Source organism: Trinickia violacea, assembly GCF_005280735.1.
Classification (GTDB): domain Bacteria; phylum Pseudomonadota; class Gammaproteobacteria; order Burkholderiales; family Burkholderiaceae; genus Trinickia_A; species Trinickia_A violacea.
The window spans coordinates 1-57671 of sequence record NZ_CP040079.1 but is presented as its reverse complement, the minus strand read 5'-3'; the positions used below and the strand labels follow the sequence as shown (position 1 = coordinate 57671).

Genomic DNA, 57671 nt, shown 5'->3' with positions numbered 1-57671 from the left:
AATCGCGGCGGCACGAGGCGGTATGAGCGCGAAGCGCACCGCGCCTTGTGGATTGGGGAGATAAACAAGGTAGTGTTCAATCCCGGCTTCGAGCGGCACCTTGCCAAGCAGGGTCTTATCGCGAAGCCACGCCGACAAGCGCATACTGCTGCGGTGATAGCGGGCAAATCGAGTGCGCTCGATGACGCCAGCAAGCAGCCCATCGGCCGTGGCCGACGACGGCATGGCGTCGAGCGCGATCAGCCATGCCACCGTGTCGCGTTCAAACGCGATCAGTTCCGCCATCCCTGCGATTGCCATGACATCCTGCTGCTCGCTGAGGAACCTGAGCGCGTCGTGGCAATACGCGTGGACATACGGTCCGTAATCCTTCCACGCGTGACGGTCCAGGAACGCGTGGCTGAGGGTCTGGATATCGGCACCTCGCCTGAGTATGGCGCGAAGCGTCAATGGCGCGCCTGTCTCGAGCGCATTCAGGAAGGAGTTGGCAAGCCGAAAGCGATAGTTCGTCACGAACCACATCGCACGATCGCTCTGTCGCGCGTAGGCCAACGCTGCTTCACACTCGTCCTTGTTTAAGGCGAAATCGCTCAGGTCAGGCGCGGATTCGCCCGCGGCGAACAGCGCATGCTGCAGGTCGGGCTCGCGCAGAATCCGTCGCCACACATGCCACACGGTTTGCGGATTCATCGCGCAGTCTCCAGTTCGACAGGCCGCACGACCACAGGCCGATACCGATTCCAGAGTGCACGCGCACGCTCGAGATCGGCGACGATCATGTCGCCGTCGTCCTGCCCGCCAAGCACGCGCGTATCCGGATGATGCGCCTGACCTTGGTATTCGAGGATGACCGCACACGGCTGCGCGCGCGAAAGGAGCTCCTCATAGAGCTCCCAGACGGGCTCTGGGATCGGCGAATCGTGCCAATCGTGGTAGAGGCCGCCGTGCCAGCTGCCACCAGCCAAATGCACGGCGATTACGCGTTCGAGCGGAATTGTATTCAGGTAGTCACGCACATCGAACTCCGGCAGGTTCAGCGAGTTCGTATAGATGTTGTGCAAATCGAGGTGGATGAAGGTTCCTGCTTCCTCGACGAGCCCTGCGATAAATTCGGCTTCGCGCATTTCCGAGCCCGGGCAGGCCAGATAGTAGGCCGCGTTCTCGTGGGCCAGCGGCATGCAGTAGCGTGCCTGCAAGGCAGCCGCCCGCTCAGCGCAGCGCTTGATCTCGCGCTGCGAAAATTGCACCGGGCTACTCCAGATGTCGAGCCACGAATCGTCGCCATAAAAGCAGTGATCGGCCACCCATGGGCTCCCGATCGCCTGCGCAATCGGCACGTGGCGACGCACCGCCGCGGTTTGTTCGAGCGAGCCGAAACCAAACTCGCACCCATAGTTCGAATGCGCAAGCAGCGTGCAACGAGCGCGCAGGCGCTCAAGCATTTTGCGCGCTGCTGGTTTGATCAGATGCGGCCCGTCGAGCGGCGCCATCACGTTGTCGAGCAGAATCTCGAACAGGTCAACTTCCAGTGACTCGAACGGAAACCAATCGAGAATCTCAGGGTTGTATTGAATGCCCACACCAATCGGTGCGGGCTTGTGAAATACCGGTTGCTGAGCATTCCCATGCATCGTCGACGGACCCATGCCGAATCACGCAAACACTTTGCTTTCAATCACTTCAATATCGTCGAGATTGAAATCCTCGAACATGCACGAACCGGGCTCTGCGTCCTGAGCCTGTGCATTTGCCGACAGGGCAGCTTCGGCTTGCGCATTGAGCGAATGATCGGTCGCTTCAGGCGACACGGAATCGTTTGGCAAATTGGACATGACACTCTCCTAGTGAGAAAAAGCACGGGCAGGGCCCACGGGATATCGATGCATGACGCGCCGAACAGGCTCGTCACATCGTAGAAAGCAAACGCACGACGCCGTAGGCCAGCCACGTCCAGGCCATGACCCAACCGACGGCTGTACCAACCACTGTCACCCAGTAGAGCGTGCGACGTGCGCGGGCGGGCGCTTCGCCTCCTGGCTGGCGCAGCAATCGGCTGCGCACATAGCGGAACGCGCGTTGCCGCAGGCGTGGCACGCCGAAGTACTCCGTGATCGCGAGATATGTGTCGCCGTTGAAGATCGGCAGCAGCGTCGGCACGAGCGCAGCCGCTGCGCTGACTGCCATCACGACTCCGAGTGTATGGGCAGCGCTTTCGTGCGGTGCCCAGTTCCACACGCCGACCCCAAGCGCGACGAACAGCAAGCTCGCATATGGACCCATGATGATCGTCACGATCCGCGCGCGCTGCGAAAGCGCCGACCAGTCCCGCTGCAGCGGACGGGCCCAGCCGCTGGCGAGCAACAGATAGACCGCAATGCCGAAATCGGTAATGCGCACCCTATACGCGCGGCACGCCAGCGCATGACCAAGTTCGTGAACCGCAATTGACGCGACGACGACCGGGTAATGCCATAGCAGCCAATGCCAGCTGTGCGCATAGACACCGGCCACATCGTTCTCGAACGCGCCGAAGTGCGAAACCACGCAGACCAGTGCCAAAATGATGACAATGAGCCCGCTGTACACAAAGACGCTCGAACAGAGCCATGGCACACGCGCGAAAACGGCATCAAGCAACCGCTCGGGCGCAAAACGTACTAGCGGAATCGACAGCGCGGCCTTCAGTGGACCATAGCTGATTCCGGTTGCCGGATCGCGCACCCGTGTGGCGCGCACGCCCGGCACGGCGAGTAGGCCAAGTTGGAACAAGCGTCTCTCGAACTCGGCGACCTTTTCGTCGGATATGGCAATCCGCTGCGACCTGAGGCTTGCCGAGATTTCAGCGGCGCTTCGTGTGCCATCGAAACGCCGCGCGATGGAGAGCTCGCTCGCGCCGAGGTAGTACGACAAGTCGCTTGCCGGATCATAGATCGTGTATCGGCGATCGGGGTCGTCGGCCTTCGGGGTGAATATCCGCAAGTCAGAACGGAACACCGCGTACGTGCGCAGGCCAGAGGCTTCACACTCCCCTGCCGTCGCGTCGCTCATGAAGGTGCCCCGGTTACGTGAGCGGATGAGACTGCCGCGCCCACAAAGCCCGTCAGATTCGTAAGCGCATGTCTCGTGCGTGCGCCATGTTCCGGCCAACGCACAGGAATAAGATCGACAAGCGCATTGACACTCATCGATGTGCTCGCCTTACCGAGCACATGTACGCCGCCGGGTCGCGTTGGCCCACACAGCGGTGCGTCAGTGGACAGGACCGGTTCCCAGCCGTGGCGCAGCATCAACATCTCGATCGATTCGATCGTCAGGTAGCGGCGGTGATTATGGCTGAAGTGCCCATTGAGCACGCCATAGCCGAACGCGCGCCCTTCGATCAGAAGCAGCCCGTCGGGCGCGCACGCTTTCCGACAGAGCGCGAGCACGCGGTTGATGTCGTATGCATGCTCGAGCGAGCCGATGATCACGATTAGATCGAATTGCGCGTCCGGCAAGCGCATATTCTCAGCAGCGACCACGTCGATCCGCAATTGCAACTGCTTGCTTCCAAATTCCGCGTAAGCGGCGTCAGGATCGTTACCGGCGACAATCCAACCGCGCCTCGCGAATGGCACCATCATGCCGCCGGCCGAGCATCCGACGTCAAGCAAGTGTCCAGTTGGCGGCAAATAGGCGGCGAGACTGCGGTACAGAAACTCGCCGCGCCGCATCTGATCCAGGACGAAATCGCGCTCCGGTTGCGTCTGCCCAAACAGCGCCTGACGGTAATAGCGCTCATAGTAAGCCTGATAGAACGCAGCATTAAAGCGCGGATTCTGATAAAGGAAACCACATAATTCGCACGCGACGACAGGAAGGCGGTCAAAGCGCCCTTCCGTCGTTGCCACTGAATCGACAACGATTTCATAGCCGGTGTGACCGCAGACCTCGCAGGCGATGGACTGAGAAGTGACGCCGTCGACAATGCCGATGGCCTCGAGATAGGCGCTGAGGTGATTCATCGAGTAGACAGGAAGCGCTCAGCGCTACTTGATGCAGAAAAAGCCTTCGAAGCACACGTGCTTGAAGATTGTCATCACGTCGGCGAAGCCTGCTCGTCGCAACATATCGACATTGCCCTGGCTTGAGAACGGCTCGAGCACGCCTTTAAGGCTCTTTGATTTCGCAATGATTTCGTCGGACGCATATCCCTGCTCGAGCTTGTAGTCGACGTACAGACCGCTCGCAATATCCTGGAACCGCGCGTCGGGCGCACGCACTTTTTCGAATAGCAGGAACGCACCACCCCAGTTCAACGACTGATGGATGCGATTGATCAATTCCTGCCGCACACGCGGCGCGATGAACTGTGCCGTGTAGTATGCGACGATCAGATCGCTCGGCTCATACTCAAATGTCAGTGCATCGCCGACGAGATACTCAACATTGTCCGGCTGCGGCGACATCTGCGCCAGGTACTGCTTTGCCTGGTCGATCATGTTGGCCTCGATATCGATCCCCACCCAGCGCACCGACCCGGCATGGCGCTGTGCGAGTTGGCGCGTGAGCGCGCCCGTCGAGCAGCCGATTTCGTAGCAGACCGAATCGCGTTTGACAAAGAAATCGCTCAACCCGAGCACGATGCTATGACCGTCCGCGTAGCGCGGAACGGATTTCGAGACATGAGCTTCGAAATGGCGAGCCGTATCACCGCCGAAGCTCCAAGACGCGTTTCCGGTGACGATGCCATCGCCGACAATGAGCGGTCGGTTGACAGATTGAGCTTGCAGAGTTTCTTCCATGATGGGCTCGTTCCAAGTTCGTCGCGATTCACACCGTAACGTTCCGCCTTGACCGTGCATACGCGCCGCGGTCCACAACTCGAATTATCGGCGAGAACGAATGCGTTCTAGATTATTTGGTCACTCGCGGCGCCACCTAGTCATAATTTGCCGCACTAGGCGTTTGTTGAAGTAGATTTCGATTGCAAGAACCTGCGACAGGCCGTGGCGATTGATGCTCAAAGCAACATGGCGAGCGTCGATGCAAGCTGTGCCACGCCCTCCTCGATACGAGCCGGCGGCACGGTGACGAACGACAACCGCAGCGTGTGTGCATCGACTTTGCCTGCATAGAATGGCGCACCGGGCACAAATGCGACGCGCGATCCGTTCTCATGCGCAAGCGACTTTTCGAGTAAGCGCACGGCATCGACAGAGTCGGGAACGCGCGCCCATAGAAACATGCCACCCTCCGGCGCATTCCAGCTCATAGAGAGCGCGCAGTGGGACGCGAGTGACGCCAGCATCGCACCGCGCTGTGCCATGTAGAGCGCTCGAATCTGGCTTAGGTGCGCATCGAGAAAGCCCGTGTCGAGTACTTCATAGACCATGCGCTGCGCGAACCCAGATGTGTGCAGATCGGACGCCTGCTTCGTCTGCACCAGCTTCTTGATCAGCGGCATCGGCGCGATCGCATAGCCGACGCGTAGTCCCGGTGCGATGATCTTCGAAAACGATCCGAGATAGACTACGCCGTCCGGATTCATCGACAACAATGTCGGCAACGGCTCGCCCGAATAGTCCAGTTCGCCGTAGGGATCGTCCTCGATCACCACGATGTTCGCCGCCTTCATGGCCGCGACGAGCTGCCTGCGACGCGACACGGGCAGGCGGCGGCCAGTCGGATTCTGGAAATTCGGCATCGTATAAACGAAGCGTGCGCCGAGGATCGTTTCCTCGGTCAATGCTCCAGGCACGATGCCCTCGCCATCGCACTCGATCGGCGTCAAGATTGGCTCGAAAAGCGAGAATGCCTGCAGCGCGCCGAGATAAGTGGGGTTCTCGACGAGGATCCGGCTACCCGGGTCAATTAGCACTTTCGCAAGAAGGTCGAGCGCCTGTTGCGAGCCGGTGGTGATCAGCACCCGGTCCGCCGTCACACCATGACGTTCGGCAATCCATTCGCGCAGCGGTGTATAGCCCTCAGTCGGAGCATATTGGAGCGCCGCATGTGGCGCGAAGTCGAGGATTCGTGCACACGCCTCTTTCATTAGGCCGACCGGGAAAGTCTGCGGCGAAGGAATACCGCCTGCAAACGAAATGACCGACGGATCCTCGGTGACCTTCAGGATTTCCCGGATGGCCGACGAGGTCAGGCGCTGCGCCCGCTGCGAAATATCGAATTGCATACACACGTTTCTTGGTTGGTCAGCCTGTCGCAAAGGCCCACGCCGTAGCCCGACGATGATGCGCATCGAACCCTGGCGGGCCTTGTCGCATTGGTCTTCCAAGACTAAATGCCCCGTCGGGATGCGCCATAGCTAAAAATTGCGATGCCAGTGATTTATTGCACTCTTTGTTCTTTGGATCACGCGCGGCAGCGGTGACAGAAGGGGCAGTTCCGACGCATAGGACCTGCTCTGCCGCCCGAATTCAGATAACCGCAACGAGCGCGGATCCCTTGGTGACATAGCGAGCGCGAAATGCGGATGGTGTAAGGCCGTGAGTGCGCCGGAACTGCTTAGAAAACTGTACAGGGTCTCCGAAGCCACTTGCGAACGCCACGTCCTGAATCGACATGTCTTCGCGCCTCAGGCAGGAACACGCATGTTCGATACGCTTCTTCAGCAGATACTGGTAAGGCGACATACCCGTTGCCTGCTTGAAGCAGCGGCAAAAATAGTACTCGCTGAGCCCCATTTGGCTGGCCAGATCGGACAGGCTAATCGATAAGGTGATATTCGCCTCGATGAACTGATCCAGGCGACTAAGCTTTGTCGCGTTGAGCGCCGGTTGTTTGCCGCTCACCTTGTACGGACCGCGGTAGCGCGTGACGATGTGGGCGGCCAGTGTCCGGGCGAACGTTTCCGCGAACAACGCACCGTGTGGATTGCCGCACGCCAGTTCGGCATCAATCAATTCCGCCGCCTCGAGCACGAAGCGATCTTCTTCAGTCGCGAAGCGCGGCGGAATATCCACATGATGGATGCCCATCTCCGAGGCCACTGAATCGACGATTGATGGCTGCAACGTCATTAGGTGCAAACGCCCGAGTGGGCTCGCGTAGCGCACGCGATGCGAACAGCCGTTGGGAATATACACCGTGCTGCCCCGTCGCTGGATTTCTTGGCGCAGTACACCATTCAGCACCCGTTCAGCCTTAGAAGTCGGATTCAGCTTCACCATAAGGTAATGCTCCTGGATCACATGCTCGACTGTCTCGAATATGTGATCCTGCAGGGTCTCGAAATGCAGAGACTGCCACCTGAACCGGGAGCTCGTTCGCACTGCCTCGGCACTCAGTACTGCCAGGCGGCTGCGGTCATCGCGAAAATTGAGTTGCAGGAATTGCTTGCTCATGGAAGTCATGATCCTCGAAGTTCATCTTGCAGAATCGCTTCACAAATAGCCGCAAGAACTTCCTATCGGCTGTTGGCTGCTTCACCACCACCATAATCTGTGCAATGCTGAAGCGCCTCCCTTTCATCGCGAAATATCCACTTACACAAAATCGCCGAAAACTCTCTCACATAACGAGACTATCAATTGGGAGCCCGCTCAGCTGGTGTTGTCTGTCTTGGAGAAGCTAATCGAACAGGGCGCCGAAGCGCCAAAGAAAATCCTGGCCATCCGCATCCACTGCGGTATGCACTTCAACTAACTCTCTCGCTTTGATGTCAGCTTGGCCGTGCCCCGGTCGGGCGGCAGCGTTGTATGCCCCCGTTACTATCATCACGCCCCGATAATCGGGGATTTGGCCAGCCAGGCCCGGCATGATTCTCGCCCCCAGTCGCAGTCATGATCCGGGGGGTGTTGTCACCGGGCCTGGTGGGTGGCTGGTGATCGCTAATAGGGGCTCGGCCAGGATATCTTGAGGCCGTCCGTAACGTGGATGCCGAGACTTGCCACCGATGTTGCAGGCCAAACCGTTCAACCTGCAAAGCCTTCGATGCAAGAAAACCAACAACATAGCTCTGTCGATGTATTCGTCGGCGTCGATGTCGGCAAAGGCCACCATCACGCCGTCGCCCTCGATCGGCGCGGAAAGCGCCTTTACAACAAGGCGCTGCCCAACGATGAGGCCAAGCTGCGCGCCCTCATTACCGAACTCAAGACGCACGGCCAACTCCTGTTCGTCGTCGATCAGCCCGCCACCATCGGCGCGTTGCCCGTGGCAGTCGCCCGTGATGAAGGTGTTCTGGTCGCATATCTACCGGGCCTGGCTATGCGCCGCATCGCTGACCTGCACGCTGGTGAAGCCAAGACCGATGCCCGCGATGCCGCCATCATTGCTGAAGCCGCGCGCTCAATGCCGCATACGCTGCGCTCACTTCGACTGGCTGACGAACCACTCGCCGAACTCACCATGCTGTGCGGCTTCGACGACGATCTGGCGGCCCAGATCACGCAGACCAGCAACCGCATTCGAGGTCTGCTCACCCAGATCCATCCGGCGCTGGAACGGGTCCTGGGGCCGCGCCTCGTCCATCCGGCCGTGCTCGATCTGCTTGAGCGATACCCATCACCCGCCGAGCTCGCCTCAGCCAGCGAGAAAACACTCGCTAACCGCCTCACCAAACTCGCACCTCGCATGGGCAAGAGCCTGGCAGCCGACATCGTCCAGGCGCTCAGCGAACAGGCTGTGATCGTGCCCGGTACTCAGGCCGCAACCATCGTCATGCCGCGTCTTGCCCAGCAACTCGCATCCTTACGCAAGCAACGCGAGGAGGTTGCCAGCGAAGTTGAACGTCTGGCGCACGCACACCCTCTTTGGCCGGTCCTGACCAGCATGCCGGGAGTCGGCGTCAGGACCGCCAGACTCCTCACTGAAGTCGCTCACAAAGCCTTCGCATCGGCTGCGCATCTCGCCGCCTACGCCGGCCTCGCCCCTGTCACCCGCCGCTCGGGCTCGTCCATCCGGGGCGAACACCCGTCCAGACGGGGCAACAAGGTACTCAAGAGAGCGCTCTTCCTCTCGGCCTTTGCCGCCCTGCGAGATCCGATCTCGCGGGACTATTACGCTCGCAAGGTCCAGCAGGGAAAACGCCACAATCAGGCGCTCATCGCCCTTGCCAGACGGCGCTGCGACGTCCTGTTCGCCATGCTGCGCGACGGCACTTTCTATCAACCGAAATCCGCCCCTAATGCTTGACGAATCACATAGGGGCACCCCCCCGCCGAATAGCTGTCCGATAACTGCAAGTCACGTTCACATTTGCGCCCGGCCTAAATGCACAGGCAAGCGATGCAAACACGAGATAGCAGTCGGTGACCTTGTATCGAGTAGAGACGCGGTGAAACGCTCGATGGGATTGACGAAGCACTCGATCAGGTTGCGCGTACGGTACAACGCACGGTCGTAGCGGCGCTTGGTCTTGTCATTCGAACGCGGCTTCGCGCGCGCAGCTTCGAGAAACCGGCGATTATTGGATGCCATTCGGCTACACCCGCCTTCGCTGCCTGATAAGTGCTCCAAACTTCATCGCTCAGTAACGTTCGTGCCATCCTGTCTCACTGTGCAAAAGACAGGATGCAAACACGCTCTCTTAAACGTAAACAGACCCTAGCTCCGACGTGGACGTTCCCATACCCGAGTGATTCCGCCCATCCCTCTTCAGACGATGGCATCAGAGTGCCGGATATCCGGATAGCGAACTGTGAATCTTTGTGACGATTTCATCGGAAAGGCAAGGGTATTGCACGAAACGTAAAAAGGCTTTAAACATTTCGCCAGATCAGGAGTTAGGTATGAAGCGGCTCGGACGACCTACCAACATATCACCCTGCCGTCACGCCTGCGCCGGTGAGGAAATCCTCGGCGCAGGCGAGCGGCGGATTTGGATCCAGCAAGCCCTATTGAATGTGCAAGGGAGCAGGAAACATTTGTTGAAGATCAACCGTAGTGCCGAGCGGATATGCCTGGACTGTCATCCCTAACGTACGACAGCTTGGAGAAGTCAACGCGGTCCCGGCGGACGTATTCAAGACTGATTGTGCGATCTGTTGCGTTGGGGTTCCTGTGGTTGCGATATATAGCGTTGCACTATTGGCCGTTGTGACCAGTGCCGAGGGCCGAAAGCCGTACGGACCAGTCAGAATAGGATTGCCAATCAGCAAACCATAGTCGACGATAAGAGGCGGCCCCGAGCAATCGGTGTTCGGAAAATAAGTATTCTCACTATGCCAATAAAGTTGTTGCGTCAGTGATGGCGTTGCTCCGGGGGCCGAATACGGCGATACCTCCAGATAAACCGGTACCTTGCCGATTCGAACCACCGCGCCTTCGCTAATATCATGACCATATGCATCAAAACCAGAAAGACCAATCACACCCACGACATTCCCGTTCGCGTCAACGATTTCCGGCGGGGATTCGGCAGTAATCGTAGTTTTTTGGCGAACGCGGGCGCGGCCGCCGCGATCGCGAGAGAACATGTCAAGGCAGCCAGAACCGTTTTCATTTTCAGATTGACCTCATTGACAGATATCGGTGAGGGGGATCAGCCGTTTCGGACCGTGACCAGTCCGGAAACCATAGCTGACGGGTAAGCCTATGCGACGCGTGAAAGCATCGTGGGCAAATCGCGCAAGGGAACTGATGACCCGGATCCTTGGCGAGTGAAGCGCGATGAAGGCTGGCGCTGCTATGCCGTGCTAGCCTTCATCGCAATACGAACCAAGAGTGACGAACACGCAGGAGTATTAGCTTCCCCTGAGGCAACACGACCGACTGGCCATGCTACTTGAGGCTCTCTAGCCTTGAGCTTGTTGTTCGATTTCTGCCTTAAGCATGCGTTCGATGGAGCGTCGAATGCGGACGGGGCCGGCATCGCTGCTCAAAAGCACGGGCTTCAATGACCAGAAGTCTGAGTCTCCGACGCAGATCTGCTGGGCGTTGAGAACCGGCTTGTCCTGTTCTTCGAAGACAAACCGTCGGAGGTTGGCAAACACCTTTGCATCCTCGTCATTGAGCTTCGTACCGGCCGGCATCGCTGCGGCAAAAAAGTAGTGCGTAGTGCGCTCGGTTTCCGGCGTCACGATATGCATAGCGTAATACCAACCGCGGTCCTCTCGCTCACCGCCAGCGACATGCACACCCGCATCCACCAGGAAACAGCTGGGCGGGATCCAGCGCGCATTCGTCCACATGTCGACAGACTTTCCATCGCGACGGTACAACATGTCAAAGATTCCAGGCGGTGAGATATTCGGCATCCACCTGTTGCACAGGACATGATTTCCTTCTTCCTTCAGAACCAGATCGGCTCCAACCTGCTTTGGGCTACCAAGATAGCCATCATGCAGATGCGTGAGATGACTCAGGTCAAGCAGGTTTTCGCCCATCAGCACGTAGTTCGCGTCGATGTGTAGGTACCCTCCGGTACTCAGCTGATAGCCGCTGGCTGCATCGAGCATGGAGTAGTCGGGAATTAGCGCTGGGTCAGCCCGGGCATCACTCATCCAGACCCACACCATGCCGTATAGTTCATGCACCGGATATGAGCGAACCTTCGCGGCCGTCGGAATTCTGCCATCGCCGTGGGGATTCTTTACACAGGAACCTGTGCAATCGAACTGCAATCCGTGATAACAGCATTCGATGACATCCCCTTTCAGTCTTCCTAGGTGCAGAGGAATGAAGCGGTGTGGACAGCGATCCTGCAGCGCAACGGCCTGCCCATCCTGTTTGCGGTAAAAGACGATCTGCTCATCGAGCAGTGTGCGGTGAAATATCTCATTTGTGCGGAGCTCGCTGCTCCAACACGCCACGTACCACGCGCTTCTGATGTAAGCCATGTGATGTTTCCAGATCTATTCTCAGATATTGAAAGGCCGCTGTTCAGTCTGGCCTATACGGCATCGTGCTTCCTGTCGATGATCTTCTCGGGATTTATTACCTCGGTTCAGCCGTCGTCATCGTCAGACAAGTACGATCCGAAGGGAGCTTTCGAACAAAGTCATCTTCGCTCGAATCTCAACGCGGCGTCGCTTGAGGGCTGACGGATGCCGCGGTTTGCTTGCGGAACGGAAAGCCAAACATGTTGATCAGCAACCCGACAATTACGAGCACGACACCAATCATTTTTCGTAGAGTCAAGTCCTCATGGAAGATCACCATCGAACTCAACATGCCGAAGATCGGGACGAGCAGTGTCAGCGGCGCGACAAGCGAAGTCGTGTGCTTGCGCAAAAGGTAATTCCAGACCGAATAACCGAACAAAGTTGTCGGATAGACGAGGTAGAGCACAGCGCCCGCGCCACTCCAATCTATATGTCGCAGGTCCGTCATGACATGCGATGGGCCGTTTATCCCGAGCGCGATCGCAAGCAACGGCAGCGGTGGAACCAGACTGGACCAGACCGTGAATCCGAGCATATCGGTGGCACCGGATTTTTTTACGATGATGTTCGCCACGCCCCACGACGCCGCGGCGGCCACCACGAGCAGTACCGCAATGAAATTGCTTGAGCCATCTATCTTCGCGATGGTCACAATGCCAGCAAACGCGAGCACCATACCGGCCAGTTGGCGGAACTGGACTTGATCCTTTAGGAAGATGGCGCCAAAGCAGATCGTGAAGAACGCTTGAAGCTGAAATACCACCGACGCGAGCCCCGCTGAAAGACCTTCTCGAATGCCCACGAACAAAAAACCGAATTGCAGTACGCCGAGCACGAGGCCGTATGAGAGAACGTATTTGAATCGCACCTGTGGACGCCTGAAGATGAATATCCACGGTAATGCGCAGAGTATGAAACGGAGTGCCGACAGCAAGAATGGATCGAACGATCCGAGGCCGATCTTGATTATGGAGAAGTTAATGCCCCACAAAGCGGCAACGAGCACCGCCAATGACAAATCTCCTGCGCCCATGCATGTGCTCCTATTCTTAGCTTCAAGCAAATCAAATTTGCGCGCGTAACGGGGCAATTCTCTTACTAATTACATTTGTGTTGTCGTAGTCTCGAGTCGAATATCGGAGGGACGTTCGGCCAGCGCGTTGCATGGTGCGCGTCCGTTGGGACAGCGCCGGCTTCGAGGCAGCGATATCGAGAGCATCCTAATCAGCGTCGATCACCGCGACGAGGATAAAATTGCCTAGCCTGTCGATTCTTGCGTTTGATTTAATTAATCGACCGACCAGTATTCGCTAAGAAGTCCGTCCTGAACAATTCGTTTTCGTCGCCGACGGCGTCATGCTGCCGAGAGCGCAGTCATGCCGCAATTGAGCAAGGCGACGAGAATCAGGGCATAGAAAAGCCGCAGCCTTCTAAGGATCATGCGCAGATTGTGGCCCGCGCCGCACAGCACGGCGTGAATCGCATCACCGAGCGCGCCTTTGAGCCAGTTCCGATCGAGTTTGCCGTCCGCCTTCATGTGGCCGATGGCGGGCTCGATCGCGCTTCGTCTTCGGATCATCGCACGCAGCCCACGCGTGATACCGCGCCGCAATCCCGGGTGGTAGATCTTCACGCCGTCGACGGTGATACCTTTGTAGCCGCGGTCGACGATAGCGATTTGCGGCTTCACGTCGCTCAAGATTGCCGCCTGCTCCAACGCCTCGGCCAGCGTATGGCCGTCGTACGGATTACCCGGCATCGAGCGAGCCCAGACCACAAGCCCCTTCTTGTGGGTCGTCGTGATCGACACTTTCACGCCGAACTCATACGGCTTGCGTGCCTTACCCATGGCCAGGCACTCGACCTCCGGCGCGTGCAGAGCGTAAAGCTTGTTCTTGTCTTTCGGCTTTTGCGACAGGATGCGCCTGGTGCGACCAATCAAGTTCTGCAAGGCGGTGCGACTGCCATCGCTGACCGAGTCGAGCTGGCGTTCGACGTCGCGCATGACTCGGCCAACAGGCGAGCGCAACGTGCGCAGCGCCTTCCTCATTCGTTTGTATTGCTTAGCGTGCGCGTAGCGGCCGATTTGGCTGGCCAGGCGCGGGGCCTCGCGGTTGTAGTTCTGCCGCAACTGCAGGCCGTGGCGAGCAGCAGCCCTCACCAGATGTGCGCGGCACCGCTCGAGCAAGCGCGAATCGATTGGATGGGCCATCGCCTTTTCCATGACTGTCGTGTCGACAATCACGCGTTTCACGCTTGAGGCTTTGATCACACCCGCGCGCTTGGCGGCCTCGATCGTCTCAGCCAGCAATTCTTCAACGCTGGCTTCGCCCAAGCGCTTTCTCGAACGCGTCAGGCTCGACGGATCGATCGGCGGCTCGGTCTGCAAGTACGTTTCACCTGTGAAGACCTGCCAATACGGGTTCTCCACCCCTTGCCAGACAACCTCCTCATCGGACAAGTCGAACGCATGCTGGAGATACAGAAGCCCGGCGATCAGCCTAGGTGAGGTGGCCGGACGTCCCCTGCGTGAGACGAAGCTCTCGCTCATCGATGCGTCCAACCGATCCCAGTTGATCAGATCGGCCAAACTGACCAACGGATGCTTCAAGTTGATCTGTTCGCGCAACGATTGCCGGAAGAAATCTCCCTCCGCCACAGGCGTCTTCGGACCCATCCGCACCTCGTCAAAAAATGCAGGATTTGCCCATTAATATGCCTGCTTCCTGCAATTCCCTCAATACGGATCAGCCCGCAAAGCCTTGTCCCATAAGGCTTCAAGGATTGTTCAGGCTCGACCATTTAGCCTGGACTCGACAAGAACTGACAAAGTAACTTCCGATGACGGGACTGGAGTTCGCGTTCACGGGCTTGGCAGAGGATGAGGCCGACCGCTCATGGCCGGCAATACCTCTCACAACTTCCGGCGAGCCTCGGCCGCGCTACTGCGTGAGGCGATCGCCTTGTCATCCGGAGCGCCTTGAGCGTGCTTCCCCGATTTTGGCGCCGACCATAAGCCTCAAAATACGCGCTCTACTTTCAGGTCGGAGCAAACTGCCCGCGATGGTGGTTCGGACGCGATCACATTGTCGTGCGAGAAGTTAGTTGATCGGTCCAGCTGCGTGCTGTCTTCGCTTGAACTGCAACCTCACGGCTTTCTTGTGCTCTGTTGGCGCCGCTACTCCGCGAGCAATCGCTTGAAATTCAACCGCGATTTCGGGGTATTTCTCCGTTAGCCACCCCGAGACTGCGTCGCTGGTGAGCAGACTTGAGATATAGGTCGCGGACACCGTCAGATGAAGATGGTCAATTCCATACTGCTCATCCGTCTGTGTGGCGTTGGATTGAAGCGTTGCCAGCTCCTTCTCGAGCTTGGCAAGCTGAGTCGCGAGATCGTCTTCTGACTTGTGCGTGGTGGCAGACTGAGGTTTCAAAAGGTTTTCGGGCGTCGCCGCACGTATGGCCTTGGCGAATGCCGACGAAAAGTTGCCCTGGCCGCACATCAATTCCGCCGCTTCCAGTTGCCGAATCGGCTTCATCAGTTTGATGGCCGTGAAAGTCGTGCCAGGACAGTTTTTGTCCGCCAACAGTGCGGCTGCCTCGGGGCAAATGCCGTCGATCAGGCCAGCGCGTCGCTTGATCGACGGCGGCTCCTCGGACCGCGGGAAGTGAAGCAGCGGATGAACTGAAGGCTAGACGGGTAGAAGAGGTTGTGGTCGCGATAGGGGGTGGCGTTTTGGATAAGCGCGCGAGGACGATCGCGTGGTCGATGGAGGCACCTGATCGCATATTGCAAGGACACCTCTGGCTTGCACCCTACTCCCGTCGTAGCCACACTACGCGCTTTCTCGCCCGTCTCCAAAGCCAGACGACAAAAGCGACGCTCACGATTAGGATGCCCGCATTCTGAAGCGCTGCAACGAAATGGCTTTTTTCAAATTGGGATAGGAAACCGTTGAGATTGCCTAAAGCTATGCAAAAGAAAACTAGCGCGAGGAACTGTTCGCTGCCGTTCATGCCTGTTTTGCGTGTTGCCCCGCAACCGACACAGACGCGTGCTCCCGGATTGATGACAGTTCGGCAGTGACCGCAGAGTTCTGACATATAATCCTCGCCCAAAAAAAGTAGCCAGTTTTTTTACGATGCCAGCGTACACCGCCGCGATTGGACCGTCATCAATTGACAAGTTTATTAAGCGCAATTGATAAATATCCCGTCAAGCATAATACGGAGCCTTGCGAAACAGGGTTTAGCGCGTGGAGCCAAGGTGCGCGAATCAAACGTAATTTTTGCGCGCCAGACAGAATGTGAACTTTCGTCGCGATCCATTGCGCTGACATCAAGCCAAAAGGATGACAGCAACCAACGGGGGCCGTCAAAAACGTATCATTGGCGTGGGTCACCGCGCCTGGGTGCACTTATTATGAGGAAGTGATTTTAGAGACTTGCTAGACGGAACACGGTCAACTTTGTCAGCAGCGGTATTATTTTAATGAAATCACTGCCCGGGCGATCGCGTAAAGTAGATCTCAAGCCAATCGGACTTCGCGCACATGCGAGTCGCTTTCGCGCAGGCGGTGGAAAAACCACCTTCCTAGATAGCGCTCACCACTCTGAAACCCAGATCATTTATCTAACATTTCGTGTGATTGCCCCGTCATCTACACTCGCAGTTGTCAGTTGTTCATCTTTTCACGGCTCCAACTGTTAAACACGATGCTATTCTCGCGCGATCGTCACCATGAGAGGCCGTGCCATGAGCATTCACTTTGAACATTCGATTCTTGTTCCCCAATCTCCGGATGACGTTTTTGCGACACTGGATGACTTTTCCGCGACTCCGAAGTGGCTGGAGCGCTGCACTGGCATCGAAAAATTGGAGCCCGGACCCAATTCGGAAGGTCAGGCGTTACGCTATTCGTATCTTGAGCACGGGCGGGCCGGCGTGATGGAGGGCCGCATTTCCGTTCGCGAACCGGGGAGGAGGCTGAGCATGATCTACGTCGACAAGATGATGCAGGTGACCGTGGATTTCCGCATGGCGCTGCACAATGACGGCACAGAACTCACTCACGCGGTCACGATTGAGCCTAAGACCTTCTTCGCGCGACTGTTTTCGCCCATGTTGCGCCGCCAACTACCCAAACAAACTGTCGGCGCGATGGAAAAGTTGCGCGGCTACCTGGCGTCCATAAGCATGAAGGCTTAAGTGCGGAAACCTAGGTTGTGCAATACCGAAATACATCTTCAGGGTTGCGGATTCAAGAATCGTCGCACGCACTTTTTCATCAGCGCTGCACTGAATCAAGTGCGTGACATCTGCACTACCTACATATGAGCAAGGCTGAAGCGGCGGCTGTATGAAGTGCCCCATGCAAGCCGCCATATCACCGCAGCAAAAATGATTTCCCGCCTAGTTCATCCGCTGCCACACTGAAATAGGCACGTCTCCATTCGGTCGTGGCGCTACCCGGTAACTGAGCTGTCCGTCTTTAAGCTCGTAGCTTCGCTTGTCCGTGGCTCCTTCTAAATTTGGAAAGGAAGCGTTTTGAATGTGAAACGTCAACGTTCCGCCATCGAGGTCGACACTGACCGTGCCAAAGTGCGTACTGGAACCCAAGCTTGCGGCTTTGTATTCCTCTGGCGTACCTTTGCTCCTGTCGCCCGAAGCGAATTTAGGGCGCTCCGCCTTGAAGACTTGTACAGAATAGTGCCCCTGTGCGTCGATGATCAGTAGCCCCTTGGGCGCGGCGCCGTAATCGCTCGCCCGAGAGCCGTCCGGGTGCTGGACATCTGCAGCTACCAACGTCCACGTCCCGACCAGCGAACGGAGAACGGGTTCTCCATCGGCATGAGCCAACATCGCAAATAGCGTGCACACGGAAAAGGCACTGCCGACGATGCAGTGCTTAACAACCTTCTGGATATTCATACGGTCGATTGCTCCAAAAATTGGCCCGAAAGCCTACGGTTATCAAAGCCCAAACGAGGCAAGCGTGGTCAACCAGTAACCATCAACCACCGTTGCCAACGATGGTCAAAGAATTCGGGAGAAACAAAGAGTACGTAGTTGTTTTTGATCGTCCACTATCCTTAGCCGCTCGTGCATCTATCGGTGCAAGCGGCTTCGTACCATCCACGCTGGCCGGGTGCATCACTGTCCCGACTTGGGCTGGAGCAGGTTGATCGTCTAGAAACGCTGACACGCGCGCAAATAGGCATCGCTCGCCTCAACCCACGGGCGGTGCCCACTGTGTCATCGCCCGCAGGTCTCGGACAACCTAGTTGAATGCACCGATGGTCGGCGGAACAACCCTGGATTGGCCAAAATAATCCGTCGCCACTTGGCTCAACGACACACCTGCCTGTTTACACAGAGAGGTTGACTGCAGGACGTAATCTGTTGCAGCAAGCGCGCCAGCATTGACGAATTGCGGATCGGCGACGACATCACCTACCCCGGAAAAAGCCCCTGCGCTGCCACCAAACCAGTTGTTGTGCAAGAAAGTGGCGCCACTATTGCTTCCGGCAACAAGCGTTCTATTGTCCACCGGGGCCTCATAAACAATGTTATTGGCATATGTATTACCGCTGTGACCCGAGGAGGGATCGATATATATTTCATTTACATTTGCACTCGCAAATGTATTGTTGGCAATTACACTGCTTTGAATTCCACCACCGCTTCCGTAGTTTCCATAGAACAATCCAAATGACCCGTTAATTGCAACATTGTTAGTTATTTTCAGGTTTGACAATGGCTCGGACTGGGAATATGTTTCTCGCGCCAGCTGGATTGATGAAGCCTGAGATCCATTTCTAAAAAATCCTGAATTGCCGGTATTGTAGATTGAATTGGCATTGACCGTCGCATTGCTGGCATTATCCAAATATATTTCTACACTGAAGTTATCGTAAACGGTATTATTCAAAATTGCCACACCCACCGAGAGAAAGGTGCCAATTCCTTCACCATAGTTATTATAGGATGTATTCTCTTCAATGACCGAATTGTTATCCCATGAAACCGAAATTCCCTGCCCCAAGTAGAACTGGTACGCGACTGATTTTGCAAAACATTATTGTAGTATTTCCCGCAATTATGTTGTCGTGCGAATTTCCGATATTTATCCAATTGGTTGATACAATGCCGTCGCCGTACGAACCGTGCACGATATTATTGCTGATCGTCACATGGTGGGTGTTGTAGGCAATAATTCCAGATTTAGTCGCACCTTGTACATTCAATCCATTTACGACAACATAGGCACCATCCACTTCAATATTGTCGGTATTAGTCGAATTTTTTGATCCATCGACGATGACCTTCTCACCGCTATCGGCATATAGACGAATGGGGCACTGGCCGTGCCGCTGGAACGTATCTGGACCGCCTCATAGTAGGTGCCGGCGCGCACGATAATATCGGTACCTGGTTTGGCAAGAGCGACAGCATGTCCAATTGTTTGAAAAGGCGCACTTAACGTTCCTGGATTTCCATCGGATCCAGTTGGTGAAACGTAATAAGTGGTTGTGGCTGTCGAGGATGACACCACCAAGGATGCCAACTTATCCGTCCATTGATAAGTCGTTGACCAATCCGAACTGAAAAGGCCTGCAGAAATACTAAATATCCCACTAGATACAGGCGTATACCTGAAAGAAATAGGCACCTTCGCACCTGATTGGAAGTTCAAGCTTGAAATATCTTTTTCAAAAACGACCTTCCCACTGGCATCGCGAATTTGCACGACTGCATTACCGTCTTTCAGTGGAAATGATGTCGCAATCACTCCGGAAATTCTAGTAGGCTGGACATCACCTACTGTTGACGGCACTGCATTAAACGAGAAATTAACTGTTTGAGCAGCAAGCCCGCTCGTTTGCGTTATAAAAATTATGAATAAAACAAGGAGTGCTTGTGAAAATCTATATATTGGGCGCAGCATATTATGCTCCTTTGGTAACTCCGGCTAAGAGTGGCTAACACAACGTGGACATCAAGCCATGGGCCCCATAACCTGGGGGCATGGCAAGACGAAAAATCAGCAACGACCTGTGGGCGACGCTGGCGCCGTTGATTCCGGCATTTACGCCTTCACCCAAAGGCGGTCGTCGGCGCACAATCGACGACCGCGCAGTATTGAACGGGATCCTGTATGTCCTGCAAACGGGCATTGCATGGGAAGACCTGCCGCAGGAGCTTGGTTTCGGCAGCGGCATAACATGCTGGCGACGACTACGGGATTGGCAGGCCGCAGGTGTGTGGGAACAACTGCATCTGGCAATGCCTCGCCGGTTGCGTGAACATCACGGGCCGCGCCCTCATCCACCGAGACGAAAGACCCCTGCATCCGCACCATGTCTTCCTCCCAATGACCCGTATCGGTATTGTTGAAGTGCTCTGTGGCAACAATCCTTCACCAAACGCGCGAACCCCTGGTATGCCAGGATTTCCCCGGGGCGAGCCCGCTTGAACGGTATGAAATCAATCCGCGCGTCAGCCCCTAGCTCCTGCTGGAGACGAGCGGCAAGCCGTGCTCCCCGCTCGTTATGTCGATTTCGGTCTTCTTCAGACTTGAACCCCGAACCCGGCGGATAGTCGTCGGAAAACGTTTGTAGGTCGTGCCCGCAGCGCCCGACGAGACCTGGTACGCGAGCGCGCCCGCGTTCGCAAAGCTGGCCGGCGTGCCACCCGGGCCGGTGATGAACTGCGGCGCGCCCATCGTGAGCACCAGGTTCGGTGCGTTCGTAAGCGAAAGCCCATTGACAGCGGATCCATTCGGATTGCTGATGATTACGAAAGCTGGTGACCCGAACACCTCGAGCGGACCCGCGGGCGTCGAGGGTGCAGTCGAGGTAACCTGGTTGAGAATCATGGTGGCCGTGCGGCCCTTGAGATTCGGGTTCGCGCCGAGTGTGCCGCCCGCAGCGGTGTGCCTGAAACTAGGCTGTTGTTCAGCACAAGGCCTGAACCATCCACGTTGAACTCGCTGTACTGGTTCGTACTGGTCCCGTTAGCGTTCGGCATGGCAATATTGACCGCTGCAACCCCGGTGCTGGTTTGCGTGATGGTCGGCTGGAACGGGACCGAGTCGCGCGGATCGACAATGGGCGCGGCGTGCGCGGTCTGATCGACCAGCAGCACTGCAGGTGCGAAATACATCACCCCCGTCATGAGCGGCCGTCACGCGAAACCACAAGGGTCTGACGACCGGCGTGCATCGGCAGACCGGTACGAAGCACCGTCCGTCGATGGCAGCAACGCTTCGTTGTGCCAGGCACCTGGTCAACTTTGAATCCAGCCGGTTCCTCATCTAACCCCGTACCCGTTGTTGTTCCCTGCGTCTGCCGGGTGCAGGCGCAGTCCTCATGAAGGAGCGATTCTATGGACCGGATCGAAACCGTGCTGTCAACTTTTGTGACGCAGCGAAGCGGGCACCGGAGACGACACGCCTGTGCAGTTGCCCCAAGCTCTACGACCTTCGCAGGCCCGGCTGCCGGCTTCGAGCCGAAAGCATGAACCGGATCTGCCATTCACCTCCTTTCCGGCGCGGTGCGCTGTCGTCAACAACTCATACCGCGAACATGCCTTATTGATGCGGTTGCATCGGATCTCGAGAACGGCCCGATACCATCTCTCATGACCACATCTCCCCCAGTCGACTGCCTGGCAACGGCGACTGCTGCGCAGAGTGAACAAACCGGCTCAGCTTGTCCAATGCGTCGACATAGCAGTACTTCGGCACGCTGCCCACAACCTCATCGCAGCGCTGCAGCACGTGTTCAATCAACGGCAACTGCTCCTCCGCCAGACGCCAGTCACGCCCCTCGCCCGCAGCAGCCCGTATGCTCGCGTCCAGCGTCGTCTCCACCTCCAGAAACAACGCCAGTTCGGTTTCCGAATGATTCCCTTCGAGCAGATAGAACGTCATGTAGAGAGCCCGCAGCAGTGCGACCATTGCATCGGATGTGCCATGTCCGCTACGCATCGTGGCGAGCGCCAGGTGATTTTCGAGCGAGATGTCTCGCACGACGCTCGTCTGCAAAGGCAGGAGCATTTCCTTCGTGCGCCGCGGGCGCGATGGGCCTTTTTTCGCCATGCCGATTCGCCACCTCGTTCATTGTTGAATCGTCGCGCCCTTAAGCAGGTCGGCCGAAAACTGTGCCGCTGCCTTCTCGAGCGCTAGCGCCTGCAACTGTTGGCGAATTGTCCCTTGCGCCTGATCGAATGGCGGCACCTGCGTCGGCCGTTTCGCGTCGACCTTCACGATCGCGCGTGGGCCGTTCGTGTCGCTGCCGAGCGCGATCGATTGCGGCAACACGCCACCCACCGGTAATTGTGTAATCGCCTGCGCTACCGCGAGCGGCAAGCCTTGCGTCTTGCCCTCCGTCATCGGCGTCTTGAAACTCACCCACGGCAGTTCGCCGCCGCTTGCTTTGCTCGGCGCGGTGCTGTACTGGCGCGCAAGCGCATCGAAGGCCGTGCCAGACTTTAATGCGGCAAGCACAGTGTTCGCGGTCGCCTCATCCGGCACGACGATGATGCGCGGCTTGTATTCTTCCTTGCCCAGCGACGCGACAATGTCGTCATAGCGCGCCTTCACCTGGGCGTCTGTCACCTGCGCGGGGTGAATGCTGTCCTTCAAGTACAGCTGCGTTTCGGCATTGACCTTCGCCGCGTTCATCGCCTCTTGGACTTCCGGCTTTGTGCCGTATTGCCCCTTCTCCGCGTTCTGGCGGAACAGTTCGCGCACAATAAGCTGCTGCTTGAGATTCTGGCGAAGCTGTGGGGTGTCGGATTGGTGACTAGCCTGCACCGCCGCATCGAGCTGCGCTTGAGGAATTGCGACGCCGTTGACGACAGCGACCACGCCGAAAGGCAACGCCACCACCGGGCCAGACGCACTATCGCCGGCGGCATGGACGATATGGGGGACGAGCGTGGCGAGCACAACCGAGGCAAAGGCGCTCACGCACAGCGCACGGATAAAGGTCGAGTTGCGAAACATAAATACTCCTGTCAGTAATTCCAGTTCAAGGTAGCCAGCACGAGGGTGGCCCGAGGGCCCAGTGCTGCAGGTTGCGTCAGCTCCCGGCCAACCGTGGCTTCGGTCGACAACAGTTGCTTGTGCCATTGCCACTGCGCGCGCAAGCCGGCGCCGATCCCGGCTAGTGTCGGGAAGCCCGGCACGGCAATGAGGTCTGCCTTGCCGGCATCGAGAAACATGTACGGCTCGAGGTGGCCGTCTTTCCAGGCCGGCGCATTGACCCATGCAATCTCGTTGCGCGAATACACGCCCCGGTCACCAGCCAGCACGCCCGAGCGAAAGCCCCGTACGGTATCCATGCCACCCAGGAACAGCTGCTCCGTGCCGTACAGCGCCACGTTCGTGTATTGGGCACCGAGCACGCCGCGATACGCGAGCGCTGCCGGCCCAAGCTTGGGCAGCGGCACCGTGAAGCTTGCCGTCGCATCCACTTTGGTGAACTGGCTGTGCGCATCGTCTCGGGTCGTGCCCGGCGCATCGTGGTCTGCTTCGAGCCACGGTAGGCCTTGAGAGACGCCCGCATCGAGCGTCACATTGCCTGGCGCGTCGTTCAGCACAAACTTGTGCAGCCAATTGCCGCCGATGCGCAACACCGCGATGTGCTCGGGATTCAGGTCGATGTCGTTGACCTCGCGGTCGGTGCGCCGCCACGAAAGCGTCGCGTCGAAACTGGTGAGGTCCGCCTGCGTGCGGCTTAGCTGATAGTTCCAGCCGAAGATATGGCTGAGCGTGCGGCCGTATTCGAGCGCCGTGGTACCGATGACTTCCTGGTATTCCGAGTCCGACAGCGTGTAGCTGAACGTGCTGCGGCCGTACGGCACGGCAATCGAGCCCACCAGCGCATTGCTCTCGAGGCTGTCGATGAAATCCAGGCTGATAGCCTCCTGCAAGCCCAGCAGGTTGTCCGCTTCGACGCCCGCCCGATAGCGCGTCACGCCCGTAGCCGAGCTGCCGTAGTTGTCGACGCCCAGGTTGTAGTACAGCCGGTCGCCCGGTGGGTCGCTGATGACCACCACCGAATCGCCCGGGCTCTGGCCTGGCAGAATCTGCACTTCGGCTTGATTGCGACGCAGGCGGTTAATTTGTGCGACACCCTGGTCGATATCGGACAGCCGCAAGGGATCGCCAGGCGAGACAGGAAACACGTTCTCGTAGCCAGCGTCGGTCAGCCAGCCACCGCCGGCCGATGGCTCGCCTGCTTTGAGGCGATGGATCGGCTGGCCGTTCACGATGAATTCCGTGATGTGACCGAGCTGGATCGTGACGGTTAAGGTGCCGGACGCCAGGTTCTGCGGTCCGAGCAACGCGCGTGTCGTCACGAAGCCCGCGCCAACAAAGATGTCAGTGAGCCGTTTCAGGAGCACGTTGATCCGGTGCGAGCCGAGGTCGTGAGCATCGAATGGCGCGATAGTCGCGTTGAGCTTTATCTGCGAGACGCCACCTTGCGGCTGGAACGGCTTGCCGTCCGGCGTCTGCAGCACAATCCGCTGCACCGGAAAGGTCGGCCCAGTTTCGACGATGGCGTCAACCGGTGTGCCCGCAGGGATCTCGAGCGTCGTCTCCGACGACGGCGGGACAACCGTCACGGACGCCGGCGGCTGGCTCAGTTGCCGCTGGCGCGCCTGGTCGCGCTGCTGGTCAATCAGCTGCTGCGCCGGGTCCTGAAGCGGACGCGGCGGCGCCGTCTGCGCATGGACCTGCGAATGGATCGCCACCGTCATCAACACGATCAGCAGAGCCCAGGCAACCGTCCACACGAACTCCTTGAGCATCCTGCGCATCAAAACCACCACCATGTCGTCAGGCCCAGGTGCTGGCCAATCTGTACCGGCGTGGTATGGGGCGCGCGCACCGTCGTGATGCCGCCCGTGGCCGACACCCCGGTGCCGCCGCTGAAATAGCCGCCATCAATGACGCCGTCTCCGGTCAGTGTGACCAACCCGTCCGCCGTGAAGCCGCCGCCGATATCAAACGCGATAATCTGCGCCCACGTGCTGCCGAAGAACGCTTTGAAGCCATGGTCCTGGTTGATGGCCGAATAGCCGGTGACGCCCTGGGCGTAGGTCACCGGTGCGGTGACGTGGAGATTGCCCTGTGCAAAGACGTTGCCGCCGATGTCGCTCGCGGTGGTGCTCGCGGTAATCGCGATATTCGCGCCCGACTGGATGGTGCCGCCATACGGCGTCACGTTGCTGGTGGCGCTCGCGTGGCAGAAAATCCAGCAGCTTTCCGTATAGCTCGCCTGCCCTGACATCACCGCCGCATTCGTGAACGCATCGTGTGCGGTAATGGCGATATCAGCGTTGTTGGACTGGATGATGCCGCCCGCATTCGTGACGTTGCGCCCGGTGATGGTCACCGGCCCACCAGTCGAGGCAATATAGGCGAGCTGGTTCGGTTCGCCGACGGTGCCGTAGTCAACGTTGTAGCCGCTCGTCGAATGCGTGAAGAATAGAAAGCTGCCTCTGGTGTCCGAGTACGCAACCGGCGCTCCGCCGTTCGTGCCGCCCGTATGATCGATGGTGTTCTGCACGTCGCCCTGGGCGGAGAGCGTCACCGCGCCGTTCGCCAGAATGCGCGCATTGTCGTTAGTGATATTGCCCTGCGCCGTGAGGGAGCTTGTGCCATTGGCCGAGAAGATGATGCCGAGGTTCGCCGGACTCGAGTCGTTGGCAATGCTGCCGTTTGCCGTCAGGGTGACATTGCCGCCCGTCAACGAGCCGTTCGAGGCGACCGAACCCGCCTGAATAAGGCTGCCCGTATTCGAAATGTCACCACTGCTCGTGAGGTTCACGGAGCCGGCCTGCGCGCTCACCGTCGACGGTTCGGTTGCGTCGTCAGCAAGGGCAATCCGGCCCGCGTTGACCGTGACGTCGTTACCGGCCAAGGCCTGCGCGCCCCGCAGTGAAAACGTGCCAGTTGTCGTGATGGAAATGTCGTGCGCGGCCGTTATGGAACTGTTCGCCACGCTGACGTCGCCATTCGTCGACACCACGACGTCACCCGAGTTCGCGTAAAGCGGGCCAAGGCTGCGCACGCCGGCGCCCTGGTCGGTGACAATCAGTTGCACACGGCCAGCGGTCAGGCCCCCTGCTGCCGTGATGTCTACTGCCATGCCCGCACGCGTCGCGCCAGGCGACGTAGTGCGGATGAGCCAGTCGTGGCCGTTGTCAGACGGGGAAAAGCCCGTGTCGTAGGTGTTGGTACTGCTGCCGACAATGGCACGGATACCACTGGTCGAACTCGTATAGCTGTTCGTTACCGGGCCGTTCACGGCCAATTGCTTTGCGATGAGGTCGAGGTTGACGAGCGTTCCTGAAAGACCGCCTGGCCCAATCCTGATACCGCCCTGGTTCGTAGTCAGCACGACGTTGCGCTGCGTGACGCCGGGAGCGAGCGTTAGGTCGTCGAAGCTGACTTGGCCCGTCGAGAGCACCACGTGTCCAGTGTTCTGGAAGCTGCCCCCGTCGACTGTGATGCCGTTCGGATTCGCGAGGATCACGTTCGCGCGTGGCCCCAGCACATTGATGGCGCCTTGTATCAGTGATGGGTTGGTGCTCGTGACCTGGTTGACGATCGTGCGCGCGTTGATGCCGACGTTGTTCAAATCCGCGCCAGCCGCCGACACGTTGAAGGACGAATAGGTGTTGTGCGAGACGCCGCCGAACGCGGGCGCGATGTTGACGATCTGGTGGCCGTTGGCAGCGGTCGAGACCGAGGTGGCCGTACCGCCATCAGGGACGACTCCAGTCGCGTGGACGGTCGCTGTCGAAAAGGCCAGGCCGAGCCACAGACAGAACCGCACGCGCCGATTCCGAATGGCCTTCGCGCGCCTCCCGCGCGCATCTATTCTAAGTATCATGAGAGTCGAATCTTGACCTTTTACGACAACCACCGAAAATCCGCTTGCTCAGCTTAAATGGCGGCAACCAAGCTCGGCGTAACAGGCCTACAACTACAAGCCCAGTGCCACGCGTTCAACAAGAACGCCGCCGTGTCGCATCATCGAGGTGTGCCTTTTGCAAACTGTGCGCTACTTCAGCGGGCTAGCAGGCGTGTTGGCAGTTGAAATATCCCCAGTCGTGTACTTCAGTCCTTCAATCTCTTTCATCGCTGCATCTGAGCCTTCCAGTGATGGAATGATGCGGCCCACCAGTAAGCCGAAGGACACAGAAGTACGTACATATTTTGTTTCGCCGGCATCTAATGCAAATGACACCGTCTTTTCGGTTTCCGTCTCGGTTGACACCGAGTACTGCCCCGCCGGTTCATCGACGTAGAAGAACCCGCCTGGCTTTGATTGCCCGACGCTCACGCCATTTAGCTTGATCTGCGGCTGGATCGCCGCCCCCATTAGCGAACTCGAACGGAAGAAGTAGATGCGCCCGTGATCAGGGGTCAAGGTCGGAATCGAGGCCGCCATTTCCTTGTATTGCGGACCGGACGCGCAACCTGCTGCCAGAAACGTAACCGCACCGGCGAGCAAAAGCGTACGAAATTTACCAATCATTCAAGGTCTCCTAGCGAGATAACAACAGGTTTATCGAGTGGGGAAAAATGCGATTCACCGGGCAGGTAGAAACCAACTAGCTCCTCCCCAGCAACCACAAGCCAAGCCTCATGAACTTGGCGGCCTTCGATCGTGAACACGGTGCCGACCGGCCTAAGTACCTGGCCCTGCGGTAACGTGCCGGCCGACCGCCATCGGGACTGAGCGGCGATGCGCCGCTCGTATCCTGAGGCTAGGTGCACAATCGCGTCCTGCTTGACCACGAGGACAGCGACGAGGTGCTGATTGTCCGCTGCCATCAACTTCGCCTGCTGGACTGGAACCTCGGGTGCACATGCAGATAGCGCAAAATCCATAACGGCTATAATTAGCAATCCTTTATTTATTACATTCATCATTCACCTCGCTGATCACAAACCATGACTGCGGAAAATACACGCTACTGAGCAGCTTCCTGGACAATAATCGGCGCAAGCCTATCCTGCCGTAGCAGGGGAATTTTCAAAGTTGAAAAAGGTCTGGATCACTCAGGGTCTCGCGGCTTTTCCCGATTCAACGCTCGCAGCTCTTTAATCAACTGGTAGGTGATCCCGCCAAATACAAAGAGAAACAAAGGCAACAATATTAGAAGCGGCTTTAAGCCAGCACCGTGAGAAAGTGAGATAGCAGCCGCGAACACCACCATCCCTATGCCCACCGCGTAGGCAGTAATAGCCCGTTTGATGAGTTTTTTCACTGCGCTGTCCGAAGCGTCTTAAAGAGCGACGCGTCGATAGTCTCTTCGCGCGTGGGTGCGTCACTCTAGCCGCTTCAGCCACAGCCAACTGTCAACTTCTGTCAGCGGTTGCATTGGGTACGGCTGTCCGGTATTGGGCTTCGGAGATGGCGGACGATATTGCCGCAAGCCGTCCGCACTAATCAACGTGCTCTCGTCTGTCCGCGATACACGATAACCAGGCCCAACCCAGTCTTGCCCAAGCGCATTAGCCTCAGTCGCCGTAGCCTCGCCCAGTGCAAAATTGCCCTTACCAGTCGCCGCATCACGCAAAATGCCGATCTGATCTCCGGCCGTCAGGCCTGCACTGTTTGTGGCAACAAATCGCGCTCAAACCAACTTGTCAGCAAAAGTTGAACGCAATGTCCTTGATCACTCTCGCATCGGCATCAGTGACTCTTCCAGAAAGATAGGGAGTCAACTCTGCCAAGACACCCTTCGCTGGGACTTCGTCCCGCGCGACAAGAGCTAGCAACCGGCCCCTCACGGCGGGGTCCGCTACGTAGGTGTCGATAAGATGTGTCAAATGCAAGCGCAGTTCGTCGATCGTCATTTTGAAGGCAGCACCGTAACGTTCTTTAGCTGAACCTTAGTGCCGGGAATTGCAGGCACTAGCTGAGCCTGTCCGCCTGTCCCATACTGCGGATAGGCATTCGTATAAGGCTCAAGTCTTGGACCGGCACCGCCATTAGCGAGCGGCACCTTGGCATTTACGAATCCGTCAGGCCCAAAGAGCTGCAGGGTATCGAACTGCCCTTTGAGACTCGCATCGCTCCACGAAGCAGCGTTGCCCGGTTCGTAGAAAATCTGAAAGCCGTTCCGAGCCGCAGCCCCTGTAGAGTAGTCGGTGAACCCGAAATAACTGAGCGGCGCCGACATAGAACTTTGTGTCTGCGCTGCGTATTGGCTATCCATGTATCGATAACCAGTCGCAGGAAGCACAGTACCTTGTGAGTTCACGTAGAAGTCTACCCCGCCTCTTGCTGTCGAAGAGGTGTTTGTGGCAACACCTTGGACTTGGGTGCTGTAGGCGTTCGCCAGATCCACGTCGCCGGCAGTAGCGATCGAACTCGACGCTGAGGCTCTCGCCTCCCCAGCGGCCGCTCCACTTGTAGCAGTTCCCGCAGCCGAGCTACCTGCCAACGCTCCCACGCCAAGCGCCCCCGTGAACGACACCAGACTCCCGAAATCCGGGTCGTCATACGGCAGCATCGCCCCTTGCAGGAACGGCGCATAGTCCGCATAGCCAGGCAGCGCGCCGTTCAGCAAGTTCGGCACCGACTGAACCAGTCCCAGCGCCGTATTCCATGCCGCACGCCCCGTATCAGCCAGCGCACTCGCCAGCGTGCCGCAGTTATGGCCCGTTGCACACGTGTTGTTCAGCGTCTCGTTTTCTGCGGCCAGCGCTGCCGCACTCGCACTCTGCCCGAACAATGCCGCCGCACCACCGCCCAGCAACATCGTCGCAGCCGTGATCGCTGCCAGTTGACTCGGATCGGTAATGCCTTGCCCGCCAGTTACGGCCGTCGCAATCTCGTTAGCCGTCGCTGCCGACACCGCCCCGCCAATGGCCCCACTGGCGCATCCCGTACCTTCCGCCGCGCCAGCCGCACATCCCAATGCCGCATGCGCCAGGTCATAGCCGATCGAATCCTGCGCAATGATCGAGTTCGGGTCCTGCGCTGCGGTGCCGATGTCATACGCGCCCGCAGCCGAGGCATCCGTGACCGCACTATCTTCCAGCGCCGTCAGGAAGCTGCCGCCCTCGATGGCTGTCTGAACGCCCGCCTGGATCGTCGCCTCGCCCGCAATCGCCAGCGCCTGCGTCGGCAGTTGCGCGATCGTCGAGGACGCGGTGGGCACCGCGCCGCTCACCGTCGAGGGCTGAACACCCGCAAGCGCCGCCAGACTGTTCGGCGAGGCCGTCGTCGTGAACCCGAATCCTGAGTCGGAGCTGTACGTGATGCCGTTGGTGAGACCGGCCGTCAGCGCCGACACCCCCATGGACTCGACGATCCCCGTCAAACTGAAGTTCCCGCTGATCGCATCCGTGGCCAGTGAACTGACCAGCGCCGAGAATGCCGCATTGGCCACCGACGCTTCCAGTGTGCCGGCCACCGCGCCGACCAGTGCCGCGCCGGCACCTGCGGTCACGATCGACGCCACCACGGCCGCCACCATCGCAAAGATCTGCATCGGGCCAAAGCTGCTCGCATCCAAGTCCACCGTATTCAACTGATTGCTGACGGTGGACTGCGTGAAGCTCGTGCCGAGCTGGCTTTTCAAGTTGGAGAGAAGCTGAGCGGTGGCGGCCGTGTTTTCGCTGCCATCGGCGTTGGTCACCTGCAATGCGCCGCCGATCTGATTCAGCGCCTGCACATTCATGTCGTAGTTGGCGGCGCTCATGAAACCGCCTTGCTGCACTTCGGTGCCCGTGGTCTGGTAAAGGTCCCCGTTGACGGTCTGATAGATGCTGCCGACGTTAGTCGAGCGTTGCTCGTTGGTCAGCGACCCCGTATCGATGCTCAGGGTCTGCGAAGCAGAAATGGAACCGGTGTTGAGAATGCTGTCGTTGTAATTGAGCGAGACATTCGCGCCGCTGATGGTGCCGTCAGCGTTCACCTGCGCAAAGTTCTGCGGCAACAACACTTCAGGCATCAGCGCCCGCACCGTCGGGCAGCTCGCATTACCCGTCGCCGAGCACCCCGGCTCGGGCACCGTCTCCTCGGTGTACCAGAGCATGGGGGCGTTCACGAGCGCAAGCTGCTGCTGGCTCAGTTGCGTGCCCAACGCAATGTTGTTCTGTTCGGCGTATTGAAGCGCCGCGCCGTAGAGCGCCTGCGTATCCTGGTTATTGATGGACGCCTGGCTCGTGCTATCCGTCGCGGACGTCGTGCTGTAGAAGCTCGACTGACCCGTCTCCTCAAGCGCGGCCTGCTCAACCTGCTGCGCCTGCGTGTACGGGTCGTAATAAAACTGCGTGGTATTGGGCTGCAAGCTCGCCGGCAGTGCGCTCAGCAGCGCCGTCGGCGACAGGTCGCCCGTGATGGCTGACGCGGGACTATTGACCAGATACGTGACGTTCTGCGTCTGGCCCGCAATGGTCTGAACCGTCGTTGCGGACGGACTGCTCGCCGTGCCCGCATTCACGGCCCCGGCTTCAGAAATCGTCGGGGCAACCGGACGTCCGACGGTCGTCGTACCCAGCGGCACGCCCGTGGGCGGGCCGGTTGAGCCCGACACGGTCGTCGGCTGCCCGTTGATGTTCGTCAGCTGGCCCGCGCTATTGACGGTCGTCGCCGCACTGGCGGGCACGGCCGGCGGCCCCAACGAAATCACCTGCCCCGACATCGCGGGTGGCGGCGTATAGACGTTCGGGTTCGTGAGGCCGTTGACGAGCTGCGCGCCCGTAAGGCTCACGTTCTGCCCCACCAGATTGCTCGTATTGGTCAGCGTCGGCGAATTGATGAACAGCGCGTTGCCCGCCTGAATCGTCGCCGGCACGAAATCCGGCAAGCCCACGGCATCCGGCAAGCCCGCCGGGTCTTGGGTGCCGCCACTATACGCGCTGCCGTAGAGCGTGCCGCACAGCGCGGCGGCGCCCGCACAGCCCCAGTTGCCACCGGTGACTCCTCCACCGGCGAAATACGCGTACAGGTACTGGTTATTGCTCGACGCGCTGCTCGTGGCCGTAATCGACACGGTGTTCAGGGCCGTCACCAGGCTGCCAGTGTTGTTGAATGTGCTGGCCGTCAGATTGACGTTATGGTTCGCCGTAATGGTTGCGGGGCTCGCTGACTGCACGTCGACATACGCTTCACAATTCCCGCCGCACGCCGTGAAAGGCGAAGCGCTGCCGTAGTTCTGATGAATCTGCACCGGCGCGGCAATCGTATTCGTGAGCGTCGACGCATTGATGTCGGCGTCGTTGCCCGCCTCGATGGACCCTGAGGTGTTCGTCACGCTCGACGCTTGCGTAAGCGCCGTCGGGGTCGTCGACGCGTCGCTCGCACTCGTGCCTGCGCCCCCGATCACGACATTGCGCCGCGCGACCAAATTGCCGTAGGTGTTGTTGACCGCGCCAGCAGCAATCACGACGTCATTGCCGGCCGTCACCGTGGCATTGGTCTGCTGGTAGCTGTAGCTCTGCGAATTCGGATTAGTCGTCGCGCCGCTCACGCAACCGGAGTAGCCCGAGGCACACCCCACCACCGTCGTCATCGTGCAGGTATTCGTGCCCTGGTTCGTGAAGCTCGATGCGGTGATGGCGACGTCATTGCCCGCAACAAGCGAACCGGCATTCGTCAGATTGCCGCCCGACAGGCTCAGGTTATGGCCGGCCACGATTTGCCCACTCGGCCCCTGAATCGTGACCGAGGAGCTCACCGAGGGCAGCGTGGACGCATTCGTGAATGTGAACGACGTCGGCGCCTTTTGCTGGCAATTGCCGGCGGCCGCACAACCCTGCGCATCAAGACCGATCGTGCCACCGGTATCGCTGCCGTAGACGCTCACGCCTCCCTGATTCTGCAACTGCGAGAGCGTCGTCATGAATGCCGCGTACGAACTTTGGCTCACTGCATCGGTGACGGTTGATTGATACGACTGACCACCGTTCGAGAGCGACTGCACATTCAAGGTGGCGTCGTTGCCCGCGCTGACCGTACCGCCTTGGTTATTCAGCGTATTGGCCGTCAGGCTCAAATTGTTGCCCGCCGCGATGATGCTCGCCGCGCCACTCGCGGTCACGGTGGTACTCGTCTCCGTGACGCTCGGCAGCGCCACCGTCATGGTCGGATAGCCACTGGTCGACATGCCAGGCTCGAGCACTACCCATTCGTTAGCCGTGGTCGTGTTGCCGTTGGCATCCGTGCCGGTTTGCATCGGCACCTGAATGAAGGTCAGGGTGTTGCCGGTGACGCCCGATTGCGCGTCGGACGTCGTATCAAAGAGGCTCGTGAGCGTCGCGTTCTGGGTCGAGGACACTTGGATGATTGTGGCACTGCCCTGCCCGCCCCCCTGCGCCCCTCTGTTTATTCCCAAGCTTGACGTCGTGTCCGTGCCCAGTGCCGTCTCGAGCAGCAGCGTCGGGTTGCTGACTGTCGTTGTCGTGGTGCTCGTCGTGGCACTCGCCGAGGCCGAATTCACGACGTTGTTCGCGGTGATGGCGAGGTTGTTGGTCGCCGCGAGCGTGCCGGCCGCGTTCGTCAGGTCGCCACTCAGGTTGATGTTCAGATTGCCGCTGCCCGCTGCGGTGCTGCTGTTGCCCGCCTTGGTCGTGCCGTTCGAGTTGTCGTAGCTCGACCCACTGATGTTCAGCGAATTGACGGCTTCGGCGGTACCGGCATTCGCGCCCGAGCCGTTCAGCGTGAAGGCGTCGTTGGCCTGCACCGTCGCCCCGGCCGCGTTCGCCAGCGAACCGTTGACGGTCAAATCGTTCGCCGTCACCGACCCCGAGTTGGTCAGCGCACCGTTCAGGGTCAGGCTGCCCGCGCCCTGCGTGATGGTCCCCGCGTTGCTGATGCCTTGGCTTGCCGTAACCGTCACCGCCGTGCCCGGCAGCGTCCACGTCCCCGAGTTATTGATAGCCTGGGTCGAGAAGTTGAACGCGTTGCCCCCGTTCACCGTGCCAAACGCGCTGCTCGATGGGTCGATGGCCTGGTTCGGTAGGTTCAGCGTGACGCTGTTCTGACCTAGAATCTGCCCATTCGAGTTCGTAAAGCTGCCGTTGCCGCCCGTCACTGTCACGCTCGTGTTGCCGGTGGGCGAGTTCGGGTTGTTCACGTCGCCCGCGTAAGTCAAGCCGTTCGTATCGTTCAGCGTGCCGGTCGTGAGACTGAGCGTGTTCGTCGCCAGCAGCCCGCCGGAATTCGCGGTGCCGCCCGACACGTTGATCGTGTTCGTCGGACCGTAAATCGTCCCCGAGTTGTTCAGGTTCGCCGCGTTGACGACAAACGTCGTGAGCGACGAGAGCGCCCCCTGGTTCGTCACGGTGCCGCCCGACACAGTCAGATTGCCGGCCGCCATCTGCGTGCCGACATTGGTCACCGTGCCGCCTGCCAGGATCGCACTGCCCTGGTAGGCGGCCGTGCCGCCCGTCGTCAGGCTCGTCGTGCCGGTGGCGCTATACGTGCCGCCCACATAGGCATTGGCCGTGGTGACGTTCGCACCTGACAGCGTGGCGTTGCCCGTGACGCTGAGCGCCGGCGCGTTGGCGCTGAACGGCGCGTTCAGTTGCCCCGCCGACGTGTCGAGATTGTTCGTCGCGGTCGCCATCAGACTGCCGCCGACGGCGAGACCCTGCGTCGTAATGTTCGTGCCCGTCAGGGTCGCATTCTGCGAGACGGTCGTCTGGCCGTTCAGCGTCAGACTTTGGCCCGCATTGAGATTCGCGGAACCAGCAGCCGAGACCGGGCCGCTGGCCGTGAAATTGCCACCCTGGGCGTTGACGGCAAGGTTCCCCAAGCTCTGCACGCTGCCCTGGGCGTTCACGTCCGTGCCCGCCGTCACGCTCAGGTCTCCGCCCGACAGCGTGTTGCCGAAGGTCGCGCTGCCGTTCGTCGCGGTGAGCGTTTCAGTGCCCACCGCCGTCGTCGCCCCGACGGACAGGTTGTTTCCGGCTGTCGCCGCAAGAGTGTTGCCGGTTTGAATCGCGCCCGTGAGACCAATATCGCCGCCGGCGGACAGATTGGTGTTGTTCGCCACGCTCAGCGCGCGGCTGCCGGTGAGGTTGCTGCCGGCCGAGACGGTCGCGTTGCCCGTGCCGTCGGCTTCCAGCCCGCCGTTGAGCGCCACGTTCCCGCCTGCCGCGACGGTCGTGTCCCCGCCGCTGTGCACCAGACCTGAGAGAGTGGCACCCTGCCCCGCCGTCACCGTAATCGTGCCCGGGCTCGAAACCGCACCCGCAACCGAGACCGACCCAGCCGAGGAACCGATCGTCGCGTTACCCTGGCTCGACACCGTGCCGCCCAGGCTCACACCCTGCTGCCCACTTGCCGATATCGTGCCGTTGGTCGTGAGATTGCCGGCCGTGGTCAGCGTGCCAGCTTGGGCCGCGAGCGTCATATTGCCCACAGCAGAAGCGGGGCCGTTCACGCTTGCGCTCTGGCCGGCATTCAGCGTCGCGTTGCCCGCCGCCCATATCGGAGCGCTCGCCGTCAAGCTGCCGTTCTGCGCGTTCAGCGCGAGGTTGCCCAGGCTCTGTACGCTGCCCAGGGTGTTCACATCCGTGCCGGCCGTCACGCTCAGGTCGCCGCCCGACGCGGCATTGCCCGTGAGGGTGGCGCTGCCGTTCGTTGCGGTGAGTGTCTCGGTGCCCGTCGCCGTCGTCGCTGCCACCAACAGGTTCTGCGCGGCCGTTGCGCTCAAGTTGCTACCAGCCTGGATAGCGCCCGTGAGGCCAATACTGCTGCCTGCCGACAAAGTCGCGTTGCTCGCGGCGCTCACCGCACCGCTGCCGGTGATATTGCCGCCGGCGGACACGGCCGCATTCCCGGCACCGCTCGTTTGCAGCCCACCGTTTAACGCGACGTTCCGCGCAGCCGTTATGGTGGTGTCCTGTCCGCTTTGCACCGAGCCCGAGAGCGTCGCATCCTGCCCCGCGCTCACCGTAATCGCGCCCGGGCTCGAGAGCGTGCCGGCAATAGCTACGCTGCCAGCCGTTGAACGGATTGTGGCGTTACCCTGGCTCGACACAGTACCGCCCAGGTTTGCCCCCTGTTGCCCGCTCACGGACAACGCGCCGTTGGTCACGACATTACCGGTCGTCGTTAGCATGCCGTTCTGCGCGGTCAGGGTCGCATCGCCCACGGCGGAAACCGAGCCATTGACGGTCACGTTCTGCCCTGCCGTGAGAGCCACGGTGCTGCCGCCCTGCACGGCCCCATTCACCGTCAGGTTCTGCCCCGCACTCGCCGCAATCGTCCCGGGTGCGGAAATCGCCGAGTTCAGCGTCAAATTGCCGTTGGTTGCCGCGAGCGCCAGACTCTGGGCGGACAGTGACCCGACCGACATCGACTGGCCCGCTGTCAGGTTCGCGCTGCCATTAGCCGATACCGATGCCGCGTTCAAGTCACCGCCCGCGTTCATAGCAACGTTCTGCCCCGCTGAGACAGAGCCCGTCGCGTTGATGTCGCCGTTGGCGGCGACCGTGTAGTTCTGGTTCGCGAGTCCGGTACCGGAGATATTCGTCGTGCCCGAGCTCGTCAGATTGACGTTCTGGTTAGCGAAGGTATTGCCGACCGTGATGTCGCCGTTGGAGGTGACGTTGACATTGCCCGCCGTGGCGGCCAGCGGCCCTTGCGTGTTCACCCCCATGCCAGCGGACGTGGACACGATAAAAATCTGTCCGCTTGTGACCGAACCATATTGGCTCGCGTCTATCGCCACACCCGCATTGCCAATCGCCGCTGCGGTGTTGGTCGTGCCGTTCGATGCCGCGGCGTAGGTGGTGCCAGCGGCACTGGTGGAGGTGGGCGTGACGAACTGGTTGCCCGCGATGAGGTTCACGCTTTGGTTGGCCTGAATCGGCGCGTTCACGTTGAGCGTTTGGCCTATTACATCGATGTTGCCCACGGTCCCGGCAATACCGGCACCGGGACCATTCACGCCGGCCGGACCGTTGATGGTGATGTTGCCCGAGCTGACCGAATACGCGAGCGCCCCCGCGTTCGCGAAGCTGGTTACCGTGCCCCCAATGCCGGTGAGAAACTGCACCGCCCCGGTGGTCAGCACCAGATTCGGAATATTCGTCAGCGCGAGGCCATTGACCGATAAACCGTTCGGCGAGCTGATGATGACGTTGGCCGGGGTTCCGAAGACCTCTAAGGGCCCGAGCAAGGTCGATGCCGGTCCGGTTGACGTCACTTGATTGACAATCGTCGTCGCCGCGCGGCCAGCGAGATTCGGATTGGCGCCGAGCGTGCCACCCAAGAGTGGCGTCCCGGATACCAGGCTGTTGTTCAGCACCAGGCCAGAACTGTCGATATTGAACGATTGATAGCTATTGACGCTAATCCCATTCGCATTCGGGGTGGCGATATTGACTGCTGCCACGCCCGCGCTGGTCCGGGTCATCGTCGGCTGGAACTGAATCGGCGCGTGCGGGTCGACAATCGGTGCAGCATGCGCCACTTCATCGGCCAGAAACACCGCAGGCGCCAGATACATCACCCCCGCCATCAACCACGCGGTCGCCCGCACCCACAGCGGCTTGCAAACCTGAGGCTGACATGCAGCACATGAAAAAAGCACGGCCCCGCGCGCCGCTCTTCGTTGTCCTAACCTAACAAATTGTTTCCGCGCCTCTGAATGCATAGCAAACCGATTTGTTCGTGTTGTTGGGTCTGCAAGCCTGCACGGCTACCCCCGGTCGGGATTTTAATCAGCAACCAGCTGCACAAAAGTGAAGTAATGTGACTTTGACAAAAAGTAACAATATCTTATGACTCAGCGCGAAGAGCGGTTCACCTTGCCGTCATTGCCGCCGCCGGCAAAGCAGAAGCGCGGGCAGCATCCGGTGGACACCAGCGTATCCAGGACTGGGGAAATAGCGTCAGGCCCAACTACTCAGTATGCCTAAGAACCTGTTTTCTAAGGACACCCCGTAGTGATCGATCGAAGGTGCTTTCGCCTGCTATCACGGCGAGACCCTGACAAACGCCGATAGACGGCTTTTGCTGCTCGCTGCCCGCATCGGCCCTCTTCTCACTGCGATGGCAGTCCTGTGACCACTCGTGGCTGCGCCGAAGGGGCTATAAGTTGTATGTTTGGCGTCGGGGTCTGCGTCGATGGATGGTTGTCTGCGCAGATCTGCAAACGCGATCTTAGCCATTGTGGCCGTCGGGTAACGTCGAGGTGCCGAACGGAGTCATGGTTGGCAAAGAACTCGTGCATCGCCTGATTGGCCACGTGAACCCGCGCCCGCATTTCGTCCCGCAGCCCAAGCAGCTCGTCGCGCGTTTTAACTGTGTATCGGCAGAGCTGAGCATCGCGTTTGTGTCGAACTCAAAAATCGCCTCCTTCCACATGTCGGTGATTTCATCGTGGGTCAGGCGGAATGCCCCTACCCGCGCTGCGCACGAGCGCCCGTAGATCGGCTAAATGCACCGAGACGGTCGGTGTCACAGAGCGCGGCACGGTAGGCTGAGCGGGAGATATAACGGCGTGGTGACGGCTGGCCTGTGCGAACGCCTCGATATCCGCCGCGGTGGCGGGCCGCAGCTGGCCACTGCGCACAGCCCGCAGGAAACGAAGCGCCCAGTTCCCGGCTTCGCGACGCGGGACGCCCTCGCTCTGCAGCCGAACGGTAGCGCCCTGCCCGTCTGCATCGACGTCGATGCGTCGCTCAGCCGTAGGATCGATGTACGTGCTGCCGGCGGCCTGGTGAGCAAGGCGCGCCGCGGCCTCTTGTTCGTCCTCGGCGTCGCGGCGTGCAGCATCCTCAGCCTGCCGGGCACGCAGCTGGTAACTGAAGTCGACGGTAGAACGTAGCAGGGCGCGCAGGTAGCAGATCGGGCGGTTCGCTTGCTTCAGGTGCGTCCAGGTCGCCTCGACCACGTCGGAGAGACGCTTGCCATGTTCGCGGGCGTCGCGCATCAGACCAAAAATCAGAAATTTCGAAAAACCCAGGGTGCGCAGGCGCTCGAGGTCCGCAGGCACCTGCCCCGGTTGTCTCTTTTGATAAGAAGCTGGGGAAAGATCTCTTATATTTGCACCGAGTGCCACGGTGGCACCCGGTGTGGCAAAACTTCGCGGGGCCGGCTCGCTTCCTTGATCGGCAACGTTGTTGGGATCTTCTTCAGCGACGGAAGCGGATGCCTCGCGAGGTGTGATGAAGCCGAGCAGCGTTGCGGCGTGTTCGGTGAGATGCAGGTACGTGCGACCGAATTGCCCCTCGTAACCTTCTGAGGCGATCCGCAGCTGGCCGGCGCGATGAATCAGGCCAGCTGCTTCTAGATCGGTCAGGGCGCGATAGAGAGTCCTTCGTGACAGCAAGGACCGGTCATTGAGGAGTTCGCGGCGTGCGTAGATCGCCGCATAGGGCCGGGTGGCATCAACGGTGCGGGCGAGGGCGGCGAACAGCGCACGGGCCCGCGCGGGTAACCCATCAATTTGCGAGGCCCGGAACACAGCCCGAAAGACGATCCAGGGCAGGTTGGTGGCGTCGGTCTCGAATGCGCGGAGTGCGGCAGCATCTCTGTCCTCTCCAGCCGGAGAAATGACGGAGGCGTTGCCGGACTCATCTGATCGCAGACGAATTTCACCCTCGCCAGCAACTGAACGTTGCGCGATAGACATATCCAGCGTCCATTTCAAAAAAATGGTCGGTCAACGCTTGACTGTCGATCGCGTTCCGCTACACTCCGAGTTGACTTTGCTCTTCCGGTTCCAGCCGGTGAGTGTAGCGGGCGAGGTTCCAGCCAAGCCCAAATTTGCAAAAGCCTTCGGTTCCAGCCGAAGGCTTTTGTCTTTCTGCAATCCGATTAGCTCATCGCTTCCTCAATTTGCAAGTTGTTGATTCAAAACGATATTCTTTTAGAATGTCTGCATGCCCATCGTCACCCAAACTCCTAAGTCACTGATTTTCAAAGACATTCTTCTAGAATGTTCGCTACTCCGTTGCGAGGTTGGAGCGAATGAATTCGGCGATCTTCGCGCTCCACTCCTCAGCCACTGTATGGCCTTCCTTTCCGGTGAATCGCAACCCGACAACGCCGTTGCGGACGGAAATGTCGCACAGCTTCTTTTTTCCAACACTGATCGTTGTGACCTGTGGTGTCGCAGTAGGCTTTTGCATCTTGGGTGTAGCCAACGCGACGGCCATTTCCTGCGTCATCTTTTCGTCGGTGACGAGTTTTCCGATGGCTGTCACAACGCGCTCCTCCCCACCGTTCTGAGACAGCGTGGCGAGCTTCTGTGCTGCGTTTCCGCCAAGCCGGTGAGGGTTCGCCGCGATCAGTTCCTTGGCTGCGTCCGGCAGGTTCGAGAAGGAGAAAATCCGCGCGACGTGTCCTTGACTTAAGCCTGATGCGCGGATGATGTCCGCCTGGGTGAGTCCGGACAGTTCTTGCATACGCACGAACTGGCGGTATTTCTCATAGTCGGGTAGCGACGGCGCCAGCAGATTCGAAAACACTGCTGCGAGTTCTGCTTCTAACGGCGTGCCTTTAAACGGGATGCCTTTGATGTGCGCCCGCTTTAAGTCGTCTCGATAGATTCCAACGCGGTTGTGTCCCGCAATGATTTCGTTTCTGCCATCCGGGAGTGGCAGATATACGATCGGATACGCGAGGGGGTTCCCTTCAAGGTTTGCCCTCAATTCCGCGTACTCTTCCGCACTCAGAATGCGTCGGCGGCCTGGAACCTCGACGAGAGTGCTGATCTCGACATCTATGGCGCCGGCCGCTGCTGCGCCCGACTCGAGTTCCTCAATCCGCTTGCGCGCAAATGCGAGTTCGCTCTCCGCGACTTCGCGCCGTTCCTCCGCCTGATTTACCAGGTTTTGGGCATCAAAAATTCGCCCCGGTGACGTGCGCGGCGCTTCTCTTGTAGTCGTGCTGGCCCGCGTTGGGTCGGCGTGAATTGAGCTCGTGCGCTCGGATAGCTTCTTTCCAAATCCGGCCATTATTCAACTCCTTTTGCCCAGGCTCGCACCAGTTGACTGTCCAGATAGTCGGCGAGCCGATCGAACGGCTCGCGAATCCGCGCATACGCGGAACTGCTGACCTCGGATTTCGCCAAGTCATAAACCGTCGACAGCATTGCTGCCGCGCCAATCTGCACGCTCGACTCAGGAATCGAAATCGGAAGCACGCGCGCTCCATACGCCTTTGTGAGCCAGCCTTGAACGACACGCGAGAGTTCGGTGCTCTTCACCTTGGTCATCACCACGTTCACGAAGTCGTAGCGCTTCTGCGAGTTCACACCCGGCAACTTGCTTGCGACCTCAGAGAACAGTCGCCAAAACTGCGTAGAGCTTGCGAAGTCCATGCCTTCGGGCGGGCAGGGCAGCAGGATGGCGTCAGCGGCGACAAGTGCGTTCGTTGTAAGTTGGCTCAGAGCGGGCGGGGTATCAATAATCACGACGTCGTAATCGTTCAGATGCGGCTTCAGACCCTTATTGAGGATGTCCCAAAACTCGAACTTCCGATCGGTCAACAGTTTTGCGGGAACCTCGAATTCGGCATCGGACAGATAAGTCGTAGCCGGTATCAGGTCGAGGTTGTCCCAGTACGTTGAGCGAATCGCGTAGCCAACCGATTCCTGGTCACCGTAAAAGAGCGGAAGCAGCGTCTGATCCTCCGGCACTTCCGTTTCTGGGGCGTAACCACAGAGTTGCGTCGCCGACCCCTGAGGGTCGCAATCGATCACGAGCACCTTGCGTCCCAGGAGTGTCAGAGCCTGGGCGATCGAAACGGTGGTGGTAGTCTTGGTGACCCCGCCCTTGAAGTTTGCGACGGCATACACTCGTCCGCGCACGCCGGACGGTCTGACGGCGCGCTTTGAGGTGCCCCGAATCCACTGGATAGCTTCGCCCAGCGTGAACTCTTTTGCCCGTCCAGCGCCTTTGGATGTGCCAGCGGGAAGGTCGCCTTTGGTGGTCAGGTACTTCAGCCGCTGCTTGTCCAGGCCGCATAAGGATGCAAGACTTGCGCTCGTGAACATCGGCGCTTTCTTGCGCGGATACGGCTCGAGCATTGCGTCGCGAATCTGGTCCAGAATGTCAGTGGCCTGGCCAGCCAGAGCAACGAGATCTTCGATGGAAACGGACTGGTCAACTTCGGGCATTCTTGTGAGTTGGAGGTCGTTCGCGGTCACGATTCTGTCCTAGTGGCTGGTGGCCGGTGGGTTTCCCGGTTTGCGTGAAAATTTCAATTAACCGGGAGAATAATCGGTGCCCGAGTTAACTTCAAGTAAACTCTTAGGAGTTGCGGTCGGTGTTGCGCCGTGTTCACCGTGGTTCTAGCGTCACCGCCTCCACGCGCCTTTTGCGCATACAAAAGAAAAACCTCCCAATGGGCGGTCGCCTCGAGGTTTTTCTCCCTGCTTAGACCCACCTTTCCGCGATCCCGCCCGGACTAGGGCCAATCTGCCTCAACGGGGCAGGGCCCAGGCTCGGCGATCTGACTGATGCTTGATGTCTGATGCCTGATGCGCTATCCTGATGATGTTTGATGCGCGATGCTCAGGAGGCTCTCATGCGTACCACCCTTGATATCGACGATGACGTGCTCGCGGTCGTGCGCGCCCGCGCCGAGCGCGAGCACCTGTCCATCGGCCGCGTGCTGTCGACGCTCGCGCGCACGGCGCTGCAGCCGTCCGCGGCCGCGCCGGCCACGCGCAACGGCCTGCCCGTGCTGCCGAATGCGCGTACGGCGCGCCCGGTCACGCCAGAGCTCGTCAACCTGTTGCGCGACGAGGCGCCCTGATGACCTATCTGCTCGACGTCAACGTGCTGATCGCTCTGCTCGACACCGGCCACGTACAGCACGAGGCGGCCCACGCGTGGTTCGGCCAGGTCGGACACGCGGCCTGGGCGACCTGTCCGCTCACCGAAAACGGCGTGCTGCGCATCGTCGGCCATCCGCGCTATCCGAACACGCTCGAGACACCGGCCGCGGTCGCGCCGCTCGTGTCGCAGCTGCGCGCGCACCCCGGCCACCGGTTCTGGCCCGACGACGTGAGCCTGCTCGATGCGCAGCACGTCGATGCCAGCCGGATCCTGGCGACCGACCAGGTCACCGATACCTACCTGCTGGCGCTGGCGCGCGCGCACGGCGGCACGCTCGCGACTTTCGATCGGCGCCTGGTGGTCGACGCGGTGTCCGACGGCACACGGCACCTCGAAGTGATCACTTGAAGTCGGTGGAGGGAGACGGGCGATGCGCAAGGAATACGACCTGCAGACCGACGTGCTGGCGACCATCGTTGCGACGACGCCGGTCACCAAAAAGCACGCGGACCTGCTGACGGCATTCGCGACCCGCACGGATTACCGGGGTGCGCGCTACGTCATGACGCGTGACGAGTTCGGCGAGCGTCCTGCGCGCGTGCTCACTGCCGACGGCCGCGAAATCGCGGCCGACTATCGTGCCTGGATCGACGCTCAGCTCGCCGCGCACAGCGGCTCGGTGCGCGCGGTGTGGCTGGCGCACAAGGATGCCGGTTACCAGCTGACTGAGATCCAGCCGGTGTTGCACTACTTCGTCCATGACCGCGGCGGCGACCAGGACAATTTCGTGCAGCTCGCGGTGTGGGAAGAGCAGGAGTTCGTCGAGCGCGAGCTTTTTCCCCGCGATGACCGTTGGGGCTTGCCCAACGCCGACGAGCTCCGGAGCGGTTCGACCGGTATGGCCTTGATCGAGCGCAGCGAACGGCGCACGCTCGGTGCGCCCCGTTATCGGCTCAAGGACGCGATCGACATGCAGCAGTTCACGGCGATCGGGAACGCGGCGTATAAAGCGCATCGACACACCGAGGGCGAGCGCCGACTGACCGAGACAGACGGCGCGACGGGTGCGCAGCGTATCGTCACGCTCCGCGAGCTCACTCCCGGTTACGATCAAGTGCGCTGGCCCGAGCGCCGCTTCTTCGACGACTGGACCGCTTCCAGTGCCGGGCTTGCCGGCGAGCGTGCCTGCCTGCGCTGGACCTTCAACACCTCGGATTACACGGATCCGAGCGACGTTCGGTACCTCAGTTTCGTGCCGCAATGGGCGCATACGCGCAAGATCGCGGAACTGACGAACACCGGCAAGCTCGACCTCTACAGCCTGTACGGCAAGCTTAAGCAGCTCGACGAGCGGGTCGGCATGCCGTTCGCGTGGTACTTCTACGGTCTGCACGGCAACCTGGTGAAGAGCGGCCAGATGGAACGGGTGCTCGAGGCGGCCGAGGACGGGCTGATCGTGCTGCCGGAGCACGACTACCAAGTGCTGCGTCGCTGGCATCAGGTTCCCTACGGGTTTTAACGCAATGATGGAGCGTTGCCCGGCATGCGGGCATCGCGGCGAAGTTCACCTGGCTGATGACACGCACGACGGTGAAGCGAGCCACTGTGTGTCGTGCGGCGGGCCGGTCGTCCTGGAGTGGGACGGGGGCGTCACGTTGCATCCGAGCGTGGCGCCGGGCAACCGTCGTCGGTGAGCGGCGGGGGCGCGACGCGAGCCGGTCCGCGGAAGTGCCGTCAATGCCGCTAAGTCCTATTAGCGGCATTGCGTTTAATGCCCAGAATAGCTAATAATCTGCTTTAAGTGAGGGGAGGGCGGGATTGATTGAGGGTTTACCCTGTGTTGGCCGAGGCGAGGCCCACCCGGCGCGACTGCCTCAAGCTGACCGCCGCACGTACCGACCCGTCACCACCTACGACCATTTGTCTTGCCCAAGAGTAGCCGACACGGAGAGCCTATGCCGGGAGAAATGCGCATTCGGATCTGGGATGTCGAGCATGGCGCCTGCGCCATGGTGCAGCACGTTGTCCGCACACCATTTGGCGAACACGGCGGGCGGCTCGCGATGATCGATTCGGGACACGGTACAACCTTCCGCCCGAGCGAATACATCACGACAGTCTTGGGGCGAAATAGGCTGGACTACCTGTTCATCACGAACGCCGATCAGGACCACATGAGCGACCTTCAGGGACTGTGGGACGCCGGCATCTTCGTGCCCGTCGTGCATCGCAATCCCAGCCCCTCTGCGGCGGCGATGCGCGCCATGAAAGAGGAGTGCGGGCCGCTGACGCGCGACGCCGAGCGGTTTGTCCAGATATGCCGGGGATTCAATGGGACCATCGCCGAGCCGTTCAACCAGAACATGGGTGGCATCACCATGTCGGCGTTCTGGAATACCTATCCGCAGTTCACCGACACGAACAACTTGAGCCTGGCTGTCTTCATCAAGTACGGCAACTTCAAGATCCTCTTCCCGGGGGACCTCGAAAAGTCAGGTTGGCGTGCACTGTTGCAGCAGCCGGGCTTCCGAGCAGAACTGGTCGGCACGGACGTGCTGGTGGCATCGCATCATGGTAGGGAGAACGGATTCTGCGAGGACATCTTCAGGTACTTCACGCCGAGCTGCGTCGTGATTTCAGACAAGGCCATCGTGCACTCCACGCAGGAGACGGTGCCTGACTACCGCGCCATCGTCCGAGATCAGGGTGTGTTTGTCCGCACGACCATGAAGAATAGGCATGTTCTGACTACCCGTCGCGATGGCTGGATCCAGCTCACCGTCTATGACAACAGTACCTACGATATCGATAGCGAGAACGGTGGATGAGGAACACGCAACGATCATTGAAGGCTGGAAACATGCCCTGGCTGGTGTCGCTCGCCCTGCTGGATATCGCGATGCTGTTGGTGTTCGCCTTCCCTGCGGCTGTCGCTGCGACATCGCTCACGCTGTTAATGGGCCTGCGAGCGGCGCTCATGACAGTCCTGCCGATTGTCGTCCTCTTGCTGTCGGGCCTAGTCCCCCACACGGTCAAAGCGATGCTGGTGTTCTGGAAAGTCAGGAATGTGCTTCCCGGCCATGAGGCATTCACGCGGTATGGGCCAGCCGACCCCCGCGTCGACATGGTCGGCCTGCGTAAAAACGTTGGGGTGTTCCCGGTCGACCCCGCAGAGCAGAACGCGTTCTGGTACAGGCTATACAGGCGCGTTGAGTCCGAGGTACCTGTGGCGGACGCGCACAAGATGTATCTGTTGTGGCGTGACGCGGCTGCGCTGTCGTTACCGCTAATCCTTGTCGTTCCACTCCTGCTCCGTTGGGACGGCGCCACTGCGAAAGCCGCATGGATTGCGTGCGCAATCTTCGCGGCGCAGTACTTTCTGACCGCCATCGCTGCGAGGCATTGTGGAGTCCGGTTTGTCTGTAACGTGCTCGCCGTACACTCAACCAAGCGCATCACAACACCTCCGAAGGCATAGGACCGCCATGCAAAGAACCGGCAATCTACACACGTGGCCAACCTGGCTCAGCAATTGACCCTGCCTCCACACGCGCAGACGCGCACCGAATTCACTGCGTGGCGCCAAGGCTTCCCCGTCTTCATGAGCTACCTGCGGCAGGCGCTCCAGAAATACAGCGAACCGCGGTCGACGCGCGTGTCCCTGCTGCTCATCGGATTGCCAAGGAGTCGGCATGCGTAACCGAAAGCCCCGTCGTCCGCTCACGAAAAGCGAGCTGCTGCCGCTGCCGCCCGCCGACGTGTCGCGACTCTCGCTCAAGAACCACCTCGCGCTGGCCGCGCTGCGAGCCGGGCAGGCGGATGACGCGATGCTGACCCCGCTGATGAACGTGCTGTATTTCGCGTACTTCCTGCGCGATGCCGCTGCCATTGAGCAGGCCGAGCTGGCGCTGTTCCAGCGCGCGGAGGCGGCGCTCGAGGCGTGTGTCACGCGCGGCGAGGTAAGTGGCGTGTTTGCCCTCACCGAGGACGATCGTCCGGTGCTCGAGCAACTGGTGAGTCTCCACGATGCGCAACTGGCCAGCGTGCCGCGGCACCGCTTGCTCGACGCGTGGGCGCGCGTCGACCAGGTCACCCGCAGCGGTGGCCGCTCGCCGATCCCGACGGCCGAGGCCCCCTAATGGTGACATCCTGATGGCGAACCATCCCCAGCAGCTCGAGCTGCCTGCGCCACGTACCTACAGCCGGACCGAGTTCACGGCGCTGCGTGCCCGCGTCAAGGGCGTGTCCATCGCGACCATCGCGCGCCTGTATTTCGATCCGGATACGAGCCCCTACGCGGACGCACCGTACGAGCTCGAGCGCTTTCTGCGCACGATGCGCGACGACCTGGTGTCGCTCGCGCTCCGAGAGGGCTCATCGGTCCTGGTCGGCTACCTGAAACAGTCGATCGAGAAAACCGGTGAGCCGCGCTTGACGCCCGTGTCCCTGCAGCTCATCGAGGAGTCGGCAGGGCGGTGGGCTGTCGCCAAGCCCGAGGTGAGTCACTCGGTCGGCCGCTGGTTCCGGCCGCTGATCGCGGAGCGGCTTGCGCACGCGCACATGGCCACGCTGGGCGAGCTCATCACGTTCTGTAACCGGCGCGGTGGCAGCTGGTGGCGTGCGGTGCCGCGCATCGGCGCGCATCGCGCGCGCGTGATCGTCGCCTGGCTGCGCCGGCATGCCGACACGCTGGGAGCTACGATCGCGGTGGACGTCGAGCTCGCCGATCCGCTCGCCGCGCGCGGTGACGGCAGCGACGTCATCATGATCGAACCCGCTGGCCGGCACCTCGCGCCGCTCGAACGCGTCGCCTTGCCGCACGCCCTGTCCGGCGAGCGCGGGACGAACCGGTCGCTGGCGTTTCCGTATGTCCGCGCGCGGCATGACCTGGAGGCGATCCGGGCCTATCTGAATGGCTACACCGGCCAGCTGGCCACGCAGCGCGCGTATACCCGCGAGCTCGAGCGCTTGCTGCTGTGGTCGATCACGCAGCGCGGCGTGGCGCTGTCGTCGCTGACGGTCGAGGATTGCGAGGCGTACAAGGCGTTTCTCGCCGTGCCCGCGGAGGCCTTTACCGGGCCCCCGGCGCCGCGCCAATCGGGCCGCTGGCGCCCGTTCGCGCCGGGCGGCCTCTCGCCCGACAGCCAGCGGTATGCGGTGCGCGCGATTCGCGCGGCGTTCGACTGGCTGGTCGACGTGCGGTACCTGGCCGGCAATCCGTGGCGTGCCGTGAAAGACCCCAAGACCGTCAAGCGCGTGAAGAAGATGAAGATCGAGCGCGCCTTGCCGATCGACCTGTGGACCCGGGTGCGTACGTTTCTGGCCGACCGTAGCGAGAGCGCAGGCCCGGACGGGGCACGTTGGCGCTCCGCACGCGCGCTGCTGCTCCTAATGGGCGACGCGGGGTTGCGAGTCGCCGAGGCGGCCGCGAGTGCGCGTACGGCGCTGCAATGGCATCCGGCCGAGTACGACACCGGGCACGATACGCCGGCCACCTGGCAGCTCGAGGTGGTGGGCAAGGGCGACAAGGAGCGCTTCGTGACCATGAGCGAGGAGGGGATCGACGCGCTGCGGGCACACTGGGCCGATCGCGGGCTGGACTTTGACACCGCAACTGAAGACCTGCCACTGGTGGCGCCGCTCGTGATCCCGCCTACGCCTCACGCCAGAAAGAAGTTCGGACTGGAGGAAGGGGCCGGCGAGGTGGCGCAGACGGCCGGCGGCTACTCGGTGCGGGGCGCACGCGGCCTCACGACCTGGGTCATCCGACAACTGCTCGAGCACTTGCCCGATCTGAGCGAGTCCGAGCGTCGGCAGCTCGCCCGGACCTCGCCGCACGCGTTTCGGCACACGTTCGGCACGCAGTCGGTGGCGGCCGACGTCCCGCTCGACGTGGTGCAGCAGCTGCTCGGGCACGCCTCGTTGCAGACCACTTCCACCTACGTGACCGCAGAACAGCGGCGCATGCGCCGTGAAGTCGCGAAATATCACGCGCGCTTGGGTAGGTCGGGTGAGGGGCATTGAGGAAAGTGGGATGTTGCTGGCGTTGGAAATGAATCGCTACGGATAGCGGCTCGACGCACGACGCGCCGCTGGGTGATGTCTGGACCGGAGTCGTCGATGAAAATTAGCCAACTGACTCGCCGCGACATTGTCGACGCGATGGTTGCCGAACATTGGAACTGGGCCGGGCGCCTGGAAGAGTCGGAGTTTCTATCGCGCCTCTACGATCTCGAAAGGCTTCCATCGACCGACGGACGCTTCAAGAATGCCGCGGGCGATATCTGGCAGCATCGCGTCAACAATTTCGACTGGGACGAGGATTGGGTGTTCTACGATTCCCGGTTTGGCCTCATGAACGGGGACGACGAGCTCTTCCTGCGATTTTTGTGCGAGACCCTGCATCCCGTGATCCGTGCCGACGCCACGGAAGCTGAACGCATGTGTCAGCTGTTCAATCAACACCTACAGGCAGATGGGTTTCAATTGGTCGAGCGCACGCGCTTGTCCGGGCGTCCAGTCTATGTAGGACGGTTCGTCGGGGTCGTCGCGACTCCAGGTCTATCCGCCACACGGGAGACCCTTGCCGGTACGGACCCGGGATATGTGGCGCAACAAATCACACGGATGGACGCCGCGGTCGTCAACGATCCCGGCCTCGCGATCGGAACGGCCAAGGAATTGGTGGAAACCTGTTGCAAGACGATTCTGGCAGAACGCGGCATTGCGCACTCGAAGAACGCGGACCTTCCCGAGCTCGTGAAGCTGACCAGCAAGGAATTGGAACTCACCCCCGACGATATTCCGGAGCAAGCGAAAGCCGCTGAGACGATCAAGCGGCTGCTAAGCAACTTGGCAACCATCACACAGGGTGTGGCGGAGTTGAGAAACCACTACGGCACGGGTCACGGCAAAGCGATGGGCGCTAAAGGATTGCAATCCAGGCACGCCAAGCTTGCCGTCGGCGCCGCGTCAACTCTGGCCGTCTTCCTCGTCGAAACACACAATCAGCGCGGGAAGTAGGCGGTTCACAACTGCTGGAAGCGTAGACCAAAATGAAACTGTCTCCCACGCGAGCGCAGCCTCGTCATAACAAATCTATCGAGCAAGGAGCGGCAAAGTGGTTGATGAATACTGCTGGTGGTTCCTGTGCTTCGTTCCGTTAAAAGCGAACGCCCCCAAATTCTTCGGCTTCGCTGAATTCCTTGCCGCACTAGCCCTGATGGTGCTGGCCTGGACCATCGCCGAGTTTCGATACCAGTTTCGTGTCAGAACCGCGCCATTGCCGCTTCGGCACATCACTTTCGCTATGGTCGCAGCGGTGGGTCTGCTGACATTATTAACGGACCTGTGGCGCGCCGAACAATGGCTCGTTCCAGAAGGAGACTTTCTGACGCCCGAGATTTGGCAAGCTCTCCTGGGCGCGACCTTTCTCTTTACGTTCCTTGCATGGGCATGGTTCGCCTTTATTCGTCCGCCCGTCTACGGAAAGAGAAACGCTGAACGCTATGTGCGCGAATTGTATCGGGTGATCCTCAAAGGCTCTCCATCCGAACTCGCTATAGTTGCGGACGAATTCGCACATTCTGCAAAGTCAGTGATTCGATATGCCACTGAACAAACGCAGTTCGCGGAAGGACAACAAGATCTCCGTCCCCGGGTAGCGGCGTACGCCGATGACTTGTTGCTATTGATAGCAGACAGGAAATTTTGCCGTGCGGTGATCGAATCGTCATCCGGCACGGCACTCGCGATATTTCAGGAACTGGCTGAGACCAAGAAATACCGAGTGCAGATTGGTACATTTGCGAAAAACGTCGTCGGGGAAGCCTTCTTGAACAAGGATTCGTTCCTGTTCCACGAAACAGCAGGATATGAATCGGGTTTGATCGGCTACGTCAAGCCGCTCAGTAAGGCGATGTTCGGAAACTACCAGATGGTGGAAGCGATTGGAACATTGCTCGATGCGAAGCCGTCAAATGGAAACGCTGCCCAATGGGAAGCCTATTGCCGTCTAGTGCTGGTTACCTTTCGCGACTACGTCAATGGCGGGATGGGTGGACACTCCTTTGTTCTACATAGGGCGAAGGGCTATATACAAGCAGCCGTATCCGATCTCTACAAGATCGACGGGATGCCAGAGAATGCTTGGGATGACGACATACATAACAGGCTCCACGTAGTGGTGAAATTCATCAGGGACGCAGTTGACATTCTTGACAAAAAGGGTGTGCCACCTTATGTCCGATTGCGGATAAGAAAGAATGCAGGGCCGCCACATGAGACGTTTTACGATCACTTTGCCAGCATGATCTTCGAGGTCGTTTTCAGGGCGTCCTGTGTCAAGTCTCCGCAGGACCTCTGCTGGGGGATTCAATACGTTGCCGTCTGGGGTGAACTGTTCGAGTTTGGTTCGCTGAACAGCGGAGCGGGCAAGATTGTGAAGTTCAAGGCGCGCCGCTTGATATACGATGAAATCATCCGGATGGGGAAATTCCCGAACTTCAAAGGCGCCAGGGTTCTGAGCCTGTGCCTGAACCTCATGGGACTGGCATGCGACAAAGGTAGGGACAGTCGCGATACTATGGCGCTCCACAAAGCTGTCCTATCCTGGACGAAGAAACACTTCGTCTGGTTACATGCCTATAACTCCCGAGTTGGCGAAGCATGTCTGATTAACGGCATCAGTTATGAAGCAGAGAATCGTCGACTCGTGAGAACCTACCCAGCGGAAGGGCTACGACGCCAAGCCTCGACAATTTACCTGGACTTGGACCCGGCTCCCGAGGAATCAGTTGATTCACCAGAGAGCTGATGGAATATCGTCCGCCTCCGTAGACTCGGGAAAGACCATGCTGAAAGGCGGGATCGCTCACTCCCCCGATGCCTGTACAACAAGGAAATCAGAGAAATGATCAGCAGCAACGACTGGTTTGTTGATGCCTATGCGAGCCTTGGCTTTCGTGCAAGCCCGTTTAGCGTACTCGCGCTTCGGGCAGATGAGATGGGCCAACGGTTGATGGTCGGCCGGGATGCCCAGATCAAGGAGGTAGCGCAACGGCTGCTTAACCACGGCAAGATAACATGCCTGGACGGACATATCGGGGTCGGAAAAACGAGTCTCGTAAACGTTGCTGCATACGAGTGCTTCCAAGCGTTCCTGCACGGTAGGACAACCCAGTTGCTGATCCCGCTTGATGAGTCATTCCAGCTTACCAAAGACGAGAACGTGGAAGCCTTTTGTGCGAACGTTTTTCGCAAAGTCGCGAATGTGCTGCTTGCTCGCCGGGAACACCTTGTCGCCTATTCCCTTCCCGGTCCCGGACTTCAACTGGTCGACGCGTGGCTGAATTCGCCCGTTATCCAGCACCTCAATGCCTCCGCGGGAGTGGGAATTACCTTCGGCGCCCATTCGGGCGACAGTACTACAGGTTTAGGCGGAAACGCGAGCGCAGGCCGTTCCAGTCAGATAAACACAGGATCCGGTTTTGCCCAGGAAGGCCTTGAACACCTAGTGCGGGACTGGCTCAACCAGATCTTCTCCGTGCAGGGTAACGGGGGCGTTGTCTGCGTGATCGACAATCTCGAACTCCTTGAATCGGGGGCGGCCGCCCGGCGAACTCTTGAGGCGCTCAGGGACCGTCTGTTCAACGTGAACGGCCTGCGGTGGGTCTTCTGCGGTGCAAACGGCGTTATCCACAGCCTCGCCGCGTCACCGCGCCTAGCTTCGTTCCTGAATACGCCGATCGTGGAGGTGGGCAATATCCGCTCAGGTTTTATCAAACCGTTGATCGAAGCAAGATTGAAGGAATTCCTGATGGATCCGGCCGAGGTTGAGAAGTGCCTTCCCCTGCGACTTGAAGACATCGAATTTCTCTACCAGATCCTGAATTCCAACTTGAGAGATTTGCTCGGCTACGTGGATAGCTACTGCCGGCACCTGGTATCGATTGGAAAGGGTGACGTTCACCAAGACCACAAGCACGCCCGGTTTAAAAAGTGGCTGGACGGTGAAACTACGGAGAGTTACAGCGCGATCTCAAGCCGTATCTCGAAGGACGCCTGGGCGGTCCTTGACATCGCCATGAGCGATACCTTCAAGGGAACGTTCGGTGTAGGTGACTACGGCTCGTTCAATTCAAACAGCAAGATTGCACTTTCGCAGACTTCGTTCCCGAAGTGGCTGCGGGATCTTGAAAGACTAGGACTGCTGACCCAGTCTATCGATGATGGATCGGGGGAGGATGACGGCTTCAAGCGCGACGTGTTCACGGTGACAGCAAAGGGCGCATTGATCCATTATGCGCGTCTGATCAAGAATGAGACACAGTCATTACTTGCGCCGGTCGAATGGTTGAAACGAGTTCATACGCGTAACGCCTGATGGTTAGGCTACCTTAGCTCTCTTTGAAAAGAGAGATTGCTAACGATTGTCACGCGGCGTCATTCACGACGCTTCGAGCGCGCACCTCGCGGTCGCAATCCTCATCCGCGCTCATTTCTGAATCTGTTCCTGGCCGATCTGATGGCAGCGACCGAGTCACCGAAGTCGAAATGAATTACCAAATAAACAGCTGACCCCGCAAGCGCCGGCCGCCGCCTCGAGGCCGACGCCCTCGCTTGTGCATGGCAAGGTTCGATGCCCGGTGTTCCGATGGAGCACCGGGCGTTTCTTTCGTGCGCGCTCGCGCGCGAGACTGATGCCAGCGCCCGCGCCCTGCGCGGGCGAAACACCTGCACCAGCACCCAGCGCAGCTGGGTGAAGAGACGCGTAGCCGCGTGCGGCTACGCGTTGTGTGTCCGGGCAGGCCGGGGAAACCGTGTTTGCGTTCCCTCCTTTCGTATCGGGTTAAGCGCGTGAACCTGCCGTCCGGCCCGCCTCTTTTCGACGCATAGCTCACGGCACTCAGCCCACAAGGGTGCGGCTTCGCCCACGTCCTCGCCCGTTCGGTGCTCGCCTTCGGCTGCGCTCCGCGGTGCGGCCTGCGGGCGTGCCCTTGCAGTCTGCCTGCCGCTCGCTAACCACGCGTCGAGGCGGCTCCGGAAGGCAGATTCACAACCTAGATAGCGTCAAGCAGCATGGCCGGTTTACCGACAATCATTTTGGCCGGTCGACCGGGGTGATTGTCGGTGGTTATCCGGTCATGGTTGTCGCTCCTTCCTGGTGATTGTCGCTGGATGATTGTCGGCGCCGGCCAGTCTGTTTGTCGCTGGCCGTTCGACGGCGGTAGCTTTCGACGTTCATCTCGAAGATCGTCGAGTGATGGACGAGCCGGTCGATCGCGGCGACCGTCATGCCGGGATCCGGAAACACGTCGTTCCAGCCCGAGAACGGCTGGTTGGCCGTGATCAGAAGGCTGCGGCGCTCATATCTTTCGGCGATCAGCTCGAACAGCACGCTCGTTTCGGCCTGGTCCTTTCGGGCGTACGACAGATCGTCCAGGATGATCAGGTCGAAGCGGTCGAGCTTGGCAAGGGCCGAAGGCAGTTGCAGGCTCTGACGCGCGGCCTGCAGTTTCTGCACGATTTCGCTCGTACGTGTGAACAGCACGCGGTAACCCGCGTCAATCAGCGCGTGTCCGAGAGCGCATCCCAAGTGACTTTTCCCGACCCCAGGCGGGCCAAACAGGAGTACTGTGGCGCCTTTCTCGAGCCACGAATCTCCGGTCGCCAGTGCCATCACGTGGGCTTTGGAGACCATCGGCACCATGCCGAAGTCGAAGGTAGCCAGTGTCTTGGTCGGATCGAGATGCGACTCGGCGCGGTGTCGCTCGATGCGCCGCTTGGCGCGCTCGGCCAGTTCGTGCTCAAGCAGTGCACCCAGCAGTCGAGTCGCCTGCCAGCCTTCCTTGTCGGAGCGCTGGGCGAACTCGGGCCACAGGCGGGCCATGGTCGGCAGGCGCAGTTCATTGAGCATCAGGGCCAGTCGGCCGGCATCGTAAGCGAGTGTACTCATGCCACCTCCTTGCCCAGGAGATCGTCATAGGAGCTGACCGGTGGAATCTCGACATTGACCACCGGGCAGTCGACCTGTCGCGGTGCAAGCTCCTCGCGCAACGCCTTCAGATCCGGCAATCTGCCGTCCACCAGCAATGCGTTCAGGCGCGCGGCCAGCACGGCTTCGACGCCATCGAGCGCGGCGAGCTCAAGCAGTCCGACCATCGTCTTGCAGGCGTCGCGTTGCGTCAGCCGTACCTCGAGCTGCTCCCACGTCCGGCGATAGGCCTCACGCGGAAACAGCTCGTCGCGGAACGCGAGTCCCTTGAAGGCCTGCGGCTTGCGCTTGAGGCCCTCGATGAAGTGTCGGTAATCGAGGGCGCGGCGGTTGTCGCCGGCACGCGAGCCGCGCGGGGTGCTGTGCACCAGCGCACCGGACAAATAGCAGTCGAGCCGGTCGCCATAGACTCGCACCTTCAGGCGGTGGCCGATCAATCGCGACGGGGCGCTGTAAAGGATGCCGCGCACGGTGAAGGTGCTGCAGCGTGTGACGCGCGCCTCTTCCTCAACGAAGTCGGTCGTGCGCCGCAGCGGCAGATCGATAAGCTGCTCGCGCTCGAGGCGGAACGCTGCTGCATTGCGCCGGTTGCGGCGCATGACGATCTCGCGCAGGAACTCGTCGTAGGCCGCGCGATCGACGAAGTCCCGGTGACCGCGCAACATCAACGCCTGGTCGACGGACTCCTTCAGATAGCGATGTGACGACTCCACACTGCCGTTCTCGTGACCCTGGCCGCGATTGTTGCGCGTGCCGACCATGCCGTAATGCTCGAGCAGCGCGGCGTAGCGCACCGTGAAGTCCTCTTCGTCCTGCAGATTCTTGAACGCCGCCGACAAACTGTCGGTGCGGTGCTCGAGCGGGCAACCGCCGGCCTGCCAGAGCGCGTTCTGCAAGCCCGTAGATAGGGCTTCGAAACTCTCGCCGCCTTCGACGACATTGGCGTATTCCCAACGCGAGAAGGCCAGCACGAAGTGGTACAGCCGGTGAGCGAATGGCGTTCCGGCGATGGTCACGCGCAGTTCAGCCATGTCGGTAAAGTCTGACAGGCCCCGCGCGCCGGGCTCATGCTGCTGCGGGAAGAAGACTTCCTTCGGCGGCCCGGACATTGCTCTCCAATGCCTCACGCGTCGCTCGAGCGTGCGGCGTGTGCTGTCGGGATACTGCCCGGGATGATCGTCCTGCAGCTTGCGCAGGATCGTGATCGCCTGCAATTGCGGCGCGTTCATGAGCATCGCGACGACTTCGGTGTCCCAGACGTCGGCGAACGGATCAGGGCGCGAACGCCAATAGCCTCGTGGCTTCTGGGACGGCAGTGAGGCATCTCGTTCTATGCGCCGGGCACTGCGCACGCTGATGCCGGCCTTGGCGGCGGCGATCTCCTGAGAGTGGTGTTTGCGTTTGGACATGTAGAGGCGAACCTGTTGGTCGGTGATACGGGTTCCGGACATGCGGCTGATCGCTTCTTCTTGATTTGATCAGCCATCGTAGAACCCGGCCGACTCGGCGCCGCCGGTGGGGAGAACTCTCCGGCGGCTACGCCGCCTCCGACTTCTCCCCACCGGCCAAAACCTCCGTCGCTATACCGGCCAAAATGATTGTCGCCGCGCACAACCCGACACGAAAGGACGAAACATGAACGCAAACACCCCCAACCAACCCCGCCACACCCACAACGCGGGCGTTCCCCCCGCACCCCCCGAGGCCCACCCAAAGGCAGGATTGGGGCGTCGCTATCTGTCGTGCGCCGAGACGGCCAAGCTCGTGCGTCAGGCACTGAAAGAAGCGTTCCCCGGCGTGAAATTCGGCGTGCGTAGCAGCACCTACAGCGGAGGTGCATCAATCAGCGTGCGATGGGAGGACGGCCCGAACACGGCGCAGGTTGAAGCCATCACGAACCGGTTTAAGGGCGCCTACTTCGATGGCTCGATCGACTACAAGGGCAGCGTCTATCACATGATGGACGGCCAGCAGATCAGCTTTGGCGCCGACTACATTTTTACTTCGCGCAGCTACACCGAAGCGAGTATCGAGCGCGCAATCGATACGGTTTTCCGGCACTTTCGCGCGAATTTTCGCGAAGCCGGCCTCGAGCGCCCGACGGTCGCGCAGTACCGGAAAGGCCAGCTGATGCACTTTCGGTTCGCGGACGTCCAGCAAGAAATCAGCCAAGTACTTTGGAAACACTCCGATCGCCTTAGCGTCGCGAAAAGCGCGACGGCCGCAAAGGTGTTCGTTACGCACGACGACGGATACAGCCGTTCGTGCGGCTGCGGTATTTCTTTTGTCCCGCAAGACCTGTAAAGCCTCCGCGCCCGCTTAGGCGGGCTCCGACTGAAAACCGTTTGGACTTCGAAATAGAGGATTGACCATGGTTCACGTTATTAGCGCCGACCAGGTGCGCGAAGCAATGCTCGAATATGTGCACCTTCGCGCTGAGCAGCTTACGAGCATGGCGCACCTTTTTGCGACCGCCGGATCCGTGCGCGTCATCGACGGTGTGCGCGTGCATGTCGTGCCGTTCGAGGATGCCGAGGACGCGTACGGCTGGACGCAGAGCGCCGAAGAATGCAAGTGCGGTGACCTGATCGTATGGGGCCGCACGGTGGCCGTGCTGGATCGTGCATGGCCCGTCACGGTACGCGGCGATGGCGAGGCTTTTCACCGTCTGAAAGACGGCGTGACATTTGAGACCCACGAAGGCGGCAAATATGCCCACGCCGCGCGCATTGCCCGGTCGCTTCGCCTCACTCCGTTTTAATCGGCATCGTCGTCGGGCTCGAAGGGCGTTTTTCCCGGCGAACGGTTAAGCCAGATCCGTTCATAGCCCACCAGATCGCACAGAATGGCCCATGCAGAGTACGGAATTGCCGCATCCTCGCTGATCCAGCGCCGCACCTGTCGGCCGCCGTTATCACTCAGTCCCAGTACGCGCGCGACGCCGCGCCCGGGAAGGCCCGTCCGCCTGACGACCTCCTGGATTTCGGATCCGCGCGGTCGTTCCCATTCATCAGCTGCCCGCAGGCACTCAGGCCGAATCTCCACCTGATAGCTTTCACTCAT

The 57671-nt window shown here is 59.8% G+C and carries 47 protein-coding genes and 3 pseudogenes (1 of these 50 running past the window's edge); 16 read left to right on the top strand and 34 right to left on the bottom strand.

Going from position 1 to position 57671, the window contains the following annotated elements; all coding sequences use genetic code 11:
- From FAZ95_RS38915 to FAZ95_RS38880, 8 genes are all read right to left on the bottom strand, one after another.
- Window positions 1-690 carry the 5' portion of a hypothetical protein gene (locus FAZ95_RS38915; protein WP_137337862.1) on the bottom strand. The gene continues 156 nt to the left of window position 1, outside the view, so the window shows 690 of its 846 coding nt (coding positions 1-690); its start codon is at window positions 688-690; its stop codon lies beyond the left edge, outside the window.
- The gene (locus FAZ95_RS38910) at window positions 687-1646 is read right to left on the bottom strand and encodes an MbnB/TglH/ChrH family RiPP precursor modification enzyme (protein WP_254700414.1); all 960 of its coding nucleotides are present in this window, start codon (window positions 1644-1646) and stop codon (window positions 687-689) included. Before FAZ95_RS38910 ends, FAZ95_RS38915 begins: the two co-directional genes overlap by 4 nt.
- A 6-nt stretch (window positions 1647-1652) precedes the next feature.
- The gene (gene tglA / locus FAZ95_RS38905) at window positions 1653-1832 is read right to left on the bottom strand and encodes a 3-thiaglutamate biosynthesis pearlin carrier peptide TglA (RefSeq protein WP_137337861.1); all 180 of its coding nucleotides are present in this window, start codon (window positions 1830-1832) and stop codon (window positions 1653-1655) included.
- Between the two features lie 73 nt (window positions 1833-1905).
- A complete protein-coding gene (locus FAZ95_RS38900; protein WP_137337860.1) occupies window positions 1906-3048 on the bottom strand; it encodes a site-2 protease family protein in 1143 nt (380 codons plus the stop codon).
- Window positions 3045-4004 carry a class I SAM-dependent methyltransferase gene (locus tag FAZ95_RS38895; RefSeq protein ID WP_137337859.1) on the bottom strand — a complete coding sequence of 320 codons (960 nt, stop codon included), beginning with the start codon at window positions 4002-4004 and terminating at the stop codon, window positions 3045-3047. Before FAZ95_RS38895 ends, FAZ95_RS38900 begins: the two co-directional genes overlap by 4 nt.
- A 24-nt stretch (window positions 4005-4028) precedes the next feature.
- On the bottom strand, window positions 4029-4862 hold the full coding sequence (locus FAZ95_RS38890; RefSeq protein WP_254700413.1) for a methyltransferase domain-containing protein: 834 nt from the start codon (window positions 4860-4862) through the stop codon (window positions 4029-4031).
- 140 nt (window positions 4863-5002) lie between these two features.
- Window positions 5003-6172, bottom strand: coding sequence for an aminotransferase-like domain-containing protein (locus tag FAZ95_RS38885; RefSeq protein WP_137337906.1), 1170 nt, complete (start codon window positions 6170-6172; stop codon window positions 5003-5005).
- A gap of 244 nt (window positions 6173-6416) precedes the next feature.
- Entirely contained in the window at window positions 6417-7343 is a 927-nt protein-coding gene (locus FAZ95_RS38880) for a helix-turn-helix domain-containing protein (protein ID WP_175425906.1), read from the bottom strand.
- 589 nt (window positions 7344-7932) lie between these two features.
- On the opposite strand from FAZ95_RS38880, the gene FAZ95_RS38875 reads away from it, so the two are divergent.
- The gene (locus FAZ95_RS38875; protein ID WP_175425905.1) at window positions 7933-9135 is read left to right on the top strand and encodes an IS110 family RNA-guided transposase; all 1203 of its coding nucleotides are present in this window, start codon (window positions 7933-7935) and stop codon (window positions 9133-9135) included.
- Between the two features lie 4 nt (window positions 9136-9139).
- On the opposite strand, the pseudogene FAZ95_RS38870 reads toward FAZ95_RS38875, so the two are convergent.
- The 3 genes and pseudogenes from FAZ95_RS38870 to FAZ95_RS38860 all read right to left on the bottom strand — a co-directional run.
- A pseudogene (locus FAZ95_RS38870) lies at window positions 9140-9396 on the bottom strand (hypothetical protein); the annotation flags it as partial.
- A 440-nt stretch (window positions 9397-9836) separates the two neighbouring features.
- A complete protein-coding gene (locus FAZ95_RS38865; protein ID WP_137337856.1) occupies window positions 9837-10418 on the bottom strand; it encodes a hypothetical protein in 582 nt (193 codons plus the stop codon).
- Window positions 10419-10736: 318 nt separating this feature from the next.
- Window positions 10737-11702: a Rieske 2Fe-2S domain-containing protein gene (locus FAZ95_RS38860; protein WP_254700428.1), complete on the bottom strand. Its 966-nt coding sequence runs from the start codon at window positions 11700-11702 to the stop codon at window positions 10737-10739.
- On the opposite strand from FAZ95_RS38860, the gene FAZ95_RS40470 reads away from it, so the two are divergent.
- On the top strand, window positions 11628-11984 hold the full coding sequence (locus tag FAZ95_RS40470; protein WP_254700429.1) for a hypothetical protein: 357 nt from the start codon (window positions 11628-11630) through the stop codon (window positions 11982-11984). The two genes, FAZ95_RS38860 and FAZ95_RS40470, sit on opposite strands and share 75 nt — an antisense overlap.
- On the opposite strand, the gene FAZ95_RS38855 is transcribed toward FAZ95_RS40470, so the two are convergent.
- From FAZ95_RS38855 to FAZ95_RS38845, 3 genes are all read right to left on the bottom strand, one after another.
- The gene (locus FAZ95_RS38855) at window positions 11959-12858 is read right to left on the bottom strand and encodes an EamA family transporter (protein ID WP_137337854.1); all 900 of its coding nucleotides are present in this window, start codon (window positions 12856-12858) and stop codon (window positions 11959-11961) included. The two genes, FAZ95_RS40470 and FAZ95_RS38855, sit on opposite strands and share 26 nt — an antisense overlap.
- A gap of 321 nt (window positions 12859-13179) precedes the next feature.
- Window positions 13180-14502: an IS5 family transposase gene (locus FAZ95_RS38850; RefSeq protein WP_137337853.1), complete on the bottom strand. Its 1323-nt coding sequence runs from the start codon at window positions 14500-14502 to the stop codon at window positions 13180-13182.
- 424 nt (window positions 14503-14926) lie between these two features.
- The gene (locus FAZ95_RS38845) at window positions 14927-15466 is read right to left on the bottom strand and encodes a plasmid partitioning protein RepB C-terminal domain-containing protein (protein WP_302674771.1); all 540 of its coding nucleotides are present in this window, start codon (window positions 15464-15466) and stop codon (window positions 14927-14929) included.
- A gap of 1115 nt (window positions 15467-16581) precedes the next feature.
- Here FAZ95_RS38845 and FAZ95_RS38840 point away from each other — a divergent pair.
- Entirely contained in the window at window positions 16582-17034 is a 453-nt protein-coding gene (locus FAZ95_RS38840) for an SRPBCC family protein (RefSeq protein WP_137337851.1), read from the top strand.
- Between the two features lie 204 nt (window positions 17035-17238).
- Here the strand turns inward: FAZ95_RS38840 and FAZ95_RS38835 are convergent, their stop codons facing one another.
- From FAZ95_RS38835 to FAZ95_RS38820, 3 genes are all read right to left on the bottom strand, one after another.
- Window positions 17239-17757 (bottom strand): lipocalin-like domain-containing protein, encoded by a 519-nt coding sequence (locus FAZ95_RS38835; RefSeq protein ID WP_137337850.1) that lies wholly within the window; start codon window positions 17755-17757, stop codon window positions 17239-17241.
- Window positions 17758-18106: 349 nt separating this feature from the next.
- Window positions 18107-18871, bottom strand: coding sequence for a right-handed parallel beta-helix repeat-containing protein (locus FAZ95_RS38830; protein WP_137337849.1), 765 nt, complete (start codon window positions 18869-18871; stop codon window positions 18107-18109).
- Window positions 18872-19078: 207 nt separating this feature from the next.
- The gene (locus FAZ95_RS38820; protein ID WP_137337848.1) at window positions 19079-19774 is read right to left on the bottom strand and encodes a DUF1565 domain-containing protein; all 696 of its coding nucleotides are present in this window, start codon (window positions 19772-19774) and stop codon (window positions 19079-19081) included.
- A gap of 80 nt (window positions 19775-19854) precedes the next feature.
- Here FAZ95_RS38820 and FAZ95_RS38815 point away from each other — a divergent pair.
- Window positions 19855-20136: pseudogene (locus FAZ95_RS38815) on the top strand (transposase); the annotation flags it as partial.
- Between the two features lie 14 nt (window positions 20137-20150).
- Here the strand turns inward: FAZ95_RS38815 and FAZ95_RS41035 are convergent.
- The 14 genes and pseudogenes from FAZ95_RS41035 to FAZ95_RS38750 all read right to left on the bottom strand — a co-directional run bounded on the left by FAZ95_RS41035 (window position 20151) and on the right by FAZ95_RS38750 (window position 41979).
- Entirely contained in the window at window positions 20151-20603 is a 453-nt protein-coding gene (locus FAZ95_RS41035) for an immunity protein CdiI family protein (protein WP_496543837.1), read from the bottom strand.
- Window positions 20591-20704 (bottom strand): annotated as a pseudogene (locus FAZ95_RS41030) (hypothetical protein); the annotation flags it as partial. The pseudogene FAZ95_RS41030 and the gene FAZ95_RS41035, both read right to left, overlap by 13 nt.
- Window positions 20701-21003: a filamentous hemagglutinin N-terminal domain-containing protein gene (locus FAZ95_RS38805; protein ID WP_137337846.1), complete on the bottom strand. Its 303-nt coding sequence runs from the start codon at window positions 21001-21003 to the stop codon at window positions 20701-20703. The gene FAZ95_RS38805 and the pseudogene FAZ95_RS41030, both read right to left, overlap by 4 nt.
- Window positions 21004-21466: 463 nt before the next feature.
- A complete protein-coding gene (locus FAZ95_RS38800) occupies window positions 21467-21928 on the bottom strand; it encodes a hypothetical protein (RefSeq protein ID WP_254700425.1) in 462 nt (153 codons plus the stop codon).
- A gap of 18 nt (window positions 21929-21946) precedes the next feature.
- Complete coding sequence (locus FAZ95_RS38795) at window positions 21947-22837, bottom strand: peptidylprolyl isomerase (protein ID WP_137337845.1); 891 nt, start codon at window positions 22835-22837, stop codon at window positions 21947-21949.
- Between the two features lie 11 nt (window positions 22838-22848).
- Window positions 22849-24657 (bottom strand): ShlB/FhaC/HecB family hemolysin secretion/activation protein, encoded by a 1809-nt coding sequence (locus FAZ95_RS38790; protein WP_254700424.1) that lies wholly within the window; start codon window positions 24655-24657, stop codon window positions 22849-22851.
- Window positions 24657-26738, bottom strand: a complete 2082-nt coding sequence (locus tag FAZ95_RS38785; protein WP_137337844.1) for a two-partner secretion domain-containing protein — start codon at window positions 26736-26738, stop codon at window positions 24657-24659. The genes FAZ95_RS38790 and FAZ95_RS38785 overlap by 1 nt, the downstream gene beginning before the upstream one ends.
- Window positions 26739-26909: 171 nt before the next feature.
- Window positions 26910-27386: a DUF2846 domain-containing protein gene (locus tag FAZ95_RS38780; RefSeq protein WP_137337843.1), complete on the bottom strand. Its 477-nt coding sequence runs from the start codon at window positions 27384-27386 to the stop codon at window positions 26910-26912.
- Complete coding sequence (locus FAZ95_RS38775) at window positions 27383-27685, bottom strand: hypothetical protein (protein WP_254700423.1); 303 nt, start codon at window positions 27683-27685, stop codon at window positions 27383-27385. The genes FAZ95_RS38780 and FAZ95_RS38775 overlap by 4 nt, the downstream gene beginning before the upstream one ends.
- 224 nt (window positions 27686-27909) lie before the next feature.
- Window positions 27910-28122: a hypothetical protein gene (locus FAZ95_RS38770; RefSeq protein WP_137337842.1), complete on the bottom strand. Its 213-nt coding sequence runs from the start codon at window positions 28120-28122 to the stop codon at window positions 27910-27912.
- 588 nt (window positions 28123-28710) lie between these two features.
- Window positions 28711-37341, bottom strand: a complete 8631-nt coding sequence (locus tag FAZ95_RS38765; RefSeq protein WP_254700422.1) for a beta strand repeat-containing protein — start codon at window positions 37339-37341, stop codon at window positions 28711-28713.
- Window positions 37342-38199: 858 nt separating this feature from the next.
- Window positions 38200-39459, bottom strand: coding sequence for a hypothetical protein (locus tag FAZ95_RS38760; protein ID WP_137337840.1), 1260 nt, complete (start codon window positions 39457-39459; stop codon window positions 38200-38202).
- A gap of 313 nt (window positions 39460-39772) precedes the next feature.
- Complete coding sequence (locus FAZ95_RS38755; protein WP_137337839.1) at window positions 39773-40786, bottom strand: ParB/RepB/Spo0J family partition protein; 1014 nt, start codon at window positions 40784-40786, stop codon at window positions 39773-39775.
- On the bottom strand, window positions 40786-41979 hold the full coding sequence (locus FAZ95_RS38750) for a ParA family protein (protein WP_254700421.1): 1194 nt from the start codon (window positions 41977-41979) through the stop codon (window positions 40786-40788). The genes FAZ95_RS38755 and FAZ95_RS38750 overlap by 1 nt, the downstream gene beginning before the upstream one ends.
- Window positions 41980-42359: 380 nt before the next feature.
- On the opposite strand from FAZ95_RS38750, the gene FAZ95_RS38745 reads away from it, so the two are divergent.
- From FAZ95_RS38745 to FAZ95_RS38700, 10 genes are all read left to right on the top strand, one after another.
- Window positions 42360-42590, top strand: a complete 231-nt coding sequence (locus FAZ95_RS38745; protein WP_137337838.1) for a CopG family transcriptional regulator — start codon at window positions 42360-42362, stop codon at window positions 42588-42590.
- Window positions 42590-43021 (top strand): TA system VapC family ribonuclease toxin, encoded by a 432-nt coding sequence (locus FAZ95_RS38740; protein WP_137337837.1) that lies wholly within the window; start codon window positions 42590-42592, stop codon window positions 43019-43021. Before FAZ95_RS38745 ends, FAZ95_RS38740 begins: the two co-directional genes overlap by 1 nt.
- Window positions 43022-43043: 22 nt before the next feature.
- Window positions 43044-44132, top strand: a complete 1089-nt coding sequence (locus FAZ95_RS38735; RefSeq protein ID WP_137337836.1) for a hypothetical protein — start codon at window positions 43044-43046, stop codon at window positions 44130-44132.
- 436 nt (window positions 44133-44568) lie between these two features.
- Entirely contained in the window at window positions 44569-45441 is an 873-nt protein-coding gene (locus FAZ95_RS38730) for a ComEC/Rec2 family competence protein (RefSeq protein WP_137337835.1), read from the top strand.
- A 32-nt stretch (window positions 45442-45473) separates the two neighbouring features.
- On the top strand, window positions 45474-46091 hold the full coding sequence (locus FAZ95_RS38725; protein ID WP_137337834.1) for a hypothetical protein: 618 nt from the start codon (window positions 45474-45476) through the stop codon (window positions 46089-46091).
- 214 nt (window positions 46092-46305) lie between these two features.
- The gene (locus FAZ95_RS38720; protein ID WP_137337833.1) at window positions 46306-46752 is read left to right on the top strand and encodes a hypothetical protein; all 447 of its coding nucleotides are present in this window, start codon (window positions 46306-46308) and stop codon (window positions 46750-46752) included.
- Between the two features lie 13 nt (window positions 46753-46765).
- A complete protein-coding gene (locus FAZ95_RS38715; protein WP_137337832.1) occupies window positions 46766-48637 on the top strand; it encodes a site-specific integrase in 1872 nt (623 codons plus the stop codon).
- A 96-nt stretch (window positions 48638-48733) separates the two neighbouring features.
- On the top strand, window positions 48734-49636 hold the full coding sequence (locus FAZ95_RS38710) for an abortive infection family protein (RefSeq protein ID WP_137337831.1): 903 nt from the start codon (window positions 48734-48736) through the stop codon (window positions 49634-49636).
- 97 nt (window positions 49637-49733) lie between these two features.
- On the top strand, window positions 49734-51428 hold the full coding sequence (locus FAZ95_RS38705) for a hypothetical protein (RefSeq protein ID WP_137337830.1): 1695 nt from the start codon (window positions 49734-49736) through the stop codon (window positions 51426-51428).
- 96 nt (window positions 51429-51524) lie between these two features.
- Window positions 51525-52997: a putative GTPase gene (locus FAZ95_RS38700; protein WP_137337829.1), complete on the top strand. Its 1473-nt coding sequence runs from the start codon at window positions 51525-51527 to the stop codon at window positions 52995-52997.
- A 750-nt stretch (window positions 52998-53747) separates the two neighbouring features.
- On the opposite strand, the gene istB is transcribed toward FAZ95_RS38700, so the two are convergent.
- A complete protein-coding gene (istB, locus tag FAZ95_RS38695) occupies window positions 53748-54569 on the bottom strand; it encodes an IS21-like element helper ATPase IstB (protein WP_137337828.1) in 822 nt (273 codons plus the stop codon).
- Window positions 54566-56059 carry an IS21 family transposase gene (gene istA, locus FAZ95_RS38690; protein WP_137337827.1) on the bottom strand — a complete coding sequence of 498 codons (1494 nt, stop codon included), beginning with the start codon at window positions 56057-56059 and terminating at the stop codon, window positions 54566-54568. Before istA ends, istB begins: the two co-directional genes overlap by 4 nt.
- 184 nt (window positions 56060-56243) lie before the next feature.
- On the opposite strand from istA, the gene FAZ95_RS38680 reads away from it, so the two are divergent.
- Both FAZ95_RS38680 and FAZ95_RS38675 read left to right on the top strand, forming a co-directional pair.
- Window positions 56244-56912: an LPD29 domain-containing protein gene (locus tag FAZ95_RS38680; RefSeq protein ID WP_217497501.1), complete on the top strand. Its 669-nt coding sequence runs from the start codon at window positions 56244-56246 to the stop codon at window positions 56910-56912.
- A gap of 61 nt (window positions 56913-56973) precedes the next feature.
- Entirely contained in the window at window positions 56974-57369 is a 396-nt protein-coding gene (locus tag FAZ95_RS38675; protein ID WP_137337826.1) for a hypothetical protein, read from the top strand.
- Here FAZ95_RS38675 and FAZ95_RS38670 read toward each other — a convergent pair.
- Window positions 57366-57671 (bottom strand): XRE family transcriptional regulator, encoded by a 306-nt coding sequence (locus FAZ95_RS38670; protein ID WP_137337825.1) that lies wholly within the window; start codon window positions 57669-57671, stop codon window positions 57366-57368. The genes FAZ95_RS38675 and FAZ95_RS38670 overlap by 4 nt on opposite strands.

Bases quoted from the DNA above. Each gene is read 5' to 3' on its own strand.
- FAZ95_RS38910 (WP_254700414.1), bottom strand. From the start codon at position 1,646: ATGGGTCCGTCGACGATGCATGGGAATGCTCAGCAACCGGTATTTCAC.
- tglA (WP_137337861.1), bottom strand. From the start codon at position 1,832: ATGTCCAATTTGCCAAACGATTCCGTGTCGCCTGAAGCGACCGATCAT.
- FAZ95_RS38900 (WP_137337860.1), bottom strand. From the start codon at position 3,048: ATGAGCGACGCGACGGCAGGGGAGTGTGAAGCCTCTGGCCTGCGCACG.
- FAZ95_RS38895 (WP_137337859.1), bottom strand. From the start codon at position 4,004: ATGAATCACCTCAGCGCCTATCTCGAGGCCATCGGCATTGTCGACGGC.
- FAZ95_RS38885 (WP_137337906.1), bottom strand. From the start codon at position 6,172: ATGCAATTCGATATTTCGCAGCGGGCGCAGCGCCTGACCTCGTCGGCC.
- FAZ95_RS38880 (WP_175425906.1), bottom strand. From the start codon at position 7,343: ATGAGCAAGCAATTCCTGCAACTCAATTTTCGCGATGACCGCAGCCGC.
- FAZ95_RS38875 (WP_175425905.1), top strand. From the start codon at position 7,933: ATGCAAGAAAACCAACAACATAGCTCTGTCGATGTATTCGTCGGCGTC.
- FAZ95_RS38865 (WP_137337856.1), bottom strand. From the start codon at position 10,418: ATGTTCTCTCGCGATCGCGGCGGCCGCGCCCGCGTTCGCCAAAAAACT.
- FAZ95_RS38855 (WP_137337854.1), bottom strand. From the start codon at position 12,858: ATGGGCGCAGGAGATTTGTCATTGGCGGTGCTCGTTGCCGCTTTGTGG.
- FAZ95_RS38850 (WP_137337853.1), bottom strand. From the start codon at position 14,502: ATGGGTCCGAAGACGCCTGTGGCGGAGGGAGATTTCTTCCGGCAATCG.
- FAZ95_RS38840 (WP_137337851.1), top strand. From the start codon at position 16,582: ATGAGCATTCACTTTGAACATTCGATTCTTGTTCCCCAATCTCCGGAT.
- FAZ95_RS38835 (WP_137337850.1), bottom strand. From the start codon at position 17,757: ATGAATATCCAGAAGGTTGTTAAGCACTGCATCGTCGGCAGTGCCTTT.
- FAZ95_RS38820 (WP_137337848.1), bottom strand. From the start codon at position 19,774: ATGCTGCGCCCAATATATAGATTTTCACAAGCACTCCTTGTTTTATTC.
- FAZ95_RS38805 (WP_137337846.1), bottom strand. From the start codon at position 21,003: ATGACGGGGGTGATGTATTTCGCACCTGCAGTGCTGCTGGTCGATCAG.
- FAZ95_RS38800 (WP_254700425.1), bottom strand. From the start codon at position 21,928: ATGGCGAAAAAAGGCCCATCGCGCCCGCGGCGCACGAAGGAAATGCTC.
- FAZ95_RS38795 (WP_137337845.1), bottom strand. From the start codon at position 22,837: ATGTTTCGCAACTCGACCTTTATCCGTGCGCTGTGCGTGAGCGCCTTT.
- FAZ95_RS38790 (WP_254700424.1), bottom strand. From the start codon at position 24,657: ATGCGCAGGATGCTCAAGGAGTTCGTGTGGACGGTTGCCTGGGCTCTG.
- FAZ95_RS38785 (WP_137337844.1), bottom strand. From the start codon at position 26,738: ATGATACTTAGAATAGATGCGCGCGGGAGGCGCGCGAAGGCCATTCGG.
- FAZ95_RS38780 (WP_137337843.1), bottom strand. From the start codon at position 27,386: ATGATTGGTAAATTTCGTACGCTTTTGCTCGCCGGTGCGGTTACGTTT.
- FAZ95_RS38775 (WP_254700423.1), bottom strand. From the start codon at position 27,685: ATGGCAGCGGACAATCAGCACCTCGTCGCTGTCCTCGTGGTCAAGCAG.
- FAZ95_RS38765 (WP_254700422.1), bottom strand. From the start codon at position 37,341: ATGGCGGGGGTGATGTATCTGGCGCCTGCGGTGTTTCTGGCCGATGAA.
- FAZ95_RS38760 (WP_137337840.1), bottom strand. From the start codon at position 39,459: ATGTCTATCGCGCAACGTTCAGTTGCTGGCGAGGGTGAAATTCGTCTG.
- FAZ95_RS38755 (WP_137337839.1), bottom strand. From the start codon at position 40,786: ATGGCCGGATTTGGAAAGAAGCTATCCGAGCGCACGAGCTCAATTCAC.
- FAZ95_RS38745 (WP_137337838.1), top strand. From the start codon at position 42,360: ATGCGTACCACCCTTGATATCGACGATGACGTGCTCGCGGTCGTGCGC.
- FAZ95_RS38740 (WP_137337837.1), top strand. From the start codon at position 42,590: ATGACCTATCTGCTCGACGTCAACGTGCTGATCGCTCTGCTCGACACC.
- FAZ95_RS38735 (WP_137337836.1), top strand. From the start codon at position 43,044: ATGCGCAAGGAATACGACCTGCAGACCGACGTGCTGGCGACCATCGTT.
- FAZ95_RS38730 (WP_137337835.1), top strand. From the start codon at position 44,569: ATGCCGGGAGAAATGCGCATTCGGATCTGGGATGTCGAGCATGGCGCC.
- FAZ95_RS38725 (WP_137337834.1), top strand. From the start codon at position 45,474: ATGCCCTGGCTGGTGTCGCTCGCCCTGCTGGATATCGCGATGCTGTTG.
- FAZ95_RS38720 (WP_137337833.1), top strand. From the start codon at position 46,306: ATGCGTAACCGAAAGCCCCGTCGTCCGCTCACGAAAAGCGAGCTGCTG.
- FAZ95_RS38715 (WP_137337832.1), top strand. From the start codon at position 46,766: ATGGCGAACCATCCCCAGCAGCTCGAGCTGCCTGCGCCACGTACCTAC.
- FAZ95_RS38710 (WP_137337831.1), top strand. From the start codon at position 48,734: ATGAAAATTAGCCAACTGACTCGCCGCGACATTGTCGACGCGATGGTT.
- FAZ95_RS38700 (WP_137337829.1), top strand. From the start codon at position 51,525: ATGATCAGCAGCAACGACTGGTTTGTTGATGCCTATGCGAGCCTTGGC.
- istB (WP_137337828.1), bottom strand. From the start codon at position 54,569: ATGAGTACACTCGCTTACGATGCCGGCCGACTGGCCCTGATGCTCAAT.
- istA (WP_137337827.1), bottom strand. From the start codon at position 56,059: ATGTCCGGAACCCGTATCACCGACCAACAGGTTCGCCTCTACATGTCC.
- FAZ95_RS38680 (WP_217497501.1), top strand. From the start codon at position 56,244: ATGAACGCAAACACCCCCAACCAACCCCGCCACACCCACAACGCGGGC.
- FAZ95_RS38670 (WP_137337825.1), bottom strand. From the start codon at position 57,671: ATGAGTGAAAGCTATCAGGTGGAGATTCGGCCTGAGTGCCTGCGGGCA.